The sequence below is a fragment of the Acidaminococcus sp. BV3L6 genome, from assembly GCF_000468835.1.
GTDB lineage: Bacteria > Bacillota > Negativicutes > Acidaminococcales > Acidaminococcaceae > Acidaminococcus > Acidaminococcus intestini.
On sequence record NZ_AWUR01000022.1, the window covers coordinates 1 to 57,671 of the forward strand.

The 57,671-nt window shown below is 48.8% G+C and carries 44 protein-coding genes, 1 tRNA gene and 1 pseudogene (1 of these 46 running past the window's edge); 15 read left to right on the plus strand and 31 right to left on the minus strand.

The genetic code is table 11. The annotated features are described in order from the left end of the window. Positions 1–275 precede the first annotated feature (275 nt). The 11 genes from scfB to uvrB form a co-directional block, all read right to left on the minus strand. Positions 276–1,700: a thioether cross-link-forming SCIFF peptide maturase gene (scfB, locus tag HMPREF1246_RS04490; RefSeq protein WP_014128023.1), complete on the minus strand. Its 1,425-nt coding sequence runs from the start codon at positions 1,698–1,700 to the stop codon at positions 276–278. 103 nt (positions 1,701–1,803) lie between these two features. Further along, positions 1,804–1,947, minus strand: coding sequence for a six-cysteine ranthipeptide SCIFF (gene scfA, locus HMPREF1246_RS10260; RefSeq protein WP_009015611.1), 144 nt, complete (start codon positions 1,945–1,947; stop codon positions 1,804–1,806). 99 nt (positions 1,948–2,046) lie between these two features. Continuing rightward, a complete protein-coding gene (locus HMPREF1246_RS04495) occupies positions 2,047–2,871 on the minus strand; it encodes a polysaccharide deacetylase family protein (protein WP_226828496.1) in 825 nt (274 codons plus the stop codon). A 1-nt stretch (position 2,872) separates the two neighbouring features. After that, positions 2,873–3,805 carry a DNA-binding protein WhiA gene (gene whiA / locus HMPREF1246_RS04500; protein WP_009015613.1) on the minus strand — a complete coding sequence of 311 codons (933 nt, stop codon included), beginning with the start codon at positions 3,803–3,805 and terminating at the stop codon, positions 2,873–2,875. Positions 3,806–3,808: 3 nt separating this feature from the next. Then, entirely contained in the window at positions 3,809–5,200 is a 1,392-nt protein-coding gene (gene yvcK / locus HMPREF1246_RS04505; protein ID WP_021736857.1) for a YvcK family protein, read from the minus strand. A gap of 20 nt (positions 5,201–5,220) precedes the next feature. After that, on the minus strand, positions 5,221–6,081 hold the full coding sequence (rapZ, locus tag HMPREF1246_RS04510) for an RNase adapter RapZ (protein WP_016459751.1): 861 nt from the start codon (positions 6,079–6,081) through the stop codon (positions 5,221–5,223). Positions 6,082–6,169: 88 nt separating this feature from the next. Then, the gene (locus HMPREF1246_RS04515; RefSeq protein ID WP_009015616.1) at positions 6,170–6,985 is read right to left on the minus strand and encodes a Cof-type HAD-IIB family hydrolase; all 816 of its coding nucleotides are present in this window, start codon (positions 6,983–6,985) and stop codon (positions 6,170–6,172) included. Positions 6,986–7,055: 70 nt separating this feature from the next. After that, positions 7,056–7,214 carry a rubredoxin gene (gene rd / locus HMPREF1246_RS04520; RefSeq protein WP_009015617.1) on the minus strand — a complete coding sequence of 53 codons (159 nt, stop codon included), beginning with the start codon at positions 7,212–7,214 and terminating at the stop codon, positions 7,056–7,058. Between the two features lie 97 nt (positions 7,215–7,311). Continuing rightward, positions 7,312–9,138: an excinuclease ABC subunit UvrC gene (uvrC, locus tag HMPREF1246_RS04525; protein ID WP_021736833.1), complete on the minus strand. Its 1,827-nt coding sequence runs from the start codon at positions 9,136–9,138 to the stop codon at positions 7,312–7,314. After that, a complete protein-coding gene (uvrA, locus tag HMPREF1246_RS04530; protein WP_021736844.1) occupies positions 9,135–11,954 on the minus strand; it encodes an excinuclease ABC subunit UvrA in 2,820 nt (939 codons plus the stop codon). Before uvrA ends, uvrC begins: the two co-directional genes overlap by 4 nt. Then, positions 11,941–13,941 carry an excinuclease ABC subunit UvrB gene (gene uvrB, locus HMPREF1246_RS04535; protein WP_021736847.1) on the minus strand — a complete coding sequence of 667 codons (2,001 nt, stop codon included), beginning with the start codon at positions 13,939–13,941 and terminating at the stop codon, positions 11,941–11,943. Before uvrB ends, uvrA begins: the two co-directional genes overlap by 14 nt. Positions 13,942–14,275: 334 nt before the next feature. Between uvrB and HMPREF1246_RS04540 the strand changes: the two genes are divergently transcribed. The 3 genes and pseudogenes from HMPREF1246_RS04540 to HMPREF1246_RS04550 all read left to right on the plus strand — a co-directional run bounded on the left by HMPREF1246_RS04540 (position 14,276) and on the right by HMPREF1246_RS04550 (position 17,003). Next, positions 14,276–15,829, plus strand: coding sequence for a DUF4127 family protein (locus HMPREF1246_RS04540; protein ID WP_009015621.1), 1,554 nt, complete (start codon positions 14,276–14,278; stop codon positions 15,827–15,829). A 32-nt stretch (positions 15,830–15,861) separates the two neighbouring features. Then, positions 15,862–16,354, plus strand: a pseudogene (locus HMPREF1246_RS11090) (YajQ family cyclic di-GMP-binding protein). A 235-nt stretch (positions 16,355–16,589) separates the two neighbouring features. Next, positions 16,590–17,003: a hypothetical protein gene (locus HMPREF1246_RS04550; protein WP_021736862.1), complete on the plus strand. Its 414-nt coding sequence runs from the start codon at positions 16,590–16,592 to the stop codon at positions 17,001–17,003. Between the two features lie 558 nt (positions 17,004–17,561). On the opposite strand, the gene HMPREF1246_RS04555 is transcribed toward HMPREF1246_RS04550, so the two are convergent. Continuing rightward, positions 17,562–18,194, minus strand: a complete 633-nt coding sequence (locus HMPREF1246_RS04555) for a trimeric intracellular cation channel family protein (RefSeq protein WP_021736834.1) — start codon at positions 18,192–18,194, stop codon at positions 17,562–17,564. 113 nt (positions 18,195–18,307) lie between these two features. Beyond that, positions 18,308–19,549, minus strand: a complete 1,242-nt coding sequence (locus HMPREF1246_RS04560) for a GspE/PulE family protein (RefSeq protein ID WP_226828494.1) — start codon at positions 19,547–19,549, stop codon at positions 18,308–18,310. Positions 19,550–19,765: 216 nt separating this feature from the next. On the opposite strand from HMPREF1246_RS04560, the gene HMPREF1246_RS04565 reads away from it, so the two are divergent. Both HMPREF1246_RS04565 and HMPREF1246_RS04570 read left to right on the plus strand, forming a co-directional pair. Beyond that, positions 19,766–20,266 carry a hypothetical protein gene (locus tag HMPREF1246_RS04565; protein WP_021736840.1) on the plus strand — a complete coding sequence of 167 codons (501 nt, stop codon included), beginning with the start codon at positions 19,766–19,768 and terminating at the stop codon, positions 20,264–20,266. Then, positions 20,263–21,537 carry a type II secretion system protein GspD gene (locus HMPREF1246_RS04570; protein ID WP_009015627.1) on the plus strand — a complete coding sequence of 425 codons (1,275 nt, stop codon included), beginning with the start codon at positions 20,263–20,265 and terminating at the stop codon, positions 21,535–21,537. The genes HMPREF1246_RS04565 and HMPREF1246_RS04570 overlap by 4 nt, the downstream gene beginning before the upstream one ends. On the opposite strand, the gene HMPREF1246_RS04575 is transcribed toward HMPREF1246_RS04570, so the two are convergent. Then, complete coding sequence (locus tag HMPREF1246_RS04575) at positions 21,534–22,490, minus strand: cation diffusion facilitator family transporter (protein ID WP_231368229.1); 957 nt, start codon at positions 22,488–22,490, stop codon at positions 21,534–21,536. The two genes, HMPREF1246_RS04570 and HMPREF1246_RS04575, sit on opposite strands and share 4 nt — an antisense overlap. 267 nt (positions 22,491–22,757) lie before the next feature. Between HMPREF1246_RS04575 and HMPREF1246_RS04580 the strand changes: the two genes are divergently transcribed. Then, positions 22,758–23,390, plus strand: a complete 633-nt coding sequence (locus tag HMPREF1246_RS04580) for a CoA pyrophosphatase (protein WP_009015629.1) — start codon at positions 22,758–22,760, stop codon at positions 23,388–23,390. Between the two features lie 61 nt (positions 23,391–23,451). On the opposite strand, the gene yihA is transcribed toward HMPREF1246_RS04580, so the two are convergent. From yihA to tig, 5 genes are read right to left on the minus strand one after another with little or no spacing between them, the layout of a single operon-like run. Further along, positions 23,452–24,084: a ribosome biogenesis GTP-binding protein YihA/YsxC gene (gene yihA / locus HMPREF1246_RS04585; protein ID WP_009015630.1), complete on the minus strand. Its 633-nt coding sequence runs from the start codon at positions 24,082–24,084 to the stop codon at positions 23,452–23,454. 5 nt (positions 24,085–24,089) lie between these two features. Then, positions 24,090–26,408: an endopeptidase La gene (lon, locus tag HMPREF1246_RS04590; protein WP_016459755.1), complete on the minus strand. Its 2,319-nt coding sequence runs from the start codon at positions 26,406–26,408 to the stop codon at positions 24,090–24,092. A 57-nt stretch (positions 26,409–26,465) separates the two neighbouring features. Then, complete coding sequence (clpX, locus tag HMPREF1246_RS04595; RefSeq protein ID WP_009015632.1) at positions 26,466–27,743, minus strand: ATP-dependent Clp protease ATP-binding subunit ClpX; 1,278 nt, start codon at positions 27,741–27,743, stop codon at positions 26,466–26,468. A 46-nt stretch (positions 27,744–27,789) separates the two neighbouring features. After that, positions 27,790–28,380 (minus strand): ATP-dependent Clp endopeptidase proteolytic subunit ClpP, encoded by a 591-nt coding sequence (clpP, locus tag HMPREF1246_RS04600; RefSeq protein WP_016459757.1) that lies wholly within the window; start codon positions 28,378–28,380, stop codon positions 27,790–27,792. A 20-nt stretch (positions 28,381–28,400) separates the two neighbouring features. Beyond that, positions 28,401–29,720 carry a trigger factor gene (gene tig / locus HMPREF1246_RS04605; protein WP_021736865.1) on the minus strand — a complete coding sequence of 440 codons (1,320 nt, stop codon included), beginning with the start codon at positions 29,718–29,720 and terminating at the stop codon, positions 28,401–28,403. A 496-nt stretch (positions 29,721–30,216) separates the two neighbouring features. Here tig and HMPREF1246_RS04610 point away from each other — a divergent pair, with 496 nt between their 5' ends. From HMPREF1246_RS04610 to HMPREF1246_RS10810, 6 genes are all read left to right on the plus strand, one after another. Next, positions 30,217–31,620, plus strand: coding sequence for a sodium:alanine symporter family protein (locus tag HMPREF1246_RS04610; protein ID WP_009015635.1), 1,404 nt, complete (start codon positions 30,217–30,219; stop codon positions 31,618–31,620). A 195-nt stretch (positions 31,621–31,815) separates the two neighbouring features. Further along, positions 31,816–32,001, plus strand: a complete 186-nt coding sequence (locus HMPREF1246_RS04615; protein ID WP_021736850.1) for a ferredoxin — start codon at positions 31,816–31,818, stop codon at positions 31,999–32,001. Continuing rightward, positions 32,001–32,366: a DUF488 domain-containing protein gene (locus HMPREF1246_RS04620; protein WP_021736837.1), complete on the plus strand. Its 366-nt coding sequence runs from the start codon at positions 32,001–32,003 to the stop codon at positions 32,364–32,366. Before HMPREF1246_RS04615 ends, HMPREF1246_RS04620 begins: the two co-directional genes overlap by 1 nt. A gap of 1 nt (position 32,367) precedes the next feature. Further along, a complete protein-coding gene (locus tag HMPREF1246_RS10580) occupies positions 32,368–32,535 on the plus strand; it encodes a hypothetical protein (RefSeq protein ID WP_021736851.1) in 168 nt (55 codons plus the stop codon). Between the two features lie 350 nt (positions 32,536–32,885). After that, positions 32,886–33,353 (plus strand): hypothetical protein, encoded by a 468-nt coding sequence (locus HMPREF1246_RS04625; RefSeq protein WP_231368230.1) that lies wholly within the window; start codon positions 32,886–32,888, stop codon positions 33,351–33,353. Positions 33,354–34,272: 919 nt separating this feature from the next. Beyond that, positions 34,273–35,307 (plus strand): phosphoethanolamine transferase, encoded by a 1,035-nt coding sequence (locus HMPREF1246_RS10810; protein WP_231368234.1) that lies wholly within the window; start codon positions 34,273–34,275, stop codon positions 35,305–35,307. Between the two features lie 112 nt (positions 35,308–35,419). On the opposite strand, the gene HMPREF1246_RS04635 is transcribed toward HMPREF1246_RS10810, so the two are convergent. From HMPREF1246_RS04635 to HMPREF1246_RS04690, 11 genes are all read right to left on the minus strand, one after another. Beyond that, complete coding sequence (locus tag HMPREF1246_RS04635) at positions 35,420–36,421, minus strand: NAD-dependent epimerase/dehydratase family protein (RefSeq protein ID WP_009015640.1); 1,002 nt, start codon at positions 36,419–36,421, stop codon at positions 35,420–35,422. Positions 36,422–36,712: 291 nt separating this feature from the next. After that, positions 36,713–37,546, minus strand: coding sequence for a carbon-nitrogen hydrolase family protein (locus tag HMPREF1246_RS04640; RefSeq protein WP_009015641.1), 834 nt, complete (start codon positions 37,544–37,546; stop codon positions 36,713–36,715). 19 nt (positions 37,547–37,565) lie between these two features. Beyond that, positions 37,566–38,582, minus strand: a complete 1,017-nt coding sequence (locus tag HMPREF1246_RS04645; RefSeq protein WP_021736846.1) for a glycosyltransferase family 8 protein — start codon at positions 38,580–38,582, stop codon at positions 37,566–37,568. Next, on the minus strand, positions 38,579–39,610 hold the full coding sequence (locus HMPREF1246_RS04650) for a glycosyltransferase family 9 protein (RefSeq protein WP_231368231.1): 1,032 nt from the start codon (positions 39,608–39,610) through the stop codon (positions 38,579–38,581). Before HMPREF1246_RS04650 ends, HMPREF1246_RS04645 begins: the two co-directional genes overlap by 4 nt. A gap of 40 nt (positions 39,611–39,650) precedes the next feature. Continuing rightward, the gene (locus HMPREF1246_RS04655; protein WP_021736839.1) at positions 39,651–40,433 is read right to left on the minus strand and encodes a glycosyltransferase family 25 protein; all 783 of its coding nucleotides are present in this window, start codon (positions 40,431–40,433) and stop codon (positions 39,651–39,653) included. Then, positions 40,430–41,617, minus strand: a complete 1,188-nt coding sequence (locus HMPREF1246_RS04660) for an O-antigen ligase (protein WP_231368232.1) — start codon at positions 41,615–41,617, stop codon at positions 40,430–40,432. The genes HMPREF1246_RS04655 and HMPREF1246_RS04660 overlap by 4 nt, the downstream gene beginning before the upstream one ends. 63 nt (positions 41,618–41,680) lie before the next feature. Then, positions 41,681–42,616: a glycosyltransferase family 8 protein gene (locus tag HMPREF1246_RS04665; RefSeq protein ID WP_021736843.1), complete on the minus strand. Its 936-nt coding sequence runs from the start codon at positions 42,614–42,616 to the stop codon at positions 41,681–41,683. A 144-nt stretch (positions 42,617–42,760) separates the two neighbouring features. Next, positions 42,761–44,650 carry an LTA synthase family protein gene (locus HMPREF1246_RS04670; protein ID WP_231368233.1) on the minus strand — a complete coding sequence of 630 codons (1,890 nt, stop codon included), beginning with the start codon at positions 44,648–44,650 and terminating at the stop codon, positions 42,761–42,763. 84 nt (positions 44,651–44,734) lie between these two features. Beyond that, a tRNA-Gly gene (locus tag HMPREF1246_RS04675) sits at positions 44,735–44,809 on the minus strand. Positions 44,810–44,872: 63 nt separating this feature from the next. After that, positions 44,873–47,146 carry an adenosylcobalamin-dependent ribonucleoside-diphosphate reductase gene (locus HMPREF1246_RS04680; RefSeq protein ID WP_009015118.1) on the minus strand — a complete coding sequence of 758 codons (2,274 nt, stop codon included), beginning with the start codon at positions 47,144–47,146 and terminating at the stop codon, positions 44,873–44,875. A 329-nt stretch (positions 47,147–47,475) separates the two neighbouring features. Next, positions 47,476–49,080 carry a Na/Pi cotransporter family protein gene (locus HMPREF1246_RS04690; protein WP_021736854.1) on the minus strand — a complete coding sequence of 535 codons (1,605 nt, stop codon included), beginning with the start codon at positions 49,078–49,080 and terminating at the stop codon, positions 47,476–47,478. 800 nt (positions 49,081–49,880) lie between these two features. On the opposite strand from HMPREF1246_RS04690, the gene HMPREF1246_RS04695 reads away from it, so the two are divergent. The 3 genes from HMPREF1246_RS04695 to HMPREF1246_RS04705 all read left to right on the plus strand — a co-directional run bounded on the left by HMPREF1246_RS04695 (position 49,881) and on the right by HMPREF1246_RS04705 (position 53,397). Further along, a complete protein-coding gene (locus HMPREF1246_RS04695) occupies positions 49,881–50,855 on the plus strand; it encodes a TAXI family TRAP transporter solute-binding subunit (RefSeq protein WP_009015120.1) in 975 nt (324 codons plus the stop codon). A 98-nt stretch (positions 50,856–50,953) separates the two neighbouring features. After that, on the plus strand, positions 50,954–51,418 hold the full coding sequence (locus tag HMPREF1246_RS04700; RefSeq protein WP_014128008.1) for a DUF1850 domain-containing protein: 465 nt from the start codon (positions 50,954–50,956) through the stop codon (positions 51,416–51,418). Beyond that, entirely contained in the window at positions 51,415–53,397 is a 1,983-nt protein-coding gene (locus HMPREF1246_RS04705; protein WP_014128007.1) for a TRAP transporter permease, read from the plus strand. The genes HMPREF1246_RS04700 and HMPREF1246_RS04705 overlap by 4 nt, the downstream gene beginning before the upstream one ends. Before the next feature lie 1,196 nt (positions 53,398–54,593). Here the strand turns inward: HMPREF1246_RS04705 and nifJ are convergent. Further along, on the minus strand, positions 54,594–57,671 hold the 3' portion of the coding sequence (gene nifJ / locus HMPREF1246_RS04710) for a pyruvate:ferredoxin (flavodoxin) oxidoreductase (RefSeq protein WP_009015122.1). It continues 432 nt past the right edge of the window; 3,078 of the gene's 3,510 nt are visible here — the last part of the coding sequence; its start codon lies beyond the right edge, outside the window; it ends in the stop codon at positions 54,594–54,596.

A 57,671-nucleotide genomic window follows, 5' to 3' on the forward strand; every position in this document is an offset into this window, starting at 1 on the left:
AGTTTTCAAGGTTCTACCGTCGCTTTCGTTCTTGGCTATCGGCGACTTTCATAGAATAGCACTTTTCGAAAGCGCTGTCAACAACTTTTTTTAATTTCTTTTGGGAGCTTCGGCTCAAGACTGCTTCCCAATCAGAACTTGCCGTGTTGACAGGTACATACTATACCAGATTAAAAAATCTTTTGCAAGCACTTTTTCTCTTTTTTTATTTTCTCTATTTTCACTTACTTCTACTAAGAAAACTGGCTGCCGCAAAACGGCAGCCAGTACTGATCTTATTCATCTACCTGATACTTAAAGTTATCAATGACCGGACGTTCGTCCTTTTTGCCTTCCCGCACATCTTCGGTAAGGAGGGCCTGGACGATAATCGCCATTTCCAGGCGCTTGCGCTGAATCTTGCAGCCATATTCATAGGGCTTTTCAATGGTGCCATTCACCAAGTCGGCGTTTGCGTGACAGCCGCCGCTACAGAAGAAGCGGGCCCAGCAGGTCCGGCACTCCTCTTTCTTCATAACGTGCATATGGCGGAAGTACTGAACCATATCTTTTTTCACAATACCCATATCTAAGGTGCCCATCTTATATTGTTCCCGTCCAACGAACTGATGGCAAGGATAGATATCCCCTTCTGGCGTAATGGCATAATACTCGTGACCAGCTCCGCAACCTGCAAGACGCTTGGCAACACAGGGCCCATTATCGAGGGCAACATTGAAGTGGAAAAAATCAAAGGGAATTCCCTTGCGTCTCTTATCAAGGTAGATTCGGGCGAGTTTTTCATATTCTTTATCAAGGATTTGCCAATCGTCTTCCGTAAGGACATAAGGTTCATTTGTCCCGACAACCGGTTCCATGGAAATTTCGGACCCCACCTCGAGCATAGCGAGAACATCATCGGCAAAATGCGGGTTGTAATGGGTATAGGTTCCCCGGAGATAATAGTTGCGTCCCCGCCGGCTTTCAATGACTTTCTTGAACCCTTCAACGGCCTTATCAAAAGAACCCAGATGCCCCGGATAAGGTCTCATATGATCGTGTGTCTTTTTGCTCCCGTCTAGACTAAGGACCAACATGACCCTGTTGTCATTGAGATAGGTTACGATTTCATCAGTAAGAAGCGTTCCGTTGGTGGTCAGCGTCAGCTTGATATTCTTTCCCGTTTCTTTTTCACGTTTGCGGACATAGTCCACAATGAATTTTACGACGGGCATATTCATAAGCGGTTCCCCACCAAAAAGGTCAAGTTCCAGATTATGGCGCTTTTTGCTTCCCTTGATGGCAAATTCGATGGCCTTTTGGGCTACTTCCTTGCTCATGAGGGCACGATGGCCGCCAAAGTCCCCCGTATCGGCAAAGCAATATCCGCAGCGCAGGTTGCAGTCATGGGCAACATGGAGACAGAGAGATTTGAGGATAGGTTCTTCGGCAAATGTATCGGGTACGGAAAAGTCTGGAGAAAAAAGGAGGCCTGCCTCCTGCAGTTCCTTTAGTTCCGCCAGGACTTCTTCCACATCGCTGTCCGCGTACTTTCCCTTGAAATGGGCCTTTGTCTCTTCCGGGTTGTTCCCATCATAGAACCCCAGGATATCATAAATCATCTTATCGATGATATGGACGGCGCCGCTATTGACGTCAAGGACCACATAGTGGTCATCTAAATGCATTCTATGGATCAGCAAACTGTTTCCGCCTTTCATGATGTCTTAACAGTAAACGTACTCCCCTTTTCATAAAAAAGAGGATATGAAATGTAGAAAGAAAAAGGCTCCCCGCTTAGGCAGGGAGCTGTTCTACAATACCTTAAGCCTTTTCGCAGACCTGGTTGCCTACCGTGCAGGACGTTTTGCAAGCAGACTGACAAGAAGCTGGGCATTCGCCACAGCCGCCGCTGCGCAGGGTCTTTTTCAGCATTTCTTTATTGACAGTTTTGATTCTCTTTGCCATCGTACATCCCTCCTGACTTTAAACTGAACTTTATTTTATCTGTTTTTAAGGCATTATGCAAGGGTCTTTACAAAACTCCCCAGGAACGCTGCTTTTGATTTACTTTTTATGATAATACCACAAGAGGAAACGATTGAGGTCATATCCCGTCTTTTCGTTCACCCAACTGATCAGTTGGGCCTTATAAAGGGCCCTTTTGAAATGCTCCAGATTTTTCGCCTTGTGATGAAAGACATTGACCCGGCGCAGGGTAAGCAGTCCATCCTGTTCCGTATTGGTCCCAATGAGCCCTGTTACGCCTGCCGCATAGCCGGCTTCCTTCACATCTTCGACAACCTCTTTATTATAGGCGCCATTGGGGTAGCTCAAGGTTACACCATTCGGCGAATAATATAGCCCCAGCATGTGGTCATGGCTCTTCTTGAGATCTGCTTTCCGTTCCTGGCGGGAGAGCAGTGGCAGAGGCTTGTGGATATAAGTATGAGAACCAAGTTCCCACCCATATTGGGCAAGCTTTACTTCCTCGTCCCAGGTTAGATAGCCCGGCCACCCTTCATACATTCCCGCCATGAACATATTCCCAATATAGCCATATTCCTTCATGATGGGGGCCGCATTGGTCAGGTTGTCAAGGTAGCCGTCATCGAAGATAAGGACACATTCCTTATGAAAGGAATCGCCCGCCTTTCTTCTGCTTGCATAGTCCCCTAACTTGATGGTCTTATACCCATTTTCCTTGAGATATTCCATTTGGGTCCGAAATTCATCGGTTGGCATGGAATAAAGATCTGACTTATCTTCCACTCGGTGATAGGCGAATATGGGCACGGACCGATCCCTAAAATCCAAGAAATCATGGACCGCCCATGCGCAGCCTGCCGCGACAGCAATAAGGCCCAACAGAATCCCCGTTTTTCGATTCATCTTACTCACGCGCTTCCTTCCCTATTTTTTCCGCAATCTGTTCCAATTTCTTCAGCCGATGATTCAGACCCGATTTTCCAATATGGCCTTCCGTCAGCGCTGCAAGTTCCCCCACAGCTAAGTCTTGGTGTTTTAAACGCAGACGCGCCGCCTCCTGCAAGTTCTCTGGAAGCTGATCCAATCCTACGGTACGGTCAATGGTCCGAATGGCAGCCAATTGGCGTACAGCAGCCTTGACGACCTTGTTGAGGTTTGCCGTTTCGCAATTGACGACCCGATTGACCTGATTCCTCATATCCTTTAAAACCCGAACGTTCTCAAATTCCAGATAGGAATGATGTGCGCCGATAAGGGAAAGGAAAGAAGCGATGGCATTGCCTTCCTTCAAGTAGACAACATAGGTATTTTTTCGGTCAATCACACGGGCTGGCAAATCAAACCCCTTCATTATTTTACAGATATACTCCCCCATGTCAAGGCGGTCCGTGATTAGTTCCAGATGATAATCACTGAGCGGGCGGCTTACAGAACCACCCGCAAGGAATACACCTCGAAGAAAGGATTTCTTGCACGCATTCTTTTTAAGAAGCGCGGCTCCCGCAAGGTCAAGGGGAGAAAGCAGGTGAAGTTCTCCCAAGGCTATCCGTGCCTCACTGCTGGGTACGACGTGGACTTGATAGCGATTGTTTTTCTTAAGTCTCGTGGACCGCGTCACAATGACTTCGGTCTGAACAGCAAAGTTATTTTTGAGCAGACGAAGGACGCGGCGTGCCAAAGCCGCATTTTCCGTCGTAAAATGAATGCCCACTTTTTGCCCTGATAGGGAAACGGATCCACTGATCCGCAAAAGTCCGAACAATTCAGCGCGTTCTCCTTCTTTTGCTTCAGAATCGAGCCGTGCAACTTCATTTTTCACATCACTGGCAAAGGACATGGATCATGACTCCTTTTCCGTGTTCTTTGCCGCCTTCCCATGACTGCGCAGTTCCTGCATAGTCTGGCGAGCAAAGAAATAATCAAAGAAACGTACGCCGCGTCCAAATAAACGCAGCCGATAGATGAGGGCAATGATGCATTTTGCCAGCTTCTGCGGGTTATGGCGAACCAGATCGCTATCATTCAGGAGTTTTGCCGGCACCGCCTCAATCCCTAGTTTTTCAATTTTGTCGATATCAGGGGAAACCGGTTCAGCCCCTTCTTCCTTATACTTGGCAATCTGTTCCGGTTTGGCTTTTTGAACATTGACAACCACATAATCCAGGGCCTGGGCTCCCATATGGTTCACCAAGGTCTCCACATGTTCATAGGCCCCGTAGCCATCGGTCTCACCGGGCTGGGTCATGACATTGCAGACATAGATCTTGACGGCCTTGCTCTTTACGACCGCATCCCGGATGCCCGGTACAATCAGGCTTGCGAGGACGCTTGTATAAAGGGATCCCGGCCCCAGAATAATGGCATCAGCATGCAGGATGGCATCAACGGCCCGCTGGGAAGCCTTCGGATTTTCCGGTTCTGTCATAAGCCAAACGATTTTATGAGGGGATGCGGTAATGGCCGATTCCCCAATGACAACGCTGCCGTCATCCATTTGGGCCTTGAGTTGGATGTTTTCCGATGTACTGGGCCAAACCCGTCCATGGACCTTGAGGATTTCACTGATGGCAGCAAGACCGTCTTCCATATTGCCTTCAAGATCACTCATGGCGGCAATAAAAAGGTTGCCCAGGCTGTGACCGGAAAGAAATTCACTGTCATGAAAACGATACTGCATGGCCCGTTCCATGACAGGCTCCGTGTCAGCAAGGGCCACCAGACAATTGCGCATATCCCCAGGGGGAATGATGCCCATTTCCTTGCGCAGCCGTCCAGATGAACCGCCGTCATCGGCCGTAGTCACAACCGCCGTACAGTTATTGGTAATGAGCTTGATTCCGCGCAGGAGCACTGACAGACCGGTACCTCCGCCGATGACAACAACAGATGGCCCTTTGTCCAGTTTCTGCTGCGTAAAGATCAGTTCCCGCAAGGATTCCTTTTCTCCGGGCATGACGGAACGGATGACCGTCTTGACGACACGGGCACCGCCATAACACATAAAGAAAATGCCCACAACGACGTTAAATAGGCCTAAGGCCGTAATGGTCGACTGATAGAATTCACCGCCTACATAAGAAATGAAATTAAAGACAAGCGCTTCAATCAGCCCGACAAACTGGTAATTGAAGATCAGGGTTACACCAACACAAGAAAGGACTGTCCCCAGACCGAAAAGAAAGAGCCACCGTTTGAGGTTAAGGCCTGGGTATAGCCACTTTATCCATTTCATAGGCACACTCCTCACGGGAATTATTTCTTCAAGAGATCTCGATGAATCACTTGGGCCTGGTACCCGCAGGATTCAATGAATCGCCCCAAGGCGTTGGCAACAAAGACCGAACGATGGTGACCGCCCGTGCAGCCCACGCCGATCATGAGCTGGCTCTTGCCTTCCTTCGTATATTCAGGAAGCAGGAACTCAATGAGATCATAGAGTTTCCGCAGAAAAGTCTGGGTCACGGGCGACTGTTCAATATAGGCCACGACATCGGCATCGTTACCATTTTTTTCCTTCAGTTCCGGTACATAAAAAGGATTTGGAAGGAAACGGACATCAAACATCATGTCGCAGTCAAGGGGCGTCCCGTGCTTAAAGCCAAAGGATTGGACTGCAATACTCATGGCGGGCAGGCTCCCGTCCCGTCCGTAAAGGGAAATGATCTTAGCCCGCAGCTCCTTGGTCGTCGTATGGGTCGTATCAATGATTGTCGTGGCCCGCCGACGGACATGGGAAAGAATCTGTCGTTCACGCGCAATATCAGCACTTAGGCCGCCCTTTCCAGCAAGAGGATGACGACGGCGCGTTTCCTTGTAACGGCGCACCAAAGTCTGGTCATCAGCGTCAAGGAAAACCAGTTCAAAGGGGATCTTCTCCCGGCTCAGCTGGTCGAGGACTTCCGTCAGTTCATCAAAGAACTTACCGCCCCTGATATCAGCTGCCAAGGCAAGCTGATCGGATTCATCACTGCGTTTCATGCACAGTTCGATGAATTTTGGGATAAAGGTCGGTGGCAGGTTATCGACGCAAAAGTATCCTAAGTCTTCCAAGGTCCGCATGACCTGGGTTTTCCCTGCCCCACTCATCCCCGTAATGATCAAATTTCTTGCCATGATGGATTCGCCCCCAATCAAAAGTACATTTCTCTTATTATAACTTTTTCACTTATATGCCGCAACAAATGCGGTGCGTGCGCGCCCCTTATTCCGGAACATCGACCTGATTGGTCATGACGCTGCGAAGAATAAGGCTGACCCCGGACTGGGTGTTGGAAGCCGTAATGATGCGGGCCGCTTTTTGAATTGTTTCCTTGGCATTTCCCATGGCAACACCTACGCCGGCATGGGCCACCATTTCATAGTCATTATCCGAGTCCCCCACAGTAAGAATCTCTTCTCGGGTAACTTCAAAGCGCTTCATTAAAAACTGAAGGGCCCGCCATTTATTGGTTTCAGGATCCGTAATTTCAAGGAAGCCTTTTGAGGAAGAAACGATTTTGATGGCATTGCCGTAGACGGTCACAAGGTGCCGCCGAATCGGTTCCGGGTCATCATCAATGACAAGCAATTTATGGGGCGCCTCGGCCAACTGGCGCAGGCCCGCACCAGCAACTTCAAAGGGAACACGGGAAAACTTGGCATAGTACTGTGCCTTGGCACAGTCAGCAGGAACCAAAAGGGTATCATTGACATAAGCCTGAACATAGATATCCTGATCAAGCAGTTCCCCGACAATGCATTTTGCCGTTTCAAGGGCAAGGGGCCAATGGGCCAGTGTCTTTCCCGTGGAAGGGTCTTTCACGAGGGCCCCGTTATAAGTCACAAGAGGCAGTTTGATTCCCAGTTCCTGAGCATAACTTAAAGCCGATCGATACATCCGGCCTGTTGCCAGTGTGACGAGATAGCCTCGGTCAATCGCTTCCCTGACAGCCTCCCGATCTTTCTGAGAAATATTTTTTTCTTCATCAAGCAAGGTCCCGTCGAGGTCCATGGCAATCATCTTGAGGATATTAGACATCAGCGCTTCTCCTTTCTGAAAAAAGAAAAGCTGTCCTGCCTCAGGAGCAGAACAGCCTTGTGTCAATCGGTTAGCCTTCTTCAAACTGATCTTTGCCTACGCCGCAAAGAGGGCAGGTCCAATCATCGGGCAGATCTTCAAATTTGGTGCCCGGTGCAATTCCGCGATCGGGATCACCAGCAGCTTCATCGTAGACATAACCACAAACTTGGCAAACATATTTTTTCATATCGGATTTACCCCTTTTCTGTATTTGTTGACAATCGAATTATACCAAAGGCTTTCCCCTGTTTCAAGCCTTTTCGTAAAATTTTTTAAAGTAATTTTTATTTAATAAATGTTCTTTTATCAGAAGCAGATGCATGCAGGAAAGCAAAGAGTTTTTCCGCAGCTGTCCGAGTCATGGTAGGAACTGCTTCAAGATCCTCAACACTTGCTTCCCGCATCTTTTCCAAAGAAGCAAACCGCTGCCAGAGAGCAGCCCGCCGTTTAGGGCCAATCCCCTCGATATGATCAAGGACAGAAACAAGATTGCGCTTAGCAAGCCTTTTCCGATGATAGGTAATGGCAAAGCGATGGGCCTCATCACGGATATGCTGGATGAGATGCAGAGCCGCTGAGGATTTATCAAGAAGGATGCTTTCATGGGCCCCTTCCGTAAAAATTTCCTCTTCCCTTTTGGCAAGACCGATAACGCGTACATCTCCAAGCCCCACACCGCGGATGACTTCAAGAGCCGAGCTTAACTGTCCTTTGCCTCCATCTATGATGATGAGACTGGGAATATCCTCCGCGTCCTTATACCGGCGATAGACGACTTCCTGCATGGATTTGAAATCGTCCGGCTTGCCTTCTGTAGAACGCAGTTTATACCGCCGATAATCCTTTTTCGAAGGGCTGCCATTGCGAAAGACCACCATGGATGCCACAGTTTCCGCCCCTTGATTATGGGATATATCAAAGCAATCCATCCGTTCCAAGGGGCCTGTCATGCCGATGGCGTGAGCCAAGTCCTCAGCAGCCTCTTCTGCCGGCTTTAGAGCAAGTCGTCCCTTCCGGAGACGTTCATCAAGGTTTTTCTTGGCATTTTCCTCCGCCATGAGGATGAGATCATGCTTAATGCCCCGCTGAGGGACAAGGATGGTGACATTTTTCTCATTTTTCTCCGTAAGCCACTGGGAAAGCAGGGCCCGGTCCTTATCAAAAAGGCCGCTTGACGTAATGATTTCCTTGGGGGGCCGATGCTCTTCCTGATAATATTCCCTAATGAAAGCAGAGAGGATTTCTGCTGCGGGTTCCCCTTTTTCATCATCAAGAAAGAAACTGTCCCGGCCCAATATCTTACCATTTCGCACAAAGAAGACTTCCAGGCAGACTCCTGTGTCATCCACCGCAAGACCTATGACATCACGGTCCCCGCTTTCTGTCGTTGCTTTCTGGGATTCTTCCAGCTTATTGAGGCTAAGAAGGGAGTCCCTGTATTGGGCTGCCTTTTCATATTCCATCTTGTCCGACGCGTCCTGCATTTTTTTCGTCAGCTGGCGCCGCAGTTCCGTGACCTTCCCATCCATAAGAAGAAGCACCTCATCAACGAGCTTCCTATACTCACTAAGGGGGACCTTTCCCGTACAAGGAGCCAGACAGCGATGAAGATGGTACTGGAGGCAGGGCCGTTTGACATTCATGCTGCGGCAGTGACGCAGGGGAAACATGGAACGGATGAGACGCATGGTTTCCCTTAAGGCCCCTACATCGGCATAGGGGCCGTAGTACTTGGCTCCATCTTTTTGAACGCGGCGCGTAATGTACATACGGGGATAAGCTTCATCGACCGTAATCTTGAGATAGGGGTAGGTCTTGTCGTCCTTGAGCTCGATATTATAACGGGGCCGGTACTTCTTGATGAGGTTGCATTCCAAGATAAGGGCTTCCATTTCGCTGGCGCAGACAATGGTCTCAATGGAATCAACATGGGCATTGATGGCCCGCACTTTCGGGGAAACCTGACTTGCCTTGCGAAAATAACTCCGCACTCGATTCTTTAGGATGACAGCCTTGCCGACATAGATAACCCGGCCCGCTGCATCATGCATGATATAAACGCCGGGCGCATCGGGAAGGACCTTCAAGGTCTCAGCAATGCGTTCATTCATTTAAGGATCCTCTTTATATACTGTCCTGTGTAGGATTCCGGTACCGCAGCAAGCTCTTCGGGGGTTCCCACAGCAACGATGCTGCCGCCCCTGTCCCCGCCTTCCGGACCCAGGTCGATGAGATAATCGGCCGATTTGATGACATCGAGATTATGCTCGATAACGACAACCGTACTGCCCGAATCAACCAGGCGTTCCAAGACCTGGAGCAGCTTATGGACATCAGCCATATGAAGTCCCGTCGTTGGCTCATCCAAGATATAGAGCGTCCGTCCCGTATTGGTCTTGGAGAGTTCCGCCGCAAGTTTGATGCGCTGCGCCTCCCCGCCGGACAGGGTCGTCGCCGACTGTCCCAGGCGGATATAGCCCAGGCCCACATCTTCAAGGACTTGGAGTTTCTTCAAGATTCGCTGATGGTTGCTGAAATAATCACAGGCTTCCGTAACGGTCATGTTAAGGACATCAGAAATATTCTTACCCTTATAATGGACTTGAAGCGTATCCCGATTATATCGCGTGCCCCGACAGACTTCACAGGGGACATAGACATCGGGAAGGAAATTCATTTCAATTTTCAGCATGCCGTCACCATGGCAGGCCTCGCAGCGGCCGCCCTTTACATTAAAGCTGAAGCGGCCTGGTTTATAGCCCCGAACCTTGGCTTCATTCGTCGTTGCAAAAAGGGCTCGGATGAGATCAAAGGTTCCCGTATAGGTCGCCGGATTGGAACGAGGCGTCCGTCCAATAGGACTCTGATCGATATTAATGATCTTATCGATATACTGGACCCCCATGATCCTATCATGGGCAAGGGGGCGCTGCCGAGCCCCCATGAGTTTTTGGGCAAGGCCGCGGTAAAGGATGTCATTCACAAGGGTACTCTTGCCGCTGCCGCTGACACCGGTCACAACGGTCAGGGTCCCCAAAGGAATGGAGACATCGATGTCTTTAAGGTTGTTGGCCCGTGCCCCTTTGACTATTATTTTCTTGCCATTTCCTTTACGGCGGACCTTGGGAACAGGAATCTTTTTCCGACCGCTGAGATAATCGCCTGTGACAGACCCTTTGACCTTCATGATTTCCTTTGCTGTTCCCTGAGCAACAACCTGTCCCCCGTTTTCGCCGGCGCCAGGTCCAATATCGATGATCTGGTCAGCTGCAAGCATCGTATCTTCATCATGTTCGACAACAAGGAGGGTGTTTCCCAAATCACGAAGATGCTTGAGGGTGGAAAGAAGTTTGTCATTATCCCGTTGGTGAAGGCCGATACTCGGTTCATCAAGGATGTAGAGTACACCGACAAGCCCGGAACCAATCTGTGTTGCAAGGCGGATCCGCTGGGCCTCGCCGCCGGAAAGAGTAGCCGCTGCCCGGCTAAGGGTGAGGTAATCGAGACCGACATTGTTAAGGAAAGAAAGGCGGGCCCGAATTTCCTTAAGGATTTCCTTTGCAATGAAAGCGTCACGGTCGCTGAGGGAAAGCTCTTCAAAAAACTTCAGGCATTCCCTGACGGGCATTTGGCACACTTCATTGATATTGTGTCCACCCACCGTAATTCCGAGGACTTCCGGACGCAGTCGGGCCCCGTGGCAGGTGTGGCATTCAATGGCCGTCATAAAGGATTCATAATCAAGACGCTGACTTTCGCTCATGGCATCCTTGAGCCGATGCTTCAAAATAGGAATGATTCCCTCAAAAGCGGTCGTATGGGGATGGACCTCTCCCATAAGGTTTTCATAAAGAAAGGTAAAGTGCTCATCAGGGATTCCTTCCAGCAGCTCTTTCTGCACCTTTTTAGGAAGGTCGTTCCACGTATTTTTAAGGGAAAACCCCCGCGATTTCAAGACTTCGGCAAACTGGCAAAGAAAATAGGACTTCGGGTTGCTGCTCATGGCGGCAATGGCTCCGTCTTCAAAGGGCACGTCCTTGTTCGGGATCACAAGATCCACGTCAAATTCCATATGCATGCCAAGCCCCATACAGTCCGGACAGGCCCCATACGGAGCATTAAAGGAAAAAAGACGGGGCTCGATCTCCGGAAGGGAAATGTTGCAGTCCGGACAGGCAAACTTTTCGCTGTAGACTTCAGTCTTGCCGCCAATTATTTCGATTTCCACTGTTCCTTCGCCAAGTTTCAGAGCCGTTTCCAAGGATTCGGACAGGCGCCCGGCAAGGGTTGGCCGACTGATGAGACGGTCGACAACGACAGAAATATAATGTTTCTTTTTCTTATCAAGCGTGATGTCCTCATCAAGGGTACGGATTTTCCCATCCACCTTGACCCGTACATAACCGTCACGGCGGACTTCATTGAAAACCTGCTTATGCTCTCCCTTACGGCCCCATACAAGGGGTGCCAGGACCATAAATTTCGTACCTTCCGGCAGTTCCAGGACTTTATCGGCAATCTGTTGGGGACTTTGGCGCTGAATGACCTTTCCGCAATGCGGACAATGGGGCACGCCAATGCGTGCAAACAAAAGACGCAAATAATCATAGATTTCCGTTACCGTTCCCACCGTAGACCGCGGATTGCGGCTTGTAGTCTTCTGGTCAATGGAAATTGCGGGGCTGAGGCCGCCAATATAATCTACATCAGGCTTATCCATCTGTCCCAAAAACTGGCGGGCATAGGCTGACAAGGACTCAACATAGCGCCGCTGGCCTTCGGCATAGATGGTATCAAAAGCAAGGGACGATTTGCCGCTGCCCGACAGTCCTGTAATGACAACGAGTTTATTGCGGGGAATCGTCAGGGATATATTCTTTAGGTTGTGCTGACGCGCCCCCTGGATGACAATTTCATTTTCGCTCATGGCGTTTACTGATTTCTCCTTTGATCAAAATCATTTGGTCACGATATTCAGCCGCCAGTTCAAAATCAAGCTGCTTGGCGGCTGCTTTCATATTCTTTTCGATAAGTTTCACTTGTTTCTGCAAGGCCTTTTCAGAAAGCTTCTTCAGGGAATCCACGCCGCCTGCTTTCACAGTGCCGCCGTCTTCTTCCACTTTGGTGAGCTTGATGAGCTCCACGACCTTCTTTTCAATGGTCTTCGGCACGATCCCGTGAGCTTTGTTATAGGCTTCCTGCTTGGCCCGCCGCCGTTCCGTCTCTTCAATGGCACGCTGCATGGATCCAGTCATGACATCGGCATACATGATGACCCGGCCGTGGGCATTGCGGGCGGCTCGGCCAATGGTCTGGATCATTGCAGTATCGCTGCGCAGGAACCCTTCCTTATCAGCATCCAAGATAGCCACAAGGGAAACTTCCGGCATATCAAGCCCTTCGCGCAAGAGGTTGATGCCGACTAGGACATCAAATTCCCCTGCCCGAAGATCACGGATGATCTCGGCGCGGTCAATGGTTGCAATATCACTATGGAGATAACGGACACGGATTCCTGACGCGGCAAGGTACTCTGTCAAGTCTTCAGCCATTTTCTTTGTGAGGGTCGTGACAAGGATGCGTTCCCCGGCCTCCGCCACTTTATGGATTTCTCCCAGAAGGTCATCAATTTGACCCTTGATGGGACGAACCTCGATTTTCGGATCAAGAAGGCCTGTCGGACGGATAATTTGTTCTACAACCTGCTCGGCATGATCCAGTTCATAGGCTGCCGGGGTTGCAGACACATAGATAATCTGTCCCCGTTCCTTTTGGAATTCATCAAAGGTCAAGGGCCGGTTATCAAGGGCTGACGGCAGGCGGAATCCATAGTTTACAAGCTGTTCCTTACGGGAACGGTCGCCTGCGTACATGGCCCGCAGCTGAGGCAGGGTCACATGACTTTCATCAATGACAGTAAGAAAATCATCTGGGAAATAATTGACCAGCGTAAAAGGCGGCTCCCCAGCCTTGCGTCCTGTCAAATGCCGGGAATAGTTTTCAATACCGCTGCAATAGCCCATTTCTTCCATCATTTCAAGGTCATAATTGGTCCGCTGTTCGAGGCGTTCGGCCTCAAGGAGTTTTCCTTCTTCATGCAGGACGGTAAGCCGCGCCTTCAGTTCTTTCCGGATATCTCCGCGGGCCCGTTCCAAATTCTCATCACTGGTCACATAATGACTCGCTGGGAAGATGGCCACATGGGTCCTTTTATCGATTACGTCTCCTGTAAGGACATCGATTTCCATGATGCTGTCCACTTCATCACCAAAAAGCTCAATACGGATGCCCTTTTCGTTGTAGCTGGAAGGAATGACTTCAATGACATCACCGCGGGCCCGAAAAGAACCGCGCTGCAGGACCAGGTCATTTCGTTCATAACGAATCTTGACAAGTTTTTCCAAGATGGCATCGCGATCGACCTCTTGCCCAACACGGAGGGAAAGGACGCTGTCATAGTAATCCTTTGGTGCACCTAGGCCATAGATGCAGGAAACAGAAGAGACAACAATGACATCACGCCGCTCAAACAGCGCACTTGTTGCAGAATGGCGCAGCTTATCGATTTCATCGTTGATGGATGAATCTTTCTCAATATAGGTATCTGTTGCCGGAATATAGGCTTCGGGTTGGTAGTAATCGTAGTAGGATACAAAGTATTCCACTGCGTTATGTGGGAAAAAGGCCTTGAATTCGCTAGCAAGCTGGGCTGCCAAGGTCTTATTGTGAGCAATGACCAAGGTAGGCCGCTGTACCTTTTGGATCATCTGGGCAATGGTAAAAGTCTTGCCAGTACCCGTTGCCCCCAAAAGGACCTGCGTATCCATTCCTTCTTTCACCCCTTTGGCGAGGGCCTCAATGGCCTCAGGCTGATCACCGGACGGTGCAAAGGGGGCTTCCAATTGAAAGTCCATGAAAGGGCTCCTTTCCATAAAAATGAAGCAAGAGGTACTGTCCCCCAACTTCCTTATATTCTTAGAAGATTGATTCACGTTAAAGAAGGCATACAAAACCAAGGGCATCTCCCTTCTTAGGCAATGTCCTTTTGCTCATTATACCACATCAGAGTACTAGGGGATACGGTTCTTCCTCTTTTTCCCCTGACTGCGGCGGCTTTCCACAGTGATGAAAGCGTAGGCCGGCTAAAATCACAAAAGGTGTGAAAAAATGAGACAAATACGATATAATAGTTTCATTACGATGATGGAACATAGCCGGTTCCATTCCCAGAAAGGATGATGGAAGCTCTTGCAGATCAAGAAATATCTCTTAGGAAGCGCGGCAGCGCTCTTACTATTTTCAGGCCTTGCGGCTGCCTCTCCCAAGATCATCTACATTCCCTTGGACAACCGTCCTGTAAACCTTGAATATACGGTCGATACGGCCAAAGCAGCCGGTTATCCCCTGACTGTCCCGCCGGAGAAATATCTTTCCAACCATAAGAGCGTCGGCGACAACGAGGGCCTTTGGGAATGGTTGGAAACCGAAGCCCCTCACGCCGAGGCCGCTGTCATTGCAACGGACAGTCTCAACTACGGGGGCCTTGTCGCCTCAAGGAAGCATCATCACCTGGAAAAATACCTCCGGGGAAAAATTGTGCGCCTCGACACGCTCCACAAAAATAATCCTGGCCTTAAGATCTACGCGTTCAGTACAATCATGCGGACGCCCCGTCAAAGTGTGGCCTCTGTTGAACCCGCCTATTATGAGACATATGGGCCCAAGATCTTCCGTCTTTCCCAACTGGCGGACAAGGAGGACATGGAAGGCCTTACGGAAACAGAAGAGCGGGAAAAAAACCAGCTGACCCTTTCCATTCCGGCAAATGATCTAAAGGATTGGCGTACGAGGCGTCTGGTGAATCTCCAGACCAATAAACGCCTTATCCGCATGGCCCAGCGGGATGGCTTTCATTTTCTTGCCATCGGCAAGGATGATGACGCCCCCCTTTCCCAGACCCACATGGAAGCACGCATCCTGGAAAATTTGGGAAACGGCATGAATAAGAAACAGTTCCAAATTGTCCCTGGAGTCGACCAGCTGGGACTCACCTTGGTCACGCGGGCCATCAACGAAATCCGCGGCGATAAGCCCGCAGTCTATCCACTTTTTGCTCCTGGGACAGGAGGCAGCACCGTTCCCTTGTATACAGATGAAAGTGCCGAAAATTCGGTACATAACCAGATTATCGCCATTGGCGGCAAGATTGCTTCAAGCACTAAAAAAGCAGACCTCATCCTTGCAGTCAACACACCGGATGATGGTATTTGCCGCGATTCCACAGCCAATGAGAATGCCCCCTACAGCAACCGCGCCAACAAGGAATTTGCTGCCCAGATTGCGGACCTTGAACGCATGAAGCCCATTGCCTTGGCCGACATTGCCTATGCCAATGGCGCCGATAACGGATTTATGGAAGCGCTCTCCCATAAAAAAGCCCTGCTTGACCTTACGGCCTATTCTGGATGGAATACATCGGACAACAGCATCGGCTTTGCCCTTTCCCAAGGAATCTTGGCCAAACGAATGTCTGAACCAGACCGGCTCCGCCTGCTCAAGATCCGGCTCCTTGATGACTGGATCTATCAAGCCAATGTGCGTTACCGTGTATCCCTTGAAATGGACCGTCACAATGTAAAACTCAAGTATGATCTTGGAAAATATTATAACAAGATCCTTAGCCGGACAAATCGGCTCTTCAAGACCTACATCAGTGATGAACCGGACGTAAAAGGAACCGATTATACCATCGAGTTTCCTTGGAACCGCATGTTTGAAGTTTCCGTCCGCGTCAATCCATAACTACAGGAAAATGCCAAAGGAGGAACTTATACATGGCAAAAAACAGCTCTTTCGACATCGTCTCCCAATTGGATATGCAGGAACTTGACAATGCCCTGAACCAAACGAGAAAAGAAATTTCCCAACGCTACGATTTCAGGGGATCAGCCGCTGCCATTGAACTTGTTGATGAAAGCCTCAAGATGACCGCAGAAGACGAATACAAGCTAGGCGCCATCCTTGACATCCTGCGCCAGCGCATGGCTAAGCGGGGGCTCAGCCCTGTGTGCCTTGGAACCCGGTAAGGTTGAACCGGCTGCGAAAGGAACGGTCCGCCAAACAGTCACCTTAAAGCAGGGCATTGATAAGGAAACCGCTAAAAAGATCATTGCTGCCATCAAGGCATCGAAGATCAAAGTCACGACCCAGCAAATGGATAATCAAATCCGGGTCTCCGGGCCCAAAAAAGATGATCTGCAGGCCGTCATCCAACTCATCCGCAGTGATGATTTCGGCATCGACGTCCAGTTCATCAATATGCGGTAATACAATTCAATGAGGCTGTGAGGAAATGATCATCTCGTTTCTTCACAGCCCTTTTTTCAATCAACGAGGAAAGGATTTTCAGCATGATTGCTTCTATCGCTCTGCGGCGCAGCATCCGAAACTATAAGCATAGCCCCGTTCCCCAGGACTTTGTGGAACAAATCCTCTAAACCGGTCTGCTGGCCCCGGCTTCCAAGAATCGTCAGCCCAGCATTTCATCGTTACAATAGGAATCATGAAAGAGGCCCCCGTCCTGATCTTTGTCATGAATGATCTAGGCTGCCGTCTGGATCACACCCTCAGCTGGGACGAACGGGTATCGGGAATTTGCTACGCCCCGTCCATTGACGCTGCCGTCGAAAATGGGTGTCTTACGGCTGACAGTCTGGAGCTTGGCAGTCTCTGGATCTGCAATACTTATTTTGCCTGCCCTGAATTATGCCACACACTAAAAAGCCGCTGCGAACCAATCTGTGCCCTTGCCCTGGGATATGCCGCGGAAGCCCCCCTTAACCGACTGCGCAAAGCTTTTGCGGATGCGGTGAAATTTTGCGATTCATTGTTGGGCAGTGCCAAAATCGTTCCGATTGGATGGGGTTACTTGCCCCATTGCTTAAAAAAGATACTTCTGAAAATAATGGGGGCATGATGTTTCGCAAAAAGCCTCGTACCACACTCTCATTCCAAAATCATCCTCCAAATACCGTCGCCGTTCGATCCACTTTCAGGAATTTTTACGTTTGTTAGCGGAAAGAGCACAGGCTTACGCCGCATATCCGCATATCGGCCCATCCGCATTGTCAGTCGGCAGCTTCTTTGCTGGCATCTGGATAATCTGTTCCCCTCCAAATTAGATAACTGAAAAAAACACGATGGTTGGATCACTGTGACAAGCAGCACGTTTGCTTCGTCACCGAGGCCGATGGATCTTCGTATCTGTCCCCATCAAAACCTAAGCTGCAAAAAGCCAGAAAAAACGTAAGACACAGACATTCAAGTGAACCAACAGCCTTGCATGCCATAGCAAGTTCACATTTCTTATCAAGACAACCGCAATAAAAATCCCGTTTCAAAGCAGCTTGAGGGAGAATCGACCACTGTCGGCAATGGCCATCTTGGCCTCGTCATATCTAGCTGAGAGGACAAGAACATACATAAAAAAGAGGCAAGGAAGAAAGGATGAATGTCCTTCTTCCCTACCTCTATTTTACTTTACCGGTCGGTAGAGCTGCCATTTAAAGTGCACGGCAAGCACGCGGAGAATGATTACCACAAGGGCCCCAATGATAGGGGCAAGATCCATGGCCCCAAAACGCCAACAGAGACAGATCATGATACTTCCCGCAATAGAAGCCGTGGCATAAACATCCATTACAAGGACGACAGGAATCTTTTGCGCCATGAGATCCCGCAGGACACCACCGCCCACTGCCGTTAAAAGTCCTAGGACAACAGGAAAAATATAGGATTCTGGTTCTCCATCCGAAAGGCCTACCATGGTTCCTGTAACCGTAAAGGAAGCAAGGCCAATGGTATCAGCAGCAATATAAAGAAGATTGAGGAACTTTTTTCTCCGGCCCTCCAAACGGTACGAAGAGATACAGTAACTGGTTACAATAGCAGCCAATAGGGCCAGTCCTATGGGAACAGGATTGCGCAGTGCTGCCGGAGGAATATGACCGGACAAGACATCGCGAATCATACCGCCGCCTACTGCCGTCAGGATGGCAAGAACGGAAATGCCAAAAATGTCCATCCGTTTGACAGCACCCACAATGGCACCGGAAACAGCAAAAGATAGGGTTCCGGCAAGGTCAAACAAATTCCATAAAAGCCACATAAGAAATCTCCTTTTTGAATAAAATCGAGTGAAACGAACTGGTTGGAAGAAAAATAAGGGCTCTCCGCACCTATCTTATCCAAAAAGCGTCCAAAAAACAACAGAGGCAGTGGTTATTTCTTCTCTAAGGGGCCTAAGACGCGAAGCATTTCTTCCGGCGAGGTCTCTCCAGCAAGAACTTTTGCGCGGCCATCTTCGAAAAGGGAAGCAACCTGCTGCTGACGACCAAGCTCAAGCAAGGCCTTCTCACCCAGTCCTCGGGCAGCAGCCTGACGGCACGCCTCGTCAAAAGGAAAAACTTCCTGAACCGCAAGACGCCCGCTGTATCCCGTTCCTCGGCAATGGGCACAGCTGGACGCATGGAAAAGATGAAGCGGCCCCTTGAGAGAAAAATACGTCCTTTCCCAACTATTTTCCCCAACGGCATAGGCCGTCCTGCACTGGAGGCAGAGCCGTCGCAAAAGACGCTGGGCCACAATTCCCTTCAGGGCCGAAGCCACAAGATAGGAATCAACCCCTAGGTCAAGAAGACGGCTTACAGCACCAACCGCGGTGTTGGTATGAAGCGTACTGAAGACAAGATGACCGGTGAGCGCGGCATGGACACTCATTTCTGCCGTTTCCCGATCACGGATCTCACCTACGACAATCAGGTCCGGGTCTTGTCGGAGGATGCTTCTCAAGCATCTGGCAAAAGTGAGGCCAATCTTGGGGTGCACGGCAACCTGGCTGATGCCGTCAATCTGATATTCGATGGGATCTTCCACGGTAACAAGGCTCCGACCGGATTCATTGAGGGCCTGCAAAATGGCATAAAGCGTTGAAGATTTCCCCGATCCCGTCGGTCCGGTTACCAGAATCAGTCCATAAGGTTCATGCAGAAGCTGATAAAGCCGTTCCAGGTTTTCTTTTGAAAACCCCAGATGGTCCAGGGAGTAAAGACCTTTTCCACTGTCTAAAAGGCGCATGACAAGCGTTTCTCCGTAAAGCGTAGGAAGGGAAGAAACACGGATATCAATGGAACGGTCCTGGTAAGTCATTTGGATACGGCCATCCTGGGGCAGGCGTTTTTCTCCAATATCCATGCGGGCCATAATTTTATAGCGGGAAATCAAAGCATCCTGCATGACCGGTGGAATCCGCATAAGGTCCTGCAGGACACCATCCATGCGTCCGCGGATGCGAAGTCCATTTTTTTGCGGTTCCAAATGGACATCGCTGACAGACAGATCCAGACAGACTTCAAGGATTTTCTTGGAAGCGGCAATGATATTTCCATCATCTCTGCCGGCATTGGAAAAAAGCGCCTCTTGAAAAAAAGGGGCTTGCTGTGTCTGGGATTGGCTCATCATCATTCCTCCATATAATAAAGCAGATAATGCGAAAAAAGGGACGTTCGTCACGAGAAAACAGCCTTTTACCATGAAGCGCCCCCCTTTTAATCAATCGGGGTAGGAAAAAAGAACAGGAATCAGTATAATAAAAGACGTTATTAAGCGTTCTTTTAATAGAGTATCATATTTTTCTAAAAAAAGCTGAATATTTCTGTCATATCTTTCAAAGGAGGAATAATGATTCATCCATCAGCCCTGAAAAAAGCCTTGAAAGAAAGAAAAAAAAGAATTCTCTTCCTTTTTCCCTTTCCGCTTCTTATTGGCGTTCTCATCTTCCGTCCAAAAGATTCCTTGCCCAATGAGCCCCTTTCCCCACCGCCTGCCATTATACCCGTACTCCCCCAGAAAAAAGAAAAAGCAGGTCTTGTGCCGCCCCGTAGGGATCCTTTTGAAGGGTTGTTTCATTCCCATTCCCCTGTGCCGCATCCCTTTCCTACGGCTAAAGATGATTCCCCTTTCCCTTTTGGGAAAAGGGAAAAGACTGAAAGCCTAATGCTGCGCCTTAGCGGAATCCTCACGGTCGACGGATGCCGCAAAGCACTCTTCATAGGCCCAGAAAAGACCTATCTGCTGGAAACCATGGATAAGATTCCACAAAGAGGGCAAGTGCGCGCCATCCATTCCGATTCGATCATCTGGAACAATATGGTCATCCCCGTTGGTGAGGTGATTCCATGAAACGTTTTTTCTTCCTGTGCCTTTTACTTTTTGTATGCGGCAGAGCCTTTGCCGGCCCCTTGGTCAGTCTATCCGTAAAAAAAGCGCCGACCGAAGAAGTCTTTCGTTCCCTGGCTTCCATGAGTGGAAAAAACATTGTCTTTCCTGAAGCCCTTACGGGGGAACTTTCCCTCACCCTTCATGACGTGCCTTACGAAGAAGCCCTCCGTCTTGCTGCCGCTTCCCAAGGGCTTTTCCTTGAAACAGTCGGGGACGTCACCATCGTAGCTCCGGCAGGGACCATGGAAAGAGGGTTCGGTGCACTCACAGCCTACCCTCTTTCCTACGTTCCAGCAAAGGAAGCGGCTGAAACCTTGAAGCCCCTCATCAAGGCGCCCCTATCCTTTGATCAGACAAGCAATACTCTTTTTGTGCTGGGAAGTCCTGGAGATCAAGCGCGGGCCCAAAAGGTCCTTGCCCGCATGGACCGGCTGCAAAAACAGGTAACCTTGGAAGCCCGAATTCTCTCCCTGCAGGAAGACGCCTCCCGCGAATTGGGCCTCCAGTGGAAATGGAGCGGACTGCCGCAGCAAAATAGCGAAGAAACAGATGGCGGTACCTTCCATCTTGGGCATGGCTATACGGGCTCCTTTCAAGGCATCCTTTCTGCTCTCTGTCAAAAAGGAAAGGCAAAGGTCCTTGCCACGCCCCGCATTGTCACCGTGCCAGGAAAAGAAGGAAAAATCTTCATTGGTGACCATATCCCTGTCGTTACGGAAAAAGTTTCCAACGGCACCACGACAACCTCGACAGAATATGTAGATGCGGGTATCCGCCTTTCTTACACCCCCATTGTCGGTCCTGATGGCGTTATCACGGCTTCGGTCCATACGGAAGTCAGCACACCAACCCTAATTTCAGAGCTCCACAATTACCGGATTACAAGCCGAACGGCGGATACGAATGTTCGTCTTCTGGAAGGCGAAACCCTCGTCATCGGCGGCCTGATCAGTGATGAGGAACAAAAACGTCTGGAAACCATCCCGCTCCTATCAAAACTGCCCCTGTTAGGGAATCTCTTTACCTTTCGGTCTCGCAAAAAAACGCGCACTGAAGTAGTTATGCTCCTTACGCCTTATCTGACTGAACCAGGTAGAAGTCCCGCCTTCATCCCCTATAAAGAAGATCCTCATTTTCTTCCGCCACTGCCTTTTTCCCAAAAAAAGGAGGGCGATGAGAATATAAGCCTCTCATATTCTCATCGCCCTCCCTCATTTCAAATTTCAGGTTAGCTTTCCCCTGTAATCCGATTGGATCCGATGGGGCAAAAAATATTTGTTTTCGTATCATCTTTTGCAGCAATTTCCGGATCCGGCGAAACATGGACCATGCAGTGCTTGACTTCCGGGAAATGCCGCTCAATTGTATCATGGACTTCATCAGCAATGCGGTGCGCTTGAAAAAGGGTCAGGTTCCCGTCGGCAACAATGTCGATATCGACATACATCTTAGCACCAAACATACGGGTACGGAGCGAATCGATCCCGGTTACGCCACACTGCTTCATAACGAAACTTTTCATTTCCTCGATGGTACGGCCATTGGCCGCATGGTCGACGAGCTTATCGGAAGCATCCCGAAAAATACCAATCGAGGCATGGATAATCATCAAACAGATGACAACAGAAGCCAAGGGATCCATGATGCCATAACCCATACGCGCCCCCAAAATTCCGATGAAGGACCCAATCGAAGAAAGAGCATCACTGCGATGATGCCAAGCATCTGCCGATAGGGCACCGGAGTTGATTTTTCTTGCAGCCCTGATGGTATACCAAAACATAGCTTCCTTGGTAACAATAGAAACAATGGCAGCTGCCATGGCAATCAGGGCCGGCGATTCACGGTCTAGATACGTCTTATGGAGGATGGACTGAAGCCCTTCATAGCCTATGCCAAGGCCTGTGAACATAAGGACAAAGGCCAGAAAGAGGGTCGCAACATATTCCTGCTTTTCATGTCCATAAGGATGGTCTGCATCTGAGGAACGGCTAGCCAAAAGGACACCAAAGATTACGATGATGGTACTGAAAACATCGGAAGCGGAATGAATGGCATCAGAAATCATGGCCGATGAATGGCCCATGATGCCGGCTACAAATTTACCCACACTAAGGACTAGATTGACAAGGATACTTACGTAGGAAACGTGCATCGCAATATCGCTGGAGGACTGTTGTTTCAAGGACCGTCTCACGCTGATCACCTTTCTATTCTCAGAAAATGTAAGAAAAAACACGGGATAAAAATAACACCTGCGGAACGCTGCTGTGTCCCGCAGATGCCTTATCTACCTGCTGCCTATTCGGCCCGGTCGGTAACCCGACTTGTGCTTTATGTTTCCCTGTATAATAAATCATGGAAAGGTCCTTGTCAAGTTTTTTCGTCTCTTTACCGAAAAGGGAAAATCAGTTACACTATAGGAAACCCTAACGAAAGGATATCCCCACCTATGACTTTTCAAGCAATAGACACACTGCGCCGGATCATCCCTTCCCAACCATCTTCCATTGACAGTACACTCCATATCTGGGAATCAGCTGTCCTTCTACCTCTCATTGAAGGCCCTAAGGGGTGGGAAATCTTATTTGAAGTCCGTTCCTCGGCGCTTACCTGGCAGCCAGGCGATATCTGTTTTCCCGGCGGACATCGAGAGGACATGGACCGGAACCTCAGCGATACAGCCCTTCGGGAAACATCGGAAGAACTGGGAATCCCCCAAAATGAAATTACACTCCTGGGCCCGCTCGATTACTTTTATGGCGTCATGGGTCCCCTGATCTATCCCTATGTGGGAATCCTCCCCAAAGATTGCCCTCTCACCATTGAGCAAGACGAGGTTGCAGAACTTTTCACGATTCCAGTAGAAACACTCCTTTCCCTCACCCCGAAAAAAGGCAAGGTGGCCATTGGATCCAAACGGCTGGAAGGATTCCCGCCGGAACTTGAAACCCCGGAAAAGGAAGATTGGGTCATGCAGCATTCCTACGATATCTATTTCTATCGTTATAAAGAACGGCTCATCTGGGGCATTACGGCTCGCATCCTCACCCAATTCCTGGAACGTCTGCGAAAATCAAGATAAAAGGGATAAGGCCGGCAGCAAAGGATATCAATTCCTTGCTGCCGGCCTTTGATCATGGGGTTCAGTGTCCCAACGTAGCCAAAATCCGTTCGATTAGTTCTCGCCGGTTTGTGTGGGCCGTCGAGGTGTAGGTCAGGATGCGATCATCATCAAGACCAAAAGTTTTCTTATAAAGTTCCTTTTGAGCCGCCACAGCTCCTTTATTGAGCTTATCCGACTTCGTCAAAATAATCATAAGAGGGATTCCCAGACTAAGGAGCCACTGGTAGCAGTCAATATCGCTTTCCATGGGTGCGTGACGGATATCCATAAGGATACAGACAAGCTTCAGGTCCCGGGAATTTTCCATATACTTGCAGATAAAAGCAGACCACTGGTTCTTTTGGCTCTGACTGGTCCGGGCAAAACCATACCCTGGCAGGTCCACTGCATAAAAGGTATGACGCAGCGGTTCTTTCTCCGTTGTTTTCTTGGCACGAAAAGAATAGAAATTAATCGTTTGGGTCTTACCAGGAGAACTGCTGACGCGAGCCAATCCCTTTCGCCTTGCCAGCGAATTGAGCAGGGAAGATTTACCTACATTGCTGCGACCAATAAATGCAACTTCATCCACCGTATCCTGCGGGTACTGGGTGGCCTTGACGGCTGACGCGACAAATTCGCCGCCGACAATATCCCACTGCGTCATTACCATAATTGTTATGCCTCCAAAGCAAGTTTCGTGACTTGATCCATGTGATCTACAGGGATGAACTTCATGGATTTCTTAACATGATCAGGCAACTCTTCCAGATCCTGTTCGTTCTGACGAGGCAAGAGAATCGTCTTGATCTGGTAACGAGCCGCTGCAAGGACCTTTTCCTTAAGTCCGCCAATGGGTAGGACCTGACCGGTTAGGGTGATTTCACCAGTCATGGCAAGGTCCGCCTTGACCTTTCGTTTGGTAAGAGCCGATTCCATGGCCGTTGCCATCGTAATGCCTGCAGACGGACCATCTTTCGGGATAGCGCCTTCCGGGACATGGATGTGGATGTCGATTTTTTCATTGAAATCCGGTTCAAGGCCCAGCTCCTTGGCCCGGGACCGAATATAGGTAAAAGCAGTCTGGGCTGATTCCTTCATGACATCGCCCAATTGGCCCGTGAGGACCAGCTTGCCCTTGCCTTCACAGACAACCACCTCAATCTTGAGGAGCTCGCCGCCTACACTTGTCCAAGCAAGACCTGTGCAGACGCCAATAGCCGCTTTGGCCTTCATATCACTTTCAAGATAGACAGCAGGTCCTAAAAATTCCTTGAGGTTTGCCACACCGACAGAAACCTTTTCAATCTTTTTCTCAACAATCCGGCGGGCTGCTTTACGACAGATAGTGGCAATCTTGCGTTCGAGGTTACGGACACCTGCTTCCCGCGTATAGTCTCGGATAATATGCTCCAAGGTCTTGGGGGACAAAGTGAGGTTCTTAGCAAGAAGCCCACTGAGTTTTCGTTCTTTTGGCAAAAGATGCTGCTGGGCAATCTTGATTTTTTCTTCGTCCGTATAACTGTCAAGCTGGATGACTTCCAACCGGTCCAAAAGGGCTGGCGGAATTGTCTCGACGGTATTTGCCGTTACAATCCAGAAAACATTCGACATATCATAAGCAAACTCAATGTAGTGGTCGCTGAAATGGCTGTTTTGTTCCGGATCAAGGACTTCAAGAAGGGCTGAGGCCGGATCTCCCCGGAAATCCGCTCCCATCTTATCCACTTCATCCAGGAGGAAGACCGGATTATCGGTCCCGCATTCAATCATACCATGGATCAAACGGCCCGGCAGGGCGCCTACATAGGTTCGGCGATGACCGCGGATTTCCGCTTCATCCCGGACGCCACCCAGGGAAATGCGGGTAAACTTTCGATTCACAGCACGGGCAATGCTTTGGGCAAGGCTCGTCTTCCCGACTCCGGGAGGACCCACAAGACAGATAATAGGGCCACGGTTGCTCTTGGTAAGGGCACGGACAGCAAGATAATCCAGGATCCGTTCCTTGACCTTCTTCAAGCCGTAGTGATCCTTATCAAGGATCTGGGCAGCTTTTTTAATGTCGTAATTATCCTGGGTCATCTTGCCCCAGGGCAGACTCAGACAAGTATCAAGATAACTGCGGATGACAGCACTTTCAGCCATCATGGGGGGCATCTTGAGAAGCCGATCAAGTTCCTTGTCAAGGGCTTTTTTGACCTCTTCCGGGAGATTCAGTTTTGCCATCTTTGCCTTGTACTCATCCACTTCGGACTGCTTTTCGTCCCCTTCGTTGAGTTCCTTGCTGATAGCTTTCATCTGTTCTCGCAAATAATATTCACGCTGATTCTGTTCGATCTGCTTACGGACCTGCTGGGAAATGTTCTTTTCAAGGGTAACGATTTCCAGTTCCTTGCACAGATAGGTATACAAAAGGTGCAGCCGCTCCTTGACACTGATGGCTTCGAGGAGTTTTTCCTTTTCCGGCACATCAATGGTCAAATAACCGCCAATCATATCGGCGACACGGCCTGCATCAGGCTGATCCTTGAAGGTCAGCATGACTTCGCTTGTCACTTTCTTACTTGCCAGCACCCATTGTTCAAAAGTCTCTACAAGCATACGCTTCAGGGCTTCCACTTCATTGCCCCTATTATCCGTATCCTCTTTGACTTCTACATGGGCTTCCAAGTTCATCCCAACTTCATCGATGACAGAGATGACCTCTACACGATAAAGTCCTTCTACGAGGATGCGCATCGCGCCGTTTGGCATCTTGAGCATCTGTTTGATTTCTGCAACAACGCCGAACCCATACAAGTCTTGCGCCGTCGGATCAGCCTCTTCAGCTGCTTTCTGGGTCACCAAAAGAATCCGTTTCGTTGTTGCCATAGCCGTTTCTACAGCCTTGATAGAGCGATCCCGCCCTACGTCAAGATTGATGATCATCCCTGGAAAGACAATCAAGCCGCGAAGGGCAAGAAGAGGCAATCTCATTGTTTCTACTTCAGACATCTGTTTCACCATCCTTATAGCGAAAAAGGGAAAAGGGGACCCCCTTTTCCTTTTTTCCTAGGCATTTTTACGTGCTTTTTTAGTTGCATCAACCTTTTTAAGAACCAGTTCCGGTTCCTTATGGGCCGTAACGACATCCTTTGTCACGATGCATTTTTCAACGTCATCGCGGCTCGGGACCTCATACATCACATTCTTCATGATGCCTTCAATGATGGCACGAAGTCCCCGAGCTCCGGCCTTACGGGCCAAGGCTTCGTGGGCAATGGCCTTCAGGGCATCATCGTCAAAATCCAGCTCGACATGATCCATGGCGAGGAAGGATTCATATTGTTTAGTCAGGGCGTTCTTCGGTTCCGTCAGGATTTTGACCAAGGCCGCTTCATCAAGCTGGTCCAAGGTGACGACAACGGGAAGACGACCGACAAATTCAGGAATCAGGCCATACTTTACAAAATCCTCAGGCAGGACCTTCTTAAAAGGATTGGCCATTTCCTTTTCCTTCTGTGTCTCGATTTCTGCACCAAAGCCCATGCTTTTCTTCCCCGTGCGGGCATTGATGACGTTTTCGAGGCCAGCAAAGGCACCGCCACATATAAAGAGGATATTGGTCGTATCAATTTGAATCAATTCCTGATGTGGATGTTTCCGTCCCCCTTGGGGCGGCACATTAGCAACGGTCCCTTCAAGGATCTTAAGTAGGGCCTGCTGCACCCCTTCCCCCGATACATCACGGGTAATGGACGGATTTTCGGATTTACGAGAAATCTTATCGATTTCATCGATGTAAATGATGCCCCGTTCCGCAAGCGGAATATCATAGTCGGCATTTTGGATCAGACGCAACAGGATATTTTCCACGTCTTCCCCAACATAACCAGCTTCCGTCAGGCTCGTTGCATCCGCAATGGCAAACGGCACCTGCAGGATCTTAGCTAGGGTTTGTGCAAGGAGGGTTTTCCCGCTTCCTGTCGGTCCCAGCATCAGGATATTGGATTTTTGCAATTCCACATCAGAATGATGATCCTGTTCGTAATTGATGCGTTTATAGTGGTTATAGACAGCCACGGACAGAGCCACTTTAGCGTCGTCCTGTCCAATGACATATTCGTCGAGGATCTTTTTAATTTCCTTCGGCTTCGGGAGATCGGTAATCTTTTCTCCCGCAGGTTTCTTGAGTTCCTTGTCGAGCATCTCGTTGCACAGGGCAACGCACTCATCGCAAATGAAAACATTATGGCCAGCAATCAGTTTCTTGACCTGACTCTGCTTCTTACCGCAAAAAGAGCAGGTATAATCTTGATCGAACGGGCCTTTACTATCATCGAATGCCATCTGACACCCCTCCTTACAATTGGGGCAAGACGGTTCTATCCATCAATCAAGCATGAACCGGAGATGCTACGACCTGGTCAATAAGGCCATAGGACAAGGCCTCATCAGCGGTCAGGTAGTGATCGCGTTCCGTATCCAATTTGATGGTTTCTGGGTCCTTCCCCGTATGGGCTGCTAAAATCTGGTTCATCTCTTCCCGTACGCGCAGGATCTCCCGGGCATGGATTTCAATATCCGTGGCCTGGCCCTGGGCACCGCCCAATGGCTGATGGATCATGACACGGGAATGGGGCAGGGCAAACCGTTTGCCCTTGGCTCCGGCTGCCAGGAGGATGGAGGCCATAGAGGCTGCCATGCCGACGCAAATGGTCGAAACATCGGGACGGATGTACTGCATGGTGTCATAAATGGCCAGTCCAGCACTCACACTGCCGCCAGGGCTATTGATGTAGAGATGGATATCCTTATCCGGATCTTCCGATTCGAGAAAGAGGAGCTGGGCCACAATCAGATTGGCCATATGATCTTCAATCTCTCCGGTCACAAAAATGATGCGATCTTTCAGAAGTCGGGAGTAAATATCATAACTGCGTTCGCCCTTGCTGGTCTGTTCAACAACAATAGGGACATAACTCACGCGGTCCACCTCCCAGTTGATTATTCTTCAGTCTTTTCTTCTTTTGCTTCTGCTGCACCTTTGGCAGAGCTGAGTACAAGATCAGCGGCTTTGCGGCGCATGATATTGGAAACAAGCAGGGGCAGGGATCCATTTTCCTTAATGATTTTCTGGACCTGATGAAGGGTAGCACCCTGTGTATCAGCAATCTTCTGCATTTCCGCCAGCGTTTCTTCTTTCGTTACCTTAAGGTCTTCTTTCTTGGCAATGGCGTCAAGAACGAGATCAGCCTTCAGGTTTTCGAGAGCAACCGGTTTTTGTTCATCCCGATAGGTCTTCACATCTTTGCCGAGATACTGAAGATACATCGGAAGGCTCATGTGGTGTGCTTCGAGATTCATGGTCAGTTCGTCCACCATCTGGTTGGCGCGCTGGGTCACCATAACTTCCGGAACTTCAAAGGAAGCATTCTCCACGGCCTTCTTGATGACATCCCGCTCATAGTTGGCCTGAGCCTGATCTTCTTCAGATTTCTTCAGACGGGCCAGGGTCTTTTCGCGGAATTCAGCAATCGTCTTACTGTCAGAGTTTTTCTCAATCAGTTCGTCGGTCACTTCAGGAATTTCACGAACCTTGATATTCTGGACATGGACCTTGAAGACAGCGGCCTTACCAGCCAGTTCCTTCGCGCCATAATCTTCCGGGAACGTTACATTGACATCGGTGGATTCATCCTTTTTCAGGCCGACCATTTGATCTTCAAAGCCAGGGATAAAGCTGCCGGAACCGATTTCCAGAGGATAGCCCTTGCCTTCGCCGCCTTCAAACGGTTCACCGTCGATGGTGCCGGCAAAGTCAATCGTAGCAAGGTCTCCCTTTTCCAGTTTCCGGTCTTCCGGAGCATCAACCAATTTAGCAGCCCGCTTCTGCAGGTTGCTGATGGCATCGTCCACATCCTTGTCAGTGACTTCACGGACAACCTTCTTGACATCGAGGTTCTTGTATTCACCCAGTTCAACTTCCGGACGGAGCGTGACCAAAAGGGTCATTTCCATTTCCTTGCCTTCTTCCAAGGTGGAATCCTTCAGTTCGGGATCTGCAACAGGAATGAAGTTGTTGTCATCAAGAGCCTTTCTGTAATTGTCATTAGCAAGGATCTGGAACGCTTCTTCCTTGATGGCATCCTTACCGACATGGGCTTCCAGGACCCGGCGCGGAGCCTTTCCTTTTCTGAAGCCAGGAATTGTGACCTGTTTGTTGACACGGGCAACGGCTCTTTCGAAACCCTTTGCGACTTCTTCAACAGGAATAGTGAATTTCAAAGTTGCTTCGTTACCTTTTCTTTCTACAGAAACGCTCATTAAAAAAATCCTCCTCACAGGCAGTCAGCTTCGAATTTGGTAGGTTATCTGACATACCATCATTAATTACTTAAAAAATCGCTCATATAGCATACCACAAAAGGTATAATTACGCAAATAGTCCCTTTCATTTCGTTTGCCTCCACGCCTGCCCTCATGCGGATTCCTGCATTGTCTCCTTGCTTGGGGGGAATTCATCCCATCTCCCTAGCCGCCTCAAGAAGCCCTCCTTATAATACAGGGATTTTTCGTCACCGCCGGGCTTTTTGGTGTGCAAAAAGACAGTGAATTATCTGATTTTGAAAACAAGTCTTTTCCCCCTATGCATTGTGATACAAGATTCCTTTCCATTTTGCTTAATTATGTTCCGAATATAAAATTATTCCCACTATATTTCACAAAAATGACATGTTTTCAGCCTTTTTATGATACAATAAAAGCAAAGCAATCCACAATTGGAACGGATGTGGATTCAACCCCAAAGGAGGCAATTCATATGTCAGAATTTCTACTTGCCCTGGACGATGTCCTCTATTATCCGATTCTCATCATCGTCCTACTCGCCGCTGGCCTTTACTTCACCTTTACAACGGGCTTTGTTCAATTTCGCTGGCTGCGTCAAAGCATCCGGGTCATTATGGAAAAACCGGAAAAAGAAGGCTCCATATCATCCTTCCAGGCCCTCATGGTTTCGACCGCGTCCCGTGTCGGCACGGGCAATATCATCGGGATTTCAACGGCCCTGTGTCTGGGCGGCTTTGGGTCCGTCTTCTGGATGTGGGCCATTGCCATGATTGGTTCAGCCACAGCCTTCATTGAAAGCACCCTGGCCCAGGTTTACAAACGCAAGGATGCAAATGGCGACAGCTACGGCGGCCCGGCCTACTACATTGAAACAGCCCTCCACAACAAGGCGCTGGCCATTGCCTTTGCCATCGCCCTTATTGTGACCTATGCCGGCGGCTTCAACTTGCTTGCTTCTTACAACCTGCAGTCCACCTTCTCTGTATATGGCTTCTATGACAAAGCCACCACGCCTTGGATCATCGGTGGCCTTCTTGCCGTAATGGTTGGCTACTGCGTCATGGGCGGCGGTAAACGTATCGTTCATGTAACGGGGACCCTCGTTCCAATCATGGGCGTCCTTTATGTCCTGCTTTCCCTTGCCATCATCCTTATGCATCTTGATATGATTCCGAGCGTCTTAGGCGCTGTCTTTGCCGATGCCTTCAACTTCCAGAAAATCCTGGGCGGCATCAGCGCTTCCTGTCTGATGTTTGGGATAAAGCGCGGACTTTATTCCAACGAAGCCGGCGTTGGTTCTGCTCCGAACGCAGCTGCAGCCGCTGACGTTTCCCACCCGGCCCAGCAAGGTCTCGTCCAGATGCTCTCTGTCGTCATCGACACCATTCTCTGCACCTGCACCGCCCTTATCTGCATGTTCTCCGGGATCATCCCGACCAAAGAGATGGCAGGGGCTCCTTACGTACAAGCAGCTACCCAAGTTGACTTTGGTGCCTTTGGCCCGATCATGATCACCTTTGCCATGGTCCTGTTTGCCTTCACGACCCTTTTGGGCAACCTCTTTTATGTCGACAACTGCCTAGCTTACCTGAATGGCGGCAAGACTCCCTCCAAATCTACTATGACCATCTACCGCATCATCGCCGTCATCGTCATCTTCGTCGGCGCCGGGATGAGCATGGACAACGCATGGGCCCTCGCCGATATCACGATGGCCTTTATGTGTTTGACGAACATCCCCTCTATCATGGCCATGAACAAAACAGCCATTGCCGTCATGAAAGACTATGGACGTCAGCTTGCAGAAGGCAAAAAACCAGTTTTCAAGGCAAAAAATATTGGTCTCGACGACTCCAATCTCGACTTCTGGAAATAAGCTCCTGCATCCGTTCCTTACGAAGCTGCGCTTGCGCAGCTTCTTTTTTATCATGGTCACAAAAAATAGATTTCGTTGTTATGGCAACGGACAAGCCTGCTGCCCCACCTTACAATAAGGGATGAAAAGAGGGTTGGACAGGCCTTTTATAGAAAGGTCTCCACTCCCATCAGTCATCAGAGGGAGATGTTACTTATGAAATATCATGTTAATGACAGCTGTATCGGCTGCGGACTCTGCACGTCCACCTGCCCTGAAGTCTTTTCCATGGGAGATGATAATAAAGCCGTAGCCGCTGAATCCGTTCCTGCCGGTGCTGAAAGCTCCGCAGAAGATGCCATGAACGGCTGCCCCGTTGCCGCCATTGAGAAAGTGGACTGATGGAAATATGGCTGCGGCGTGTCTATGACCGCACAGAGAAAGGCCCGGAAGAGCGGGTTCTCGTTGACCGGCTCTGGCCGCGGGGGGTAAAAAAAGAAGCCATTCCAACTTGGGCTAAGCAGATTGCCCCCTCTCGGGAGCTTCACGATTGGTACAAGGACCATGACGAGGATTTTCAGGGATTCAGGGAACGTTATGAAAAGGAACTGTCTTTGAATCCTGCCATTCCGCCTTTCCTTGAATTCCTTGAAGAAGCCCTCAAGAAAGGACCTGTCGTCTTTCTCTACGCTAAGAAAAGCAGAGAAGAAAACAATGCCCTTGTCCTCCGGGACTATGTGCTCCGTGCCTTACGAAAGGAGAACTGACATGTGTGACGAAGATATGATCTATGACTGCCCCTGCACGGTGGATTGTCCCCGCCACGGGCACTGTGTCAGCTGCATCGATCACCATAGAAAATTGGGTTGGCCCCTTGTTGCCTGCATGCAGAAAATGCTCAAGGAACACAAAGCCCAAAAAGCCGCTCAAAAATAAGGAAGCCGCATTAAAGGCCGCCGAAAGCACAAATCATTGCTCATCGACGGTCTTTTTTTGCGGTTTAATTATAAATAATTTATAAATAAAATATTAATATTTTATGAAAATCCTGTTGCAAAAATTCTTAAAAACATGTATTTTTGTAAATTAGATTCATGAGTCAATTTTTCTTTCCAGTTACTCAAAATACAAGTAAGAAGGAGCCCGTTATGAAAGATCCAACAGTGTCCGCCTCTTCCTTTTGGCCCAGGGCGGCCATTCTTTATTTTTTCGTTCTGTTCCCACTCAGCTTCCTTCTTCCTGGCCCCTTTGCGTGGGAAAACGGACCTATTGAAATGGGTCAAAACATGATCCTTCTTACAGGTATCATTTGGTCCATCTATCACTACACACAGGAGACGCACCTTCACAGGCCCTCTTATTGGCTTTTTGCGGCAAGCTTTTTCCTGCTTCTTTTCGGAAGGGAAATCAGCTGGGGCCGCGTTTTTCTTCTAAAAGAAATGACTGAGACAGGACCTGTTTTCTGGAGCATGAAAGACCTCCCCTATCATCGTGTCATAGACGGCGCCATTGGACTCTTATCGGCTGCGGTCATCCATCTCTTTTATCAGAGCGTGAACGTTCAAAAAACCTTGCACTGTCTTAAAAAGAACCGACTCATGTTCCTTCTCACAGTCCTTGCCGCTATACTTGCCCTCATGGGGGATAAAGGCCAGCTCTTTCATGATTTCAGGGACGAGACCATGGAAGAACTATCCGAACTTTTTGTCTATCTTCAGATCTTCTTTTTTATTCATCGATATCGCATCGCCTGACCTTTCTACCGTTTCAGAATTTCCTAAATGGAGGGCGCCCTATAGGGGCGCTTTTTTTGATTCCAAAAGGTGGATAAGTTGGAAACTATGAGGTAAAATAATAAGTATTCGCGATTATTATTTTCACATTTTTTAGAATAGAGGCGGCCTAATCATGTCAAAATCCTTTCCGACTCCTTCCAAGACCTTTTTCATTCTCTTTTTTCTCCATTTGTTTCTTTCCTTGGTTCTTAGACTTACGGGTCAATTGGAACAGCGTATATTCAATGAAATCCTCATTTATGGTGCACTTGCCTATTCTATGATTGGATCCCAATGGAACTATGATCCAAGTTATCTCAAGACATCTTCAGTACTCTTCCTTTTATATCTTCTTTCCATATATACCCTTCAAGACTTCAGTAACAATGGGCTTTCTGCCTCTGAAGCAATCGAATGGGGTACAACCTTATTTGCCTTTTTTTCTTCATGGGGACTCTTATCCAATTCCATAAAACAGTCCCTTCTCCGCGTGTGCTGTCGCGCCATCTATTATGGCGGATTATGGCTGACGGCAAGCGTTCCGTTATTAGGGATTGGATATGGAATCGTAAGTGGAGGGCATGCCCTGTCGGCTGATCTCATATTGGCAGTTTTCCAGACAAATCCAGGAGAAGCACTGTCCTACCTGAAGGAACAGCCATTATTTCTCTGGGCACTTTCCTTACTTGGAATCTTTGCCATCAGTATACTCGTAATCAGCCTTTCGAGGAAAATGCTGGAAGCCGCACCGGTTCAAAAGCCATCCATCATTTTGATTCTAATGGCTTTACTCGCTCTGAATATGAAGTCTACCCTTCCCCGCATAAAAATCTTCTACCTAGCAAACACAATCACTTCAGCCCGGACCTCCCTGAAAGCCTACGAACAGTATAAAATTATGAAAGAAATCCGTCTGAACCGCTTGTCTGCGCTTCCCCCACTTTCCATAGATTCACAAGCCAGAGGAACCTATGTCCTTGTCATTGGAGAATCAGCATCCCGTGATCATATGCACGTATACGGATATGACCGACAAACCACGCCTTGGATGGATAAAATGGCGGGTTGTAAGGGAACAACCATTTTTTCCTGTCCCTATGCCAATTACTGCCAAACCATCCTTTCCCTCACCTATGCCTTGAGCGAAAAAAATCAGTACAATCACATTCCCCTTGAAGAAGCTTATTCCATCATCGATCTTGCGAAAGCAGCTGGCTACGATACCTACTGGATCAGCAACCAGGCAGGATTTAGTGCTTCAGACACGCCCATTACCATCATTTCCTCCACCGCAGCACATCATACTTGGATCAATGGAAGAGGCGCATCCCCCAGTGATTCCACATACCTTGATGGAAAACTTATTACAGAACTTCCAGATAACGTAGACCGCCCCAGTTTCATTGTCATCCATCTAATGGGCAGTCATTCCCGGTATGCAGATCGTTATCCCAAATCATACAGTCTCTTTTCGGGGAGAGGAAAATTTGTTGACGGCTATGACAATTCGGTTCGCTATGTCGACAGCGTCCTTCAAGGCATCTTTGAAAAAGTCCATAATTACTCCAATTTTCAAGGGTTTCTTTACCTGCCTGACCATGGAGAAGATCCAGAATCCGGAAATGCCCATTCTCCTGATAAATTTACCTTTCAAATGGTTCGAATTCCCTTTCTGGTCTATCTTAGTCCTAAGGCAATTGCCAGTCGCCCAGAAATCCAAAAAGAATTGCAAAAACACAAAGATCTGCCATGGACCAACGATCTAGCCTATAATTTGCTTATTTCCCTACTGGGGATCCAGAATGCCCCATACGAAGAAAGACAATTCGATCTTGCTTCCCCAACCTATCAGCTCAACTGGGAGAAAGTAAAAACGCAGCACGGAACCAAAAGTCTTTCCGAAAAAATAGATCCTCACTTCCGTTTTAAGTAAAGGAAATCCCCTTATTGTACAAACACCCGTACAATAAGGGGATTTCCTTCTCATAGGCTTAAATCTCGCCAGGAATGGGTTCTTATCGACAGATTCCTTTATTGAGTAGGCACTATGCAGTCCAATGGTAATACGCTTTATACCACTGGGCAAATTTCTTGAGTCCTTCTTCAATTGTCGTCGTCGGTTTAAAGCCAAAATCCTTTTCAAGGGCCGATACATCTGCAAAGGTCTGGTACACGTCACCGGGCTGCATAGGAAGGTATTCCTTTTGGGCCTCTTTTCCCAGTGCCTTTTCCAGGATCTCAATAAAGGTCATCAGCTTTACAGGCGTGCTGTTGCCAATATTATAGATTCGGTAAGGGTCCCCGCCAAAACCATCTTGGGGTGGATGGGGAAGCAGGTTTTCGATACCCGTCACAATATCATCGACATAGGTAAAGTCACGGTACATATCGCCATGGTTATAGATGGTAATGGGCTCATCTTTCATGATTTTATTGGCAAACTTGAAATAGGCCATATCAGGCCGGCCGAAAGGACCATAGACCGTAAAAAAACGCAGTCCTGTCGTAGGAACCCCATAAAGATGACTGTAGGTATAAGCCATAAGTTCATTGGATTTTTTAGTAGCTGCATAAAGACTGATCGGATGGTCGACCGGGTCTGTGACGCTAAAGGGGGTTTTTTCTTGATTGCCATAAACGGAGGAACTCGAAGCATAGACGAGATGGTTCACCGAATGATGACGGCAAGCTTCCAAGATTGTAAAAAAGCCCACGATATTGGAATCAATGTAGTCCCGAGGGTGATCAATGCTGTAGCGGACGCCGGCCTGAGCCGCAAGGTTCACGACAATTTTGGGGGACAGCTTCGTAAAGACCCCTTCCACGGCGTCCTTGTCACTGATATCCCCTTCTGTAAAGGAAAAACCAGGATAATAGGAAAGGCGCTTCAGGCGCTCCTTTTTCAAGGCCACCTCATAATAGGCATTGAGATTATCCATGCCATGAACGGCATAGCCCTTAGAAAGAAGCCGCAAAGCAAGGTGATACCCTATAAAGCCAGCTGCACCCGTAATGAATATCGGCACAGCTTCTATTTTGCAATCCATAGGAAACGCTCCTTTACTGACAAAATTGCCAAGAAAGATGGCTATATTTTTATTATAGTACAACTACCTAAAAAAAGCACCGTTTCCACAAACTGTCACCTAGCCTCAGGTTTTAGTAAAAACAATTCTTGAAAAATTTGACACACGGGCAAATACCTCACCAAATACACAAAAAGTGTTCGCTGTCTGGCTTGCCTGATTGAACGCAAACTGTACAAAAACATGCCGCCAGTTTCTCAAAAGAAAATCCCATAGACCGCCATAAGACTGGTCAAATGGGAGTTACCGATTCTATTTCAAGCAGAGGGAATAAATATCTTCCCGTCGATTTTGGAGGGTAAAGGTCTCCTTTCGCACCTTCGACACAAGGTCAAGGTCGATGGGTGCGTAAATAACGCCTGTTTCCGTCCCGTCTGCTTCGGCAAGGACCTTTCCCCGCGGATCGACGATCAGGGAGTGACCATAGGCCGTAAAGCGAGGCTTCTTTCCCACTTGGTTCGGTGCAATGACGTAGCATTCATTTTCAATGGCCCGGGCCCGAACAAGGACTTCCCAATGGGCGCGGCCCGTTGCTTCCGTAAAGTTCGCAGGAAGCACCAGAATCTGTGCGCCCCGAAGGGCCATAAGACGGAAGAGCTCTCCAAACCGCAGGTCATAGCAGATGCCAAAGCCCAAAGTGCCGACACCAGCCGTCTTCACCGTCACGATTTCATGGCCCGGTGCTACATGACTTGATTCGCGGCTTGTCACCCCTGAATCAAGGACCACATCAAAGGGATGGAGCTTGCTGTATTTTCCGAGGAATGCCCCATCAGGTCCTAGAAGAAAAGTCGTATTATAGGGGCGGGCCGGATCGTTTTCATTTCTTTCGTAAAGACTCCCACCCTCGATATAGACGCCATATTTTCGGGCAAGGGTGCTCAAATAGGTTGCCGTTTTCCCACCAGGAACCGCTTCTGAAAGGGCCGCATAATCGCGGCCCAAATAGGCCATGGTCTCGGGAAGGGCGATAAGCTTGGCGCCTTTTTTGGCCGCTTCTCCAATGAAATCAGCCACGACAGAAAGATTCTGATCCTGATTGGATGTGGTATCCATTTGAATGGCAGCAACAAGAAACGTTGTCATATAAAAACCTCCTTGGGTCTTACTTTGCCCTTCGGGAAATCAAAAAGCGTCCTTTTAATATTGCGTAATAAGCCATTCCCTTTACATAATCCCGGAAGCTTTCTTTTCTGCGATACTTTGCCCATTCCTTGAAATCATGATAGTTTTCTGGTTTAAGGATGGGCAAAATAGCCGTCAAGGTCTCCCACGGAGAGGCCGCATTATAGGACCGCCACTGAGCATCATAATCGGACAGGACCATCTGCCATGGTTTGCGCCGCCCTGTCCAATGAATGATTGTCCCTTTTTGCTGGGGGTCATCTTCACCACCGCCAAATTCATTGTAAATAGACGGCAAAAAAGCATTTGTCCCATCAAAGACAATGTTGAGGATATCCTGGCTTTGACCCAAAAAACGTTCTTTTGGTTCCTTCTGTAGGGAAAAGGCCTTTTCCGTAATGTTTTGTTTCTGCCACTCTGGGATATTCACCATCATGACTCCGTCATTAAAGTAACGGCCATTATTAAGATGAAGATAGTCACCACGGCGCTTGGCATCGGGCATCCGTTCTGAAACAGCCCCCATAGCTTTTCCCATAAGGTCCCAATGATAGAGCTCGTCAAGGGGCCGGATGACCATAGTATCGGCATCAAGATAGAGAAAATGGTCCGTTTCTGCAGCAAGGATGAGGGGCATCACAATCCTTCCATAAGTAATCCGGGAAAAACGCTCCACTTTGACATGAAAATCAGCAAAGGGCTCCATATGAAGGGTATAGAGCTTGATGACGCAGCCATAGCGGTCAGCCAGTTGCTCCATCTTTTGGGCATTTTCCTTGCTGTACCCATCAGTAAAGATGTGAAACATCACCGCACGATGGGCATTATTTTCAAGGACACTGACAAGGCTTGCGCCCATGATCTGAAAATAGCCGTCATTGACGTTATAGGCAACGTGCAAGGGCGCTTTGTCCGTCTTTTCCGCGTTTTTTGAAAAGGTCTCCACCCCTTTTAGGAAACGGGCGGGGACAAAGTAATCGTCTTCAAACGTTTTCATAGGGATTCAAGCATCTCCTTCACAGTCTCTTGGACCATAGATAAGGTCACACTTTCTTCGCAAAGGTTCTTTGGACATTTCTTGGGTCCGATGCAAACATGCTTTCCCGAACAGGGAACATGACCGCTGACAGCCCAAGTTCGTTCCCCACATCCCTGATAGATCTCAGGGGAGTTAAAGGTAAAAATTGTCAGGACGGGACACCCTGCCGCGGCGGCAATATGGGTTGTGCCCGTATCGAGGGTAATGGCGCAGTCGGCCCGTCTCATAAGCGCCACCAAAGCGGGGAAGGTCGTTTTTCCCAGGGTATCGATGATGCTTTCGGGATGCTTCATCCGGTTTTTGATGGCGTCCATCTTAGGACGATGCGCTTCAATGCCCGTTATGATGACGGACGCATCATAGCTCGTGATGAGCCAGTCAGCAAGGGCGGCGAATTTTTCAGCCCGCCAGTCCTTTGCCTTTGCGGTCGTTTCCACGCAAAAAAGCACCTTTGGTCCCTTGGCAGAACATCCAGCAAGCAGGGCATCAGCGGCGGCAAGATCCTTTGAGGCTGATGGGACAAGGGCAGGAGGAATGAATTCCTGTGATTCATCACCAAAATAATCCCGCATGAGACGCTGATAGCTTTCTCCCATGCGGTGATTTTTATAATCCCAAGACGCTCGATAAGAAAGGTCCTGGATATAAAACCACTTTTCCCAACCCAGTTCCCAGCCTAAGGCACGCTCCATACTGAGCCGAAGGGGAATGCGAGCAATCCATTTCATGAGGGTAACCCGCTCCCTAGGATCGAGGGAAATCCCCAAATCATAGCCCTCTTGGGACAACTTTTTCCCCATTCGGATTACATCCAAGGCCCCTCCGCCGCTTTGATAGGTATAAGGAATAACACGATCGACACCACAGATCAAAGAGGCAGGCAGAGCGACGGAATCTTTCACCAAGTAGTGGATTTCACTATGAGGATACTGTTCCTTGAGAACGGGAATCACAGACGCTGCTGTAATGACATCACCCAGATGCATGATACCGTCAAGAAAAATCTTTTTTATTCTATTACGTGGCTTAGTGTCTATATTCATCATAATATAACTCTTGTAAGTGCCGTACTACACGCTTCAATTGGAGTATAATTTTTTGCGATGGACTATTTTGATTGTATAAGGCCTTTACATTTCCATCTTTAATTTTTTTTGGAAATTGACAACTATCGTCATAACGTTTTTCCATTTGATCAATTATAGAATTAGAAGACATAGTAGGATAGAGTTCAACATAATTGAAATCTGTACTATATAATTTTATGTATCCCAGTTGTTGATAAATGGCCCAAGCATCATATTCTATCCTTACAGGAATTAATGCCTTCACCAAATTCTCAGCAGCCCTTCGATTGATAATATACCCGCATGACATTGTACCTGCTAACATATGAAGAACATGATGATTACCACCTAATGGGTACACAACTTTCCCTTTGCCATTATTTCTTCTTAGGAGCAAGACGCTAGGTTCTATCTGAGAATTCATAAACGATTCAATTCTCGGATAAGCATCTAAAAATTCATTAGATAGATGAATATCATCTTCAAAAATAGTCCAATAAGGTGCATTCGTTGATAAAAAATCTTTGCACACCTTTAAATGGGATAAAACGCACCCAACTTCTCCAATAGTAAGAAGACCGTTATCCCCGCGGCATTCCTTTAACTGGGTTTCATTGAGTTCATTTCCCATAATGGCTTCAAAAAAGTTTGGTTCAATTCCAAGGTCATGAAAATTGCGGGAAACACTCTCGCTTCTTTCTGCCGCTTTTGCTGCATTGATAATGGAATGATTAAAAATCATAACGTCTTCTCCTCCTTATTGCCTAAGGAAGTTTCCAATCGTAAGCAGCATCCTGTCATGAAAAGAAGGGTCTTTACAGCAGCAGACATACCCAGCGTGTAATCAAACATCCCCACTGTGCAAAATCCTATCCAAGCACAAAATCCTGCAAACGCATAGGGATTTTCCACATGACGGAAAAGATAAAAGGAGGAAAGAATCCAGACAGCAAGTCCCATAAGGCCGACAAGACCGCTGTCCACGGCCGTTTGGACATAAATGTTATGAAAATGATGCAAGCCCTGCGTATCAGCCTTGGTGCGGTAATGGGCCAGATAGGCCTTCCCCCCTTGGAGGATGCCAAAACCAAAGACCGGTTTATCCTGAATCATGACGGCTGCTTTCTTCCATGCTTCGATTCGGTCTCCATTGGACCGATCGGTCGTTACATTCGAAATAGAAGAAAGTCGTTGGGAAAGGGCGGGACTTGCGGCAATCACGGCAAAAGAGCAGCTTAATGCCAAAAGGACCGCGACAATCCTTGAATTTCGTTCCCGCAAACTCTCTGCGGTCACAAGAATCACAGATACGAAAATGCCCACCCAAGAGCTTCTTGTGCCGCTGCCAATGGCTCCTAGGACAATGAAAATGGCTGCCACTAGAAGCCCATTCCTGTGGGAAATCTTTTCCGCCTTTTGCAACCAAAGGATGATGCTTGCAGGAAAAACGGTAGCAACAATACTAGCATGACGCAGCCACCCATCCCCCAAGCCATGGGCACGGTCAGCTCCCGTAATAAGCCGTTCACCAAAAGTACAGAGTCCATCAAAAGCAATAAAAGCAATGAAACAGAGAAGCGCCTTTTTGATGGCTTTTTCATCGACATCGAGAAAGAGCAGCATGGGAAGGACAACAATGCGCCCCACCATGTAGTTCAAATATTTCCCAAAGGAAAAACCCACATCAGGGCTCAAAAGGGCCGACGGCAACAGGGTCAGGGCAAAAAAGGCATAGGCCCAAAAATAGTGCTTTACGTGCGGTGCCAAATGAAAGGTTTCCCCGCGGCGCCTGCGCTGGATAACATCAACGAGAAATAGTACAATGGCAAGGCCATAGAAAATATTCCCTACCGCAATGGACATGCGCTGCGTGCACATGGCAAGGGTCAGTGTAGCTAGTGAGTACCCACTTAACTTCTTTTTCATCATCATACTCCTCTTGATTCAAATTTCTTTCGTTGGAAGCGATTTTCGTGTTCGGTTGTCGCCTTATTTTTTCCCCAAAAGATGGGTCCAAAACTTCCCCAACCGGATCCGCATTTCCTGACGCCACAAGGATTTCCCCGTCATATCCCCGGGCTGCGGCATGGGAGCGTCGCAAAAAGCGGTCTTTTTGAGGATGTCGTAATAGGCACGGTTAAAATGCTCTGATATCTGAAATTCCCACGGTTTATAGCGCCCTGCCCAGTGGATGACGGCCGGGTTTTGCAGGGCCTCGATTGCTTCAAGCCGCAAAGCCCCTTTTTTGAGGACCTTTAGGGGCATGCCAAAAACAGGAGGAATGACATTCCAGCGAAGGGGCAAAATAGACCAATTCCCCATAAAGACTTTATTGAGCCCATCTTGGTCGTGATGGCGGTAGGCATGGCTCGTGACGCATTGCAGAACCTTCTCCCCATAGCCTTCTTTCCGAAAGGCAGCAAGATCCATGATCATAACGCCCGAATTAAAATAAGGAGCGCCCAAGGGCAGGCCTAAAGATTCCGCTTTTTGGCGGCGCATCCTTGATGAAGCCATGATACCAAAATCCTTGACGGCACCAATAGGATGACCGTCAAGAGGAAAGTCCCACAGCTTTGCCACATCATCCTTTACCACAAGATCCGTATCAAAATAAAGGGCCTTTGCAACCGCTAAGGGCAAAAGTTTTGCAATAAGAAGGCGAAGGTAAGCCGCCTTATGGATATGACCGCTTGTGTAGGCATCTACGGCAATGCCCTTTGTATCAATAAAAGTCACAAGACCTTTGAGGTCCTTGATGGTGCGCTCCACCATCTCTTTTTTTACACCGGTGATTCCATCATCAAAGAGATAAAAATGAAGGGGCCTGGAATCTGTATGGCAAAGCAGCATAGAAGCTGCTGCAACGGCTGCGTGCTGGGCATAGCGATCATCACAAGCAAGGACAATGGCAATTTCGTCCATAATCTACTCTCCTGTCGTCTGACACTTCACATACTCCTTATCATACAATGGAAATGGCAGGAGCACAAGGGAGGCGGCAGGAATTCCTGCCGCCTCCCTTGTGCATTCGACGGTTATCTTCCTAAAATAGACTTATACCGCCGTTTATTCGATTGACCTAATCGCATTGCCATTTTTGATTCTCCAAATGGCAATGGTCCGGGCCGCTTCGATTTCTGCCTTGAATTCCTTATCTTTGAGGTCCTTTTCTTCGCCGATTTGTCCATTCTCAATATAAAGGCGATGGTTGAAGGCTCGCCGGGAATCAAAAAGGGAGGGAAGCAGGGATTCATAGGTCTCTCCTTGGGGCAGGATGAGTTCTGCCAAGGTCGGCGCAATCTGGAGATGGCTGCCGGCGGCGTCTTTGGCAAAGAGGTCCGTAGTAATGCCAGCGCCATAGAAGAAGCAGGGAATGCCGCTTTTTTCCCATAAGGAAACATCGTTGCTGAAATTGAAGCGCTCCGCGTGATCGCCTGTAACGACAAAAAGGGTGGATGGGTCATAGGCTTCGGCGGCTTTGATGAATTTTCCCATCACGTCGTCGGCATACCAGATATGGCCCAGCTGGTCCAAAGTCTTCTTGTCCTTGGGAATGGCAGGTCCCCGCTTTTTAGCTACACGGTCCCGGGAAAATCCCTTGCTGTCCACATCAAAAGCAAAGGGCGGATGGTTGCTCGTTGTAAGGATGAAGTAAAAGGTATCTTCCTCATCTTTTTGCATGGCCTTCAGCACTTCCTCAAAGAAGGGGCCGTCGGCAATCCCCCAGGAAGAGCTTTCTCCAAGGCCGGAGAATTCGTCGGCACAGTGGAATTCATCAAAGCCTTCGCGGCGCGTAAATTTTTCAATATCCTGCCAGCTGCGCAGGCCGCCATACCAGAACTGGGTCCGGTAGCCCATCTTCTTCATGACGGCGCCGATGCCGAGGCCATCGACGGGATCCCCGTTCTTTCCCATGATATAGTTGACGTAAAGGCCAACATCGGGAAGGCCTGTAACGAATCCATTGAGGCTCGTCATGGTCCCCGTACTGTTTGCGAGGAACTGGTACGTATGGGCCCCGTGCGCTTCAAGGAATTTCCCCGTTGAGGCAAGGTTCATATCCTCATAGGAAGGCAAAAGGGGCCAGAGGGCATAGTTTTCCCCTAAGATGACCACGACATGGCGGGGCCGCTTGACGCGGGCTGCCGTCTTTTTGGTGCGCGTAAAGGCTTCATCGATGGTCGCCGCGTTCCCATTGCCGCCAAGAAGCCAAATGGCCGCCCGCACTTCCTCCACCGTAAGGGGGCGCAGAACTTTTTCCGTCGCCCGTTTATGGGTGGCATAGGCGCGGTACAGGGCCTGTCCATCATCGAGGATGGCTTCATTGAGGAGTTTCGATTTGGTGCGGGCTGCGCTTTCCCAGTGGATTCCATCATCGGAATGAAAGCCGCCGCCAAAGCGGCAGAAGATGGCAAAAACAGGGATGAAAAGCAGCGCACCAGCAAAAAGGGCCTTGACGCGGCGCTGAGGCGCAATGCCCTTTCGTTCCTGCAGCCGATGCCAAAGATGGATGACAAGGGCCGATAGAAGGAGGACACCCACAAGGCGCGGGAAAAGCTGATATTCTTTTACGGCTGTATCCCAAATGGCATGCATATCATCTTTCATGCCGTTAAAGAGCATGATGTTGTATGTTTCCTGGAAAATGGCATAGTAGGGAATGCGCGCCACAAAAAGAAAGGTCATGACAAAGAGGGAAAGGCCTGTAAGGAGGGTCCTCACGGCTTTTTCCGGATAGCGGGAAGAGAAGCTTCCCGGTACGGTTGCCAAAAGAAAAGGAAGCCCCACAAGAAGGACCGTCGTCTTAAGACTGATGCGAAAGCCAAGATAAAGGGCATAGAGGATTTCTGAAGCGGAAACCGCATTCAGCTGGCTGCGGAAAAGAACGAGAAAAGCCACTCGGAAAAGCATGAGGAGCCCTTCCAAATAGAGAAAATATCGCAGATCTTTTTGCAAAAGGGTAAGAAAACGGTGCATATCGTTCCTTTCAAAAATAAAGAAAAAATCCCGCAGTCACAAACTGCGGGATGAGCGTTTCATTGGAGCGGAAAACGAGATTCGAACTCGCGACCCCCACCTTGGCAAGGTGATGCTCTACCACTGAGCTACTTCCGCAACGAAGAGAATTATACCAGATGGCAGCGGTTCCGTCAAGGATGTTTTTACTGCGGCACGGCTTTAGTAGCACTTACTCCATCCACAGTTCTTACAGGTATTGCAGCCTCCTTCAAAGACAAGGGGTTCCCCGCATTGAGGGCAAAAAATATCTTCCGCCCGTACTTTTTTGGTGACGGCTTTTTTCACTTCTTTGGTGGGAATCTGAGGGGCAGTTTTGCCTGTCAGTTCCTGCTGTACTTCGTTATACATATCAAGGAGCGCATTACCAACCGCCAAGGGACAGCATGACCCACGGCTTGTATCCCCTCTTGTGATCCGCCGCACGGCATAACTGGGGCAGTTGCCCGTGGAATTGAGCTGATCAATGATGGTATAGATATCAATACCAGCACGGGCCGCAATGGAAATCATCCGGGACAAACCAATCATGAAATTGTTGCAGCCGCCGGTGGATCCTTTGCTCAAGTAGGTTTCCAGAAGGGCTCCTGTTTCTGGATCAAAAAAGGCCATGCAGTGCAAACTGCCGCAGCCAGTAATCAGTTTTCGTTTCTTGCCGATGACATGGTCATCAATGGCAACGATTTCTCCGCGGGCAAGGCCTTCCCCTGCAATGGGGGCCTCTTTTTTATGATCTTCCACATGCGTCGTGAGGATACCGGCACGCTTGCAGCCATCACGGAAAATGGTGACACCCTTGCAGCCGCTTTCATAGGCAAGCAGGTAAAGATGTTCCGTATCTTCAACAGTAAAGCTGTTGGGGACATTGACAGTTGAACTGATTGAAGCGTCAATATGCTGCTGGAAAGCGGCCTGCATGGCGATACGATCCTCATAGGGAAGGGTCATAGCCGTGACGAAATAAGAAGGCAGCTGGGAGTCATCCTTGAGATCATGCTGCTTCATATAGCGTTCCACAATGGGCGTATAGACCTTGTAATAGACATCGGCCGCATGAAGGGATTCTGTTTTACGCTCATAATAGTTTGCATAAATCGGCTCAATGCCGCCGGAAATACCCAGCATCGTTGAAAGGGTTCCCGTCGGCGCAATGGTCAGAAGCTGGGAATTGCGAAGGCCATATGATTTCACAAGCTGTACGGTTTCTTCCGTCGTATTGGCTTTGAAATAAGGGGTTTCCATCACTTCTTCTGCGCAAAACTGCTCATAAGAGCCGCGCTCTTTGGCAAGAAGAGCAGAAGAAGCAATGGCCGTATCTGCCATAGTAAAGCCCAAGGTATGACAAAAATCAACCGCTTCCTTACTGCCGTAGGTCAGGCCCATTTTAAGGAGCATATCACCAAGGCCCATAATGCCAAGGCCAATCTGGCGCCATTTGGCAACACTTTCCCGCTGTTCTTCCAAGGGATGGAGCGGGAGCCCCTCTTCAAGTACATCATTCAAGGCTCGGACAGCCACATGGATTGCTTGCTTGAATCCTTCCTGATCAAAAGAAGCCTCTTCCGTGAATGGGTCCTTGACAAATTCCGCAAGGTTCATGCTGCCAAGAAGACAGGAACCGCCTGCTGGAAGGGGTTCTTCCGCACAGGGATTGACACCGGCAAACTGGAAGGATTTAGTGTTGGACAATAGGTTCCAGCTTGTAATCCGGTCCCAGAAGAGCGCACCCGGTTCCGCGTAATCCCAGTTCGTCTCCGCAAGAAGATGGAAGACCTCCGCCGCATCTACCAAGGACTCGATGGTCTCGCCCGTTTCTTTGCGCGTATAATGAAGGCGGAACTTGCGGTTTTCTTTCACGGCCTCCATGAAGTCGCCACTGATCCGAACGGAAATATTGGCTTTTGTCACTTTATCCAGGTCTGTCTTCAATTTAATGAAGTCAACAACATCAGGATGGGAACAATCAATGGAAATCATGAGGGCTCCACGGCGCCCATTTTGCCCAATCAGCTCTGTTACAAGGGAATAAAGAGTCATGAAGGAAATGGAACCGCTCGTCTGCTTGGCCGCGTTGTTGATATGGGCTCCTTTAGGGCTCAATTTTGATATATCAATGCCACAGCCCCCACCGTAACTATAGGTCCGAGCCAGTTTCCCTGCCCTGTCAAAGATGCTCTCAATGCTGTCTTCCGGCGGTTCTACCACATAACAATTGGAAAGGGTAATCTTCTTTCCCTTGTTTTCAAGGCCTCGGTTAGCCAGGATGCGTCCTCCAAAGAGGAATTTTTGTTCCTTGATCAATTCCCGGACTTGCTCATCACCGCCGCTTACCCTGTCCAGCCAGGCATCAAAAGTTTCACTGTCATCGCGGTACTTGTTTTGCCAAATATCAAGACCCAGCTGATTATCTGCGCCAAGCCATTCCTGAACTTCCATAATCGTCTCCCCTTTTCAATATCTTGTTGTTCGGTTTTCAATTACTCACTATATATAGTGTTTTTTTATTTATACGGTATTTATCGTAGCAGGAAGTCCAGCTCCCGTCAAGAAAGCATTTTCCAAAACCTTGTCAAGATGGATTGGACCATTTTTTCTCATTTTGGTTAGCCGGTAAATACCTCCGTTCTTCCTTTCTTGTAAGATGATCAATGAAAGAAATCGCCTGCAGCACAAGAATAAAGCCCTGCAGGCATATAGTTTTTGGGAAAGGGAAAACCGTGCCATGAAGCATCATCCTTCACAGCACGGTTTCATTCAAATAAGAATCAGAACTCACCCAGCACGATTTCGCACAGATTTTGGGCGTGATCGGAAACACGTTTCATATTAAGCAAGAGTTCCAGCATGACAAACCCCGTTTCCGGCGTACAAACGCCACGATTAAGTCGGTCCACATGGGAGCGGCGCATGGCTTTTTCCTTTTTCCGAACTTCATGGGAACGGGCAAGTGCCGTCTTGGCAAGATTTACATCATTATCTTCCAGGGCCTGAAGGGCATCCGCCGTGGTCCGTATGACCATGTCCCCGATTTCCTTCATCTCTTCCGCAGCTTCCGGAGAAAATGAAATTCCGTCTTCATTCATGGACTTGACTCGCTTGGCAATGGTTTCGGCATGATCTCCAATACGCTCCAAATCCATGCAGCAGTGAAGCAGACCTGTATGGATATTGGTCAGTTCCACGCTGAGGTTCTTTTCCGACATCTTTGTCAAATAGACCGTAATGGCTTCTTCCAAGTTGTCAATGACCGGTTCATGTTCCTTAATATACTTGACCTTTTTGGAATCATACTGATTGATACAGCTGAAAGCCCGTTTGGTATTGCCCAAGGCAAGGCTTCCCATACGGCTCACTTCTTTTCTTGCAAGGCTTAAAGCAATGGCCGGTGTATCGAGCATGCTTTCATTGAGGAACTTGGGCTGGTAGGAGATCTCGCCATTTTTATTGGGCATGATCTTTTCAATGAGTTTCGTGAACTGTCCCGCAAAAGGCAGGAAAAGAATGGTATTTACAACGTTAAATACTGTATGGGCATTTGCAATCTGTCGGGAGATATTTCCCGCTGGAGAAATCTTCAAGACCAAAGCCAAAAACTGGCTCAATAAAGCAATGGCGATGATACTCCCGATTAAATTGAAGAGCACATGGGAAAGGGCCACACGTTTTGCATTGATGTTGGCCTGCAGGGTTGCCAAAACGGCGGTAATACACGTCCCGATGTTATCCCCCAGCAAGACAGGGACAGCCCCTTCCAGCGGGATAAGACCTTGACCGGCCATGGCCATCAGGATACCGACCGTTGCTGAAGAGGACTGGATGACAACTGTCATACATAGACCAACCAAAAGGCCCAGGATGGGGTGTGTGGAGAAGCGGCCGATAAATTCCACAACGGCCGTATTATGACGCAGGGGAGCCACGGAATTGCTCATCATCGCCATCCCTAACATGAGGATACCAAACCCCATGAGTACTTGGCCAATATCTTTCATTTGTCGTTTCTTTGCCACTGTACGGATCAAAAAGCCGATGGCAAGGAGCAAAGTGATATAATCTGTCAGCTTGAACGCAATGAGCTGAGCCGTAATGGTTGTCCCAATATTGGCCCCCATGACAATCCCAAAGGCTTGCTGCAGGTTCATGAGACCTGCGTTGACAAGCCCCACGGTCATGACCGTTGTTGCGCTCGAAGACTGTAAAATGCTTGTGACGCCGGCACCTAAGGCAACACCATAAATCGTGCGCTTCGTCAGTGCCCCTAAAATCCGCTGGAGCTTACTGCCGGCAGCAGCCTGCAGGCCGTCGCCCATGAGCTGCATACCGTAAAGAAAGAGCGAAATCCCACCAAGGAACAAGAAAAATTGAAGCAAGGTAATCTCCCCCGTTAACATAGATCATACTGGATGCGGTCTACCATTTCATTACAAATTATTTACTTGTCTATTACATGATTTTACCACAACTTTTTCCATCAAGCTATGGGAACTGACCTGATTCCTCCTATTTTTACGCGGATTTTACACGTCCTAATGGCAGCAAAAAAAAAGTACGTTTTATCAAATAGTCATATATTTTTCATGAAATAAAATTATCGTTCGAAATATATCGAACATTATTTTCTATCTCTAAATTATCATTTTTAAGCTTAAATTTGGTTCCAAAAATCTTTTTTATTTTTTTCTCTGTTTAAGTCTATTATTAAAAGACTTTTGTGTTTATATAAAAGATTTTACTTTGGATTGTATTTCTTTTGTATTTCTGTCATATCCTTGCTTTTTTCTATGATTACAAAAAGGATGAGCTCGTTATCAGAAATCAGATCAATGCCTTGATTCTTCCCATTAAAACTAGGAAAAAATAGATTCTTACTACCAATATTAATTCTTAATTAAAGTTTTTTTGCTTAAAAGGCTTCTTTTTATCCACCTAACGTCCCATTTTTATGACGGGAATCCTTGATTCAGTTTCTGTTTTGCACATTGTATGCAAACTCCACTATACAAAAACAGTCTCATATGTTACATAACAACTATGCTGTCTTATTCTTGACTTTTTGTAACATAAAGGTTACACTATTCATAACGAACAAGGCACGGAAAGACTTTTTCTATTGTTCGGTGTTTTCGTTGGTCTGTTTTTTTATTACACTGTATGGATGGAGGAGAGAACGATGAAAGCAAAAAAAATGGTAGCGGCATTCCTCGCAATGGCAGCAGCAACCGCTCTGATCGCTGGCTGCGGCGGCGGTGACAAAAAGGAAAGCAGCGGCGGTGAAAAGAAATTCATCAACATCGCAACAGGCGGTACGTCTGGGACCTATTATCCTTTGGGCGGGGCCTTGGCTGATATCCTTAACAAAAATGTCAAAGGCGCCAATGCTTCGGCTCAATCCACAGGCGCTTCCGTCGCAAACGTCAATCTCTTAAAAGAAGGCAAGGTTGATATCGGCTTTATCCAAAACGATATTTCCTACTATGCCGTAAATGGCGTTGAAATGTTCAAGGATAAAGCAGTAAAGAATCTTAAAGGCCTTGCCACCCTTTATCCGGAAACAATCCAGATTGTAACGACAAAAAAGACGGGCATCAAGACATTTGCTGATATCAAGGGCAAACGCGTCGCTGTTGGGGCTGCTGGCTCCGGGACGGAAGCCAACGCCCGTCAGATCCTCGAAGCAGCCGGAATCACCTACGATGACATCAAGGTCCAGTACCTTTCCTTTGGGGAAGCCGCTTCTGCCTTGAAGGACGGCAATGTGGATGTTGCTTTTGTAACAGCCGGATTCCCTACGGCAGCAATCCAGGACCTTGCTACCCAGCATGAAGTCGTGCTCCTGCCCGTTGATTCTGCCATGGCTGATGCCTTGATCAAAAAATATCCGTACTACACCAAGATCAAGATTCCTGCCAAGACTTACAATAATGTAGACACTGACGTAGAAGCTGTTGCGGTCAAGTGCATGCTCGTTGTTACAGATAAGATGAGCGATGAACTGGGCTACGATATTGTGAAAGCTCTTTATTCCAATCTTGACCGGATGAAAGCAGCTCACAACGTTGCAAAACTCATCACCAAGGAAACGGCCAAGGAAGGCATGTCCATTCCTCTGAACAAAGGTGCTGAAAAGTTCTTTAATGAAAAATAAGTAAAAAGCGGCGATCTCATATGGCAAATTGCACAGACCGGACACCACCCTCCAGTGGGGTTCGGTCTTTTTTTAAAAAACCCCTGTTTTTCATTATTTTGATTCTCCTTCTTGCAGGAGTCTCCTTCTCATGGTATGCAACAAGGCTCATCCTCGTCCTGAAACCTTCTGACGGTGCAGCGCCTGTAGTCTTTTCCGTCAACGAAGGAGACGAATGGGTTTACCATTATAAGCATTCGGTCCAACAGACCCCCTGCTATGAATACTTCCGGATCAATGGGCCCCATAACATGACCATGACCCACACCATCTATGAATCTTATGGAGTTGGCCTTCCCTATAGTCTCACGGACGGCGCCTTCAAACCATTAAAAAAAGAGGGTAAATTTGAGATGATCATGAACCGGCCCTATGAAAAGATTGCCTTTCGGGCGGCCAGCGAGGCCCGCCCCAGCGTCACCTATGGAAACAGGACCATTGATCTTGTGAATCAATTTGGTCAAGGCACACGCGTTGATGTGCTCAGCATGAAACGATATACTTTCTGGTTCATGGAATCATGAACTGGAGAAAGGAAGTGGCTCTCACTATGACAGAAGAAAAGAAACAGACAGCGCCCCAAGAAATGTCTGCGGAAGAAGTCATGAAAAAATATGATAAGGAATCAGACAAGAGAAACCCCGTAGGTGCCTGGCACTATATCATTTCCGGCATTTGCATCCTCTTTGCCTGTTTCCAGCTGTATACTGCAATCTTTGGGGTGCTTGACGCCCATCTGCAGCGCACCATCCATTTGATGTTTGGCTTGACGCTGATTTTTCTCCTTTACCCAGGACGCAAATCCTGGTCCCGTTCTTCCATGAATCCCATTGATGTCATTTGTGCCCTTCTAGGGATTGGCACCACAGGCTATCTGCTCCTGAACTACCAGGAACTGGTCCTGCGTGCGGGTCTCAATACCCAGACAGATATCATCGTGGGCATCATTGGTGTCCTCATGGTCTTTGAAGCAACACGCCGCACAGTCGGCTGGCCGATGCTGACCGTTGCGCTCATCTTTGTAGCCTATGCCTTCCTCGGCCCTTATATGCCGGGGATTCTCGCCCACCGCGGCGTTGGCTTTGACGAACTTGTCAGTCACCTCTTCTTTACGACAGAAGGCATCTTCGGTGTACCCATGGGGGTATCGTCCACTTTTATCTACCTCTTCATCCTCTTTGGTGCTTATCTTGATGCCACGGGCCTTGGCAAGTTCTTCATCGATATGGCCAATGCCCTTGCAGGCTGGGCCATTGGCGGCCCGGCTAAAGTTGCCGTTCTGTCAAGCGGTCTGATGGGGACAGTTTCCGGTTCGTCTGTAGCAAACGTTGCTGGTACCGGATCTTTTACGATTCCCATGATGAAAAAACTGGGCTATCGTCCTTCCTTTGCCGGAGCAGTTGAAGCGGCGGCCTCCACAGGCGGTCAGCTTATGCCGCCGGTCATGGGTGCTGCGGCCTTCTTGATGGCAGAATTTGTTGGTGTCCCTTACATCGAAGTTGTTAAAGCGGCCGTCATTCCGGCCCTTCTCTACTACACAGGGATTTGGCTGAGCGTCCATTATGAAGCCAAGAAATACGGCCTTAAAGGAACGCCTCGCGACCAGCTTCCAAAATTTGGCCCCTTACTCCGGGAAAAAGGTCATCTGGCGGTTCCCCTGATTGTCATCGTTTACCTGCTTGTATCAGGCTATACTCCGATGCGTGCTGCCCTTTATGCCATTGGCCTGACGATTGTCTGTGCCTGCATGAGAAAGAATACGCGCATTACCTTTGCACAGTTTATAAATGGCCTGGTTGAAGGGTCCCAATCCGTACTGGGTGTCCTCATTGCCTGCGCTTCGGCAGGCATCATCATCGGCGTCGTCACAAAGACCGGCGTCGGCCTAAAACTTGCTACGGCTCTGCTTGACCTTGCTCAAGGCAAGATGATTCCGGCCATGTTCTTTACGATGATTACCTCCCTGATCCTCGGCATGGGCGTTCCGACGACGGCAAACTACGTCATCACCTCGACAATTGCAGCCCCAGCCCTCGTTCAGATGAAGGTTCCGGTTCTTGCGGCCCATATGTTTGCCTTCTACTTTGGGATCGTCGCAGACGTTACGCCGCCAGTTGCCTTAGCTGCTTATGCCGGATCCGGGATTGCTGGCTCCAACCCCATGAAAACAGGCGTTACGGCAGCAAAACTGGCCATTGCCGCCTTCGTCGTGCCCTACATTTTCGTATTGGCACCGCAGCTCCTCATGATCAATGCCACGGTACCCATGATCCTGATGGCCATGGTCACAGCTATTATCGGCATGTGGGGCCTGTCACTGGCCATGATTGGATTCTGCCAGCATCCCCTGACCGCACTGCAGCGTATCGCCTTCTTTATTGGCGGCCTGTGCCTCATCATTCCTGGCAGTATGACCGATATCGCCGGCATCGGCATCCTCGTCCTCTGCTATCTCTGGCAGAAAAAGAATCCGGGTGGCCCGCTGCCAAATGTAGGAGACTGATTTGCGTACTGTCGAAAAGGAATGCTATGGATCATAGTTTTCCTCGTTCGCTTCTCTTCTTACGGGAAACACCCCTTACCCATTGCCGCGGGTAAGGGGTGTTTTCTCTTTGGAAAGGTTGGAGGAGTCGGCGCACAAATCGCGCCGATACTCCAAAAAAGCGTGCCACCATTGCTCAATTTCTCATTTTTATGATGCAATGGTAGCATGACGATTCGTAGTTTGTTTCGTTTCTGATTGGGGGATACCTTACGCCTGGGCGCTTTCCCTCCTAACCTCGTGTCGTCACCTCCAGCGCCCAGCTTATCAGGCAAGAAGCTTTTATCAGCCTATGGACCTAGACGCAGCCATCTGCGTTGTCACCCACGACCTCAATCGCCTCGACATACACAAACCGTATGCCGTCGTCGATGAGGCCGGGTGCTCCTAGCATCTGACTACGTCTAGGCCATATTTGAAAAAAGCAAATGGGACAAAAAAATTGTGAGGGAAAAGACCGTAAGGCCGGCGCCAAACTGTCTCCCTTCGGTCGTGGGCGCCGAATTAATTTCGCCCTCAAACAGGTTTCTCGGACTTCCGCTATCGCTCCAAAAGCGTCCTTCGAAACTTCGGGCGAATGGGCCTCACTACCGTTCGTAAGGAAACGTCGCTGCGCTCCTCATCCACCACCGAAAGGGCATGCTATCATGCGATTTACAATCCTACTAAGAAAAAATGGTTGCAACACCTTCTTACACGAAAACGGTTCCTTTACTTCTGCAGCCGCAATGGATTTATACTTGTGCGGCTGTAAGGGTTAATCCGACTCGCGCTCCGCCTTTGTCGCGCTCCCTGGATAAGCGCCCTGTCACGATCTCTCGCTTTGCTCTTTCCAAGGCGCAAAGGGAGCTCGCGAATCGATCGGCGATGCGCTTACCACCCTGGTGGGGCGGATCGATTTTGGAGAAATCGAGTTCTAAGGGAAAAGACCGGAAGGCAAAAGACCAGAAGCCAAAAGATTGGAAGGCTAAAGCCCTATGGAAATAGACCACCGGACGGTGTCACAGAAGCCGATAGAAGCGCATTTCTGCACCAGACATACCATCATCATAGAGAAACAGCAAAAGGGAATCCCCATCCAAACAAGGTTTGGATGGGGATTCCCTTTTTTTCTAAAAAAAGACCGCCGCAAATGCGACGGTCTTTTGAAGACTCAATTATTCAGCGTCCAGCTTTTCATAGCCAGCGCGGCGTTCTTGAGCATCTTTCTTCGTCTTAGCGAAGAGTTCTTCAGCCTGATCCGGGAAGGCTTTAGCCAGGGATGCATAACGAACTTCGCCCTTCAGGAAGTTTTCGAATTCATCGAAGTTCGGAGCCTTGCTGTCGAGGAAGAAGGACTTCTGTCCCTGTTCCTTCAGTTCAGGATTATAACGGTAGTTGCACCAGTAACCGCAATCAACGGCTGCCTTTGCTTCGAGCTGGGAGTGACCCATGCCACGTTTGATACCGTGGTTGATGCACGGAGCGTAAGCAATGATGAGGGAAGGACCATGGTAAGCTTCAGCTTCCTTGATTGCCTTCAGGGCCTGGTTCTTATCAGCACCCATGTTGATTTGAGCAACATAGACATAACCGTAGCTCATAGCCATCATGCCGAGATCCTTTTTCTTGGTTCTCTTACCGCTGGCAGCGAACTTAGCAACAGCAGCTTCCGGCGTGGACTTGGAGGACTGGCCGCCCGTGTTGGAGTAAACTTCGGTATCGAAGACAAGAACGTTGACATCATCGCCGGAAGCGAGGACGTGATCCAATCCGCCGTAACCGATATCGTAAGCCCAGCCGTCACCACCAAAGATCCACTGGGAACGTTTAACGAAGAACTGTTTGTCGTTGTAGATGGCTTCGAGTTTGTCGTTACCGCTCTTTTCAGCTTGGAGCAGAGCTTCGAGCTTTTCAGCGCGTTCACGGCTGCCTTCACCAACTTCAGCGTTAGCAATCCAGTCTTCCATAGCAGCTTTCAAGTCAGCGCTGACGGAATCCTTAACGGCTTCCATTTCCTGAGCCAGGCGTTCACGAACGGCTTTGACACCGAGATACATACCCAGACCATATTCAGCGTTGTCTTCGAATAGGGAGTTAGCCCAGGCAGGACCATGACCCTTATGGTTCTTGGTGTACGGCATGGAAGGAGCGGAAGCACCCCAAATGGAGGAGCAGCCCGTAGCGTTAGCAATCATCATGCGGTCACCATAGAGCTGGGTTACCAGTTTAGCATACGGAGTTTCGCCGCAGCCTGCGCAGGCACCGGAGAACTCAAGCAGCGGCTGTTCGAACTGGCTGCCCTTAACGGTGTATTTATTCATCGGGTTGGTCTTTGCAGAGACCTTCTTGATGCCATATTCCCAAGCATCTTTCAGATGTTCCTGGGTAGCAAACGGCATCATGACAAGGGCTTTTTCCTTAGCCGGGCAAGCGTCTACGCAGTTGCCGCAGCCTTGGCAGTCCATGGGGGAAACCATCATGCGGAAGTGCAGGTCCTTAGCGCCAACAGCCGGTTTAGTCGTAAATTCTGCAGGAGCAGCCTTTACTTCTTCGTCGTTCAGGAGAACAGGACGGATAGCAGCGTGCGGGCAGACATAGGAGCACTGGTTGCACTGAATGCAGTTTTCAATCTTCCATTCAGGAACATTGATTGCAATGCCGCGTTTTTCATAAGCAGCCGTACCAGCAGGGAACGTACCATCAACCTGGCCCATGAGTTTGCTGACAGGCAGGTCATGGCCTTCCTGTTTGTTCATGGGAACCATGACATCGTCAACCCAAGCGTTGCCCGTCTTCGGATAGAGTTCCGTATCAGCCGCATTTGCCCAAGCAGCAGGAACTTCAACCTTATGGATGGCATTGACGCCCTGGTCAACAGCAGCGTTGTTCATGTCAACAACCTTCTGGCCTTTCTTGCCATAGCTGGTGACGATGGATTCCTTCAGGTACTTCACAGCATCTTCAACAGGGATGATACCGGTCAGTTTGAAGAAAGCAGCCTGCATGATCATGTTGATACGACCGCCAAGGCCGATGCTTTCAGCAATCTTAACAGCATCAATGGTGTAGAAGTTGATCTTATGTTCAACAAGATAACGTTTCAGCTGTCCTGGAAGTTCCTTATCCAGTTCTGCATCGGTCCAAGGGCTGTTCAGGAGGAACGTGCCGCCATCTTTCAGGCCAGCCATGACATTGTAGCGATGAACATAAGAAGAGTTATGAACAGCTACATAGTCAGCCGTGTTGATAAGGAACGGCATATGGATCGGAGTATGACCGAAACGCAGGTGGGACACGGTAATACCGCCGGACTTCTTGGAGTCATAAGCGAAGTAGCCCTGTGCGTACATATCGGTCTTATCGCCGATGATTTTGATAGCGCTCTTGTTGGCGCCAACCGTACCATCGCTGCCGAGGCCCCAGAACATGCAGCTCGTGGTGCCTTTCGGGGTGATGTCGAATACTTTTTCCTTCGTGAGGGAGGTGTTCGTTACATCATCAACGATACCAACGGTGAAGTGGTTTTTCGGTTCAGCCTTCTTGAGGTTGTCGAAGACAGCCAGGGCATCGCCAGGATAGAATTCCTTGCTGCCGAGGCCGTAACGGCCGCCAACAATCAGGGGTTTGTCAGCCATGTTGTAGTATACATCACGGACATCGAGGTACAGCGGTTCGCCGTTTGCGCCAGCTTCCTTCGTACGGTCAAGAACAGCAATTCTCTTGACAGTCTTCGGCATAGCAGCCAGGAAGTGTTTAGCAGAGAACGGACGATAGAGGTGAACGTTCAGGACACCGACTTTTTCGCCTTGTTCGCAAAGGATCTTGGCAACTTCTTCAGCAGTCTGAGCACCGCTGCCCATCATAACAACGACATTTTCTGCATCAGCAGCGCCGGTGTAGTTGAAGAGTTTATAATCACGGCCAGTCAGCTTGCTGATTTTTTCCATGTATTCTTCAACGATTTCAGGCAGGGCATCATAGTATTTGTTGACAGCTTCGCGAGTCTGGAAGTAGATATCCGGGTTCTGAGCCGTACCGCGGGTAACAGGGTTATCCGGATTCAGGGCATGTTTGCGGAATTTATCCAGTGCTTCGTAGTCAATCAGTTTAGCAAGGTCATCATAGTCCAAAAGTTCAATCTTCTGGATTTCGTGGGAAGTACGGAACCCATCGAAGAAGTTCAGGAAAGGAACATGACCTTTAATAGCAGCCAGATGGGCAACAGCGGTCAGGTCCATGACTTCCTGTACGCC

What these genes read in the sequence shown, in the direction of transcription:
- HMPREF1246_RS04655 (WP_021736839.1), bottom strand. Translation starts at nt 40,433, where the DNA reads ATGATTTTTAATCATTCCATTATCAATGCAGCAAAAGCGGCAGAAAGA.
- HMPREF1246_RS04640 (WP_009015641.1), bottom strand. Translation starts at nt 37,546, where the DNA reads ATGACAACGTTTCTTGTTGCTGCCATTCAAATGGATACCACATCCAAT.
- HMPREF1246_RS04560 (WP_226828494.1), bottom strand. Translation starts at nt 19,549, where the DNA reads ATGATGATGAGCCAATCCCAGACACAGCAAGCCCCTTTTTTTCAAGAG.
- HMPREF1246_RS04620 (WP_021736837.1), top strand. Translation starts at nt 32,001, where the DNA reads ATGGAAATATGGCTGCGGCGTGTCTATGACCGCACAGAGAAAGGCCCG.
- yihA (WP_009015630.1), bottom strand. Translation starts at nt 24,084, where the DNA reads ATGGTAATGACGCAGTGGGATATTGTCGGCGGCGAATTTGTCGCGTCA.
- whiA (WP_009015613.1), bottom strand. Translation starts at nt 3,805, where the DNA reads ATGTCCTTTGCCAGTGATGTGAAAAATGAAGTTGCACGGCTCGATTCT.
- HMPREF1246_RS04610 (WP_009015635.1), top strand. Translation starts at nt 30,217, where the DNA reads ATGTCAGAATTTCTACTTGCCCTGGACGATGTCCTCTATTATCCGATT.
- HMPREF1246_RS10810 (WP_231368234.1), top strand. Translation starts at nt 34,273, where the DNA reads ATGAAAGAAATCCGTCTGAACCGCTTGTCTGCGCTTCCCCCACTTTCC.
- HMPREF1246_RS04680 (WP_009015118.1), bottom strand. Translation starts at nt 47,146, where the DNA reads ATGGAAGTTCAGGAATGGCTTGGCGCAGATAATCAGCTGGGTCTTGAT.
- scfA (WP_009015611.1), bottom strand. Translation starts at nt 1,947, where the DNA reads ATGGCAAAGAGAATCAAAACTGTCAATAAAGAAATGCTGAAAAAGACC.
- clpX (WP_009015632.1), bottom strand. Translation starts at nt 27,743, where the DNA reads ATGGCATTCGATGATAGTAAAGGCCCGTTCGATCAAGATTATACCTGC.
- HMPREF1246_RS04515 (WP_009015616.1), bottom strand. Translation starts at nt 6,985, where the DNA reads ATGTCTAATATCCTCAAGATGATTGCCATGGACCTCGACGGGACCTTG.
- HMPREF1246_RS04495 (WP_226828496.1), bottom strand. Translation starts at nt 2,871, where the DNA reads ATGAATCGAAAAACGGGGATTCTGTTGGGCCTTATTGCTGTCGCGGCA.
- HMPREF1246_RS04650 (WP_231368231.1), bottom strand. Translation starts at nt 39,610, where the DNA reads ATGCATCTGGGTGATGTCATTACAGCAGCGTCTGTGATTCCCGTTCTC.
- HMPREF1246_RS04550 (WP_021736862.1), top strand. Translation starts at nt 16,590, where the DNA reads ATGAAAGAGGCCCCCGTCCTGATCTTTGTCATGAATGATCTAGGCTGC.
- HMPREF1246_RS04570 (WP_009015627.1), top strand. Translation starts at nt 20,263, where the DNA reads ATGAAACGTTTTTTCTTCCTGTGCCTTTTACTTTTTGTATGCGGCAGA.
- scfB (WP_014128023.1), bottom strand. Translation starts at nt 1,700, where the DNA reads ATGAAAGGCGGAAACAGTTTGCTGATCCATAGAATGCATTTAGATGAC.
- HMPREF1246_RS04580 (WP_009015629.1), top strand. Translation starts at nt 22,758, where the DNA reads ATGACTTTTCAAGCAATAGACACACTGCGCCGGATCATCCCTTCCCAA.
- rapZ (WP_016459751.1), bottom strand. Translation starts at nt 6,081, where the DNA reads ATGGCAAGAAATTTGATCATTACGGGGATGAGTGGGGCAGGGAAAACC.
- tig (WP_021736865.1), bottom strand. Translation starts at nt 29,720, where the DNA reads ATGAGCGTTTCTGTAGAAAGAAAAGGTAACGAAGCAACTTTGAAATTC.
- HMPREF1246_RS04615 (WP_021736850.1), top strand. Translation starts at nt 31,816, where the DNA reads ATGAAATATCATGTTAATGACAGCTGTATCGGCTGCGGACTCTGCACG.
- HMPREF1246_RS04635 (WP_009015640.1), bottom strand. Translation starts at nt 36,421, where the DNA reads ATGGATTGCAAAATAGAAGCTGTGCCGATATTCATTACGGGTGCAGCT.
- HMPREF1246_RS04565 (WP_021736840.1), top strand. Translation starts at nt 19,766, where the DNA reads ATGATTCATCCATCAGCCCTGAAAAAAGCCTTGAAAGAAAGAAAAAAA.
- rd (WP_009015617.1), bottom strand. Translation starts at nt 7,214, where the DNA reads ATGAAAAAATATGTTTGCCAAGTTTGTGGTTATGTCTACGATGAAGCT.
- uvrA (WP_021736844.1), bottom strand. Translation starts at nt 11,954, where the DNA reads ATGAGCGAAAATGAAATTGTCATCCAGGGGGCGCGTCAGCACAACCTA.
- HMPREF1246_RS04645 (WP_021736846.1), bottom strand. Translation starts at nt 38,582, where the DNA reads ATGAAAACGTTTGAAGACGATTACTTTGTCCCCGCCCGTTTCCTAAAA.
- HMPREF1246_RS04665 (WP_021736843.1), bottom strand. Translation starts at nt 42,616, where the DNA reads ATGGACGAAATTGCCATTGTCCTTGCTTGTGATGATCGCTATGCCCAG.
- HMPREF1246_RS10580 (WP_021736851.1), top strand. Translation starts at nt 32,368, where the DNA reads ATGTGTGACGAAGATATGATCTATGACTGCCCCTGCACGGTGGATTGT.
- yvcK (WP_021736857.1), bottom strand. Translation starts at nt 5,200, where the DNA reads ATGAAATGGATAAAGTGGCTATACCCAGGCCTTAACCTCAAACGGTGG.
- lon (WP_016459755.1), bottom strand. Translation starts at nt 26,408, where the DNA reads ATGTCTGAAGTAGAAACAATGAGATTGCCTCTTCTTGCCCTTCGCGGC.
- HMPREF1246_RS04705 (WP_014128007.1), top strand. Translation starts at nt 51,415, where the DNA reads ATGAACTGGAGAAAGGAAGTGGCTCTCACTATGACAGAAGAAAAGAAA.
- HMPREF1246_RS04695 (WP_009015120.1), top strand. Translation starts at nt 49,881, where the DNA reads ATGAAAGCAAAAAAAATGGTAGCGGCATTCCTCGCAATGGCAGCAGCA.
- HMPREF1246_RS04660 (WP_231368232.1), bottom strand. Translation starts at nt 41,617, where the DNA reads ATGAAAAAGAAGTTAAGTGGGTACTCACTAGCTACACTGACCCTTGCC.
- HMPREF1246_RS04625 (WP_231368230.1), top strand. Translation starts at nt 32,886, where the DNA reads ATGATCCTTCTTACAGGTATCATTTGGTCCATCTATCACTACACACAG.
- uvrC (WP_021736833.1), bottom strand. Translation starts at nt 9,138, where the DNA reads ATGAATGAACGCATTGCTGAGACCTTGAAGGTCCTTCCCGATGCGCCC.
- uvrB (WP_021736847.1), bottom strand. Translation starts at nt 13,941, where the DNA reads ATGGACTTTCAATTGGAAGCCCCCTTTGCACCGTCCGGTGATCAGCCT.
- HMPREF1246_RS04555 (WP_021736834.1), bottom strand. Translation starts at nt 18,194, where the DNA reads ATGTGGCTTTTATGGAATTTGTTTGACCTTGCCGGAACCCTATCTTTT.